Source organism: Xanthomonas sp. BRIP62415 (genome assembly GCF_003993515.1).
GTDB classification, from domain to species: domain Bacteria; phylum Pseudomonadota; class Gammaproteobacteria; order Xanthomonadales; family Xanthomonadaceae; genus Xanthomonas; species Xanthomonas euroxanthea.
The window spans coordinates 114,336-171,804 of the sequence record NZ_QEZH01000032.1 but is presented as its reverse complement, the minus strand read 5'-3'; the positions used below and the strand labels follow the sequence as shown (position 1 = coordinate 171,804).

Sequence of the window (57,469 nt, the reverse complement as noted above, 5' to 3'; positions counted from 1 at the left end):
GATGTCCAGCCGCGAGAAACCGCTGTTGGGGTCGTAGTGCGGCTCGCGCGCCAGCCCGCTGTCGATGACCACGCGCACGCCGGGCAGGGTCACCGAGGACTCGGCGACGTTGGTCGCCAGCACCACGCGGCGGCGCCCTGACGGGTCGGGTTGCAGGACCTGGCTTTGCGCCTCGACCGACAGCTCGCCGTGCAGCGGCAGCACCTGCACCGCCGGGTCCAGCACGTCCTGCAGGGCGCCGTGCACGCGTGCGATCTCGCGTTGGCCGGGCAGGAACACCAGCACATCGCCCGGATGGGCGGCCAGGGCGTGTTCCACCGCGCGTCGGGTCTGCGGCTCCAGCGCTTCGTCGCGGCGCGCGGGGAAGTGCGCGACCTCCACCGGGAAGCTGCGCCCGGCGCTGCTCAGGCGCGGCGCGTCGAGAAAGCCGGCCAGGCGCTCGCCATCGAGCGTGGCCGACATCGCCACGATGCGCAGGTCTTCGCGCACCTGCGCCTGCACGTCCAGCGCCAGCGCCAGGCCGAGGTCGCCGGCCAGATGGCGTTCGTGGAATTCGTCGAACAGCAGCGCGCCGACGTGCTCCAGCATCGGGTCGTCCTGGATCATGCGGGTCAGGATGCCCTCGGTGACGACCTCGATGCGGGTGCGTGCGGAGGTCTTGTTCTCGAAGCGGATGCGGTAGCCCACGCTCTCGCCGACCGGCTCGCCCAGCTGGCGCGCCATGAACACGGCGGCGCTGCGGGCGGCCACGCGGCGCGGTTCGAGCATCACGATCTTGCGACCGGCCAGCCATGGCGCGTCCAGCAAGGCCAGCGGCACCTGGGTGGTCTTGCCGGCGCCGGGAGGGGCTTCCAGCACCAGCCGCGGATGGGCGGCCAGGCTGTCGCACAGCTGCGGCAGCAGGGGGGAGATCGGAAAAGCAGGCTCGGTCATGCGCGGGAAGGATACGGGGCCGCCACAGATGGCGCGATGGTCGGGCGGACGGGTGAAGCCTGTCGGGGAATCCGGAAGTGCTCACCTCTTTGGGCATTCAAGGCAGATTCTGGCGCCTGGCACTGCTTCAGATCGGTAATACACCTGTCGATAACCGGTGCAATTCCCACTCTGGATGCCCCATGTCTGTTGCCACACCGAAATTCGTCAGCCTGCAAAGCAAGCTGCTCGGCGCGCTCGCGCTGGGTCTGTCGGTCATCCTGCTGTGTGCCCTCGGTGGTTTGGGCACGGCGTGGCTGAGCCTGTCGGGCAAGGTACCGCCGGAGGTGGCACAGGCCTCCAGCAGCGAGGAGATCACCCGCGACTTCCGCCTGCAGGTGCAGGAGTGGAAGAACGTCCTGATCCGCGGGCGCGACCCGGCGCAGCTGGACAAGCACCTGGGCGCCTTCCGCGAGCAGGGCAGGAAGGTGCAGGCAGGCACCGAGGCGCTGGCCAAGGCCACCCGGGACCCGCAGGTGCGGACGCTGGCGCAGGACTTTGCCAAGGCGCATCTGGGTCTGCAGCGCAACTACGAAGCGGCGCTGGGCAAGTTTGCCGAGGCCGGCTACGACACCCAGGTGGGCGACCAGCTGGTCAAGGGCCAGGACCGCTCGCCCAGCCACACCCTCGAAGAACTGGTGAAGCGCTGCAAGACCCTGGCCGATGCGGCGGTGCTGGCCAGTTCGCAATCGGCGCAGCACAAGCTGGTGCTGTCGGCGGTGGCCACGATCGCCGCGGCGCTGTGCCTGGTGGCAGTGCTGGGCTGGTGGATCCGTCGCTCGATCGTGCGCCCGATCGAAAACGTCGCGCGTGCGGCACGCCAGGTGGCGGCCGGCGATCTGTCGGCGCGTGCGGCGGTCAGCACGCGCGATGAAATCGGTCTGCTCGGCCAGGCCATGGGCCAGGTGGTCAACACGCTTACCGACGTCTCCACCGCGCAGGCCGACATGGCACAGCGCCACGAAGCCGGGCAGATGAGTTACCGCATGGACGCGCAGGCCTTCCCGGGCGCATACGGCCGCATGGTCGACGACACCAATGGCTTGATCGGCGCGCAGGTCGGTCTGATCGGCGACATGCTGCAGGTGATGCAGCATTACGCGGTCGGCGACATGTCGGTGGACATGCCGCGCCTGCCGGGCGAGAAAGCGCAGATCACCGAGGCGATGGACACCACCAAGCGCAACCTGGCGGCGATCAATGGCGAAATCCGTGGCCTGGTCGACGCGGCTGCGGCCGGCGACTTCGCCACGCGTGGCAATGCCGAGGCCTACCAGTTCGAATTCCGCGCCATGGTCAACGGCGTCAACGGCCTGATGCAGAACGTGGACCAGAATCTGGCCGAGTTGTCGCAGCTGCTCAAGGCGATCGCCGATGGCGACCTGACCGCGCGCATGCACGGCAACCAGCAAGGCGTGTTTGCACGCATGCGCGACGATGCCAATGCCACCGTGCAGCGCCTGACCGATATCGTCGGCGACATCACTGTGGCCGCGCAGACCATTCGCACCGCCTCGGCAGAGATTGCCGCCGGCAACAACGACCTGGCCCAGCGCACCGAACAGCAGGCTGCCAACCTGGAAGAAACCGCTGCCTCGATGGAAGAGCTCACCTCCACCGTGCGCCAGAACGCCGACACCGCGCAGCAGGCAAGCCGCGGCGCGCAGGCGGCCGCGGAGATCGCCGGCCGCGGCGGCGAGATGGTGGCCAGCGTGGTCGACACCATGGGCGAGATCGAGGTCTCGTCGAAGAAGATCGCCGAGATCATCAGCGTCATCGACGGCATCGCGTTCCAGACCAACATCCTGGCCTTGAACGCGGCGGTGGAAGCCGCACGGGCGGGCGAACAGGGCCGTGGTTTCGCCGTGGTCGCCTCGGAAGTGCGCGCGCTGGCGCAGCGTTCGGCCGGCGCGGCCAAGGAGATCAAGCACCTGATCGATGCCTCGGTGGACAGCGTGGAGCGTGGCAGCGCGCGCGTGGATCAGGCCGGGCAGACGATGCAGCAGATCGTGCAGTCGGTGCAGCAGGTCACCACCTTGATCGCGGAAATTTCCGCGGCATCGCGCGAGCAGTCGTCCGGCATCGAGCAGGTCGCCCGCACGGTCAACGACATGGACGAAACCACCCAGCGCAATGCCGCACTGGTGGAAGAGGCCTCCGCCGCGGCACGTGCAATGCAAGAGCAGGCGGTGGAACTGAGCGAAGCGGTAGCGGTGTTCCGTCTGGATGCACGCCGGCCGCGCCTGGCGGCTGCGGCGTGACCGACGAATGTCGTGGTTGCCGTCGGTGCGAGGGAGCTCCTGATCGGGCCCCTCGCGCCGAAGTGCGTAGAGCAGCAGTCGTCAGTGCGTAGGCTTGTACGGAATGATAAAAAAAGCGCGTATCTGTTTTTGATGAGGGCTTGTTGAGGTGCGACATAATCATGCCTGGACCTTGCCATTCAGCGGTTTCGCCTAATCCAACAAAAGTCCACGTGGCCCTTAGTGCAGGTGGCCCGGAGACGGTAGTGATGCCGTTTCCGGTCTCACTGATCAACGGCGTGGAAGGATCTGGGTTAGGGAAGACTCTGCAGTCCTGTCACTTCGCTCGCGTGATTGGCGGATCCATATCGCCCTGGTACTGCTTTCCGAAGCATCTGCGCAAACGCTGATCGCGCTCGCGTTGGTTGCAGGGTCGTTCCAGCGCGCCGGTCAGCGATAGCGCGGCACCGGCAAGCTTGGAACGAAAGGCCCAGGTCTGCTGAATCTCGCCACCATCCGGCGTCCAGTCACCAGCAAAGCGGGTGGCCTGATAGTCCACCGGCGCGGTGCGTTGCATGAAATTGCGTGTGGGCGTTGCCGTATCGACGACGGTGGCCGGTAGTGAAAGATTCAACGACTGCGAAGTATTACCAGATGTAGCGACGGGGCTGTCTGATGAGCGTGCTGATCGACGCATGTCCACCTGTGGCAGTGTTTGCGTGCTGCGAGGCATCGCCGCGCTCGCTGTATTTACCACACGTCGCGACGATGGCGACCGAGTGATCATGCCGGGCGGTGATGCCTGTGGACCGGCTGCTTGCAGCGGGCGCGGTAAAAACACCAGCGTCATGCGCGGTGAGCTGCTGCGCTGGCGATCGGTTACAGCGACCGGCGGTATGCGGCTTAGCCAAAGCGCGAATACACCATGCAGTGCGAGCACCAACAAGATAGCAAGGGCGGGTTCGCCTTGCCGATCGCGCGGACGGTGCTGTGTTGCAGGTTCCATCCGATCACGTCCGTGTGCGCTGAACGCGAGCGTATCGACAGCGCCATTGGATTTGCGTTACGCGCCGCGGCGAGCAGGCGCACTTTGCCTGCAATCTCGCTTGGTCCTTGCCTGCCCACCGTAGCGGGACCTTGAGCGGCATGGATGCCGCGCCAGAGCCTCCATGGACGGATTCACGGCGTGTCCTGCGATGGTGGGCGGGCAAGGGCCCTGCAGCCAAGCAACAGATCGACCGCTCCACGATCGATCCATCGACACCATCCAGCCACTTCGAGATACACGAGAACTGCGCTAAAAACCTGCGAGTTCAAGTCGCGGCGTCGTCAGACGATCAGGCCAAACCAGGCCGACCTCGGTATCAGGTCGTCAACCCGCTTCGCGCATCCGGGCGGTCAGGCCCTTGAGGAAGGCGCGCAGCAGCTGGTCGCCGCAGGGGCGGAAATTCTTGTGGCCCGGCTGGCGGAACAGCGCAGACAGTTCCGGCTTGGACAGCGGGAAGCCGGCGCTGGCGAAGATGGCGTGCATGTCCACGTCTTTCAGCTCGAAGGCCACGCGCAGTTTCTTCAGCACCAGGTTGTTGCCGACACGGGTTTCCAGCGGACGTACCGGCTGGCTTTCGTCGCGGCCGCGGAAACGCAGCACCAGGCCGTCGAGGAAGCGCGCCAGCATCGCGTCGGTGCAGGGCTCGAAGCCGGGCTCGTCCTCCTTCTTCAGCCAGGCCTGTACCTGCGGCTTGTCGAGCGCGAACTCCGGGTCGGCCAGGTGGGTGATCTCCACTACCTTGTCGTCGCTGAGGTCGAGCATGTAGCGGATGCTGCGCAGTACATCGTTGTGGATCATGACAATTCCGGGGCCCCGGCCTGTCGCCGGAAAGGCGCCATTCTACGGGGCCGATGCGCAACGCGGCGTATGCCCCGCCGGCCCGTTGCCGAAGCGGCGGACGCTCAGCTGCCGCGGTAGGTGGAATACCCGTACGGCGAGAGCAGCAGCGGCACGTGGTAATGGCCGTCGTTGGCGATGCCGAACGCGATCGGGATCTGCTCCAGGAATGGCGGGTCCGGCAGTGCGGTGCCGGTGGCACGCCAATAGCCGGCCACCTCGAACTCCAGCCGGTAGCGGCCGGGTTGCAGCGTGAGCGCGGCCAGTTCGGGGCAACGCCCGTCCTGGTTGGTGACCCCGGCAAAGTGCAGGCCGGCATCGGCGAACAGGCGCAAGGCGATGCCGGCGGCGGGGCGGCCGGTGGCCGTATCCAGCACATGGGTGGACAGCGTGCTCATGCCACCGCCTGGGTCGGTTGCGGCCATTGGCCGACGAATTCGGGCTGGTCGTAGGCCAGGTAGCTGTCGACGATGGCCTGGCGGTCGTCCAGGAACAGCTGATCGGCCACCGCGCGGGCCAGCCGTGGCAGCGCGACCTTGAGCCCGGACAGCGCCGCCGCCGACGGGCCGTGGTTGATCAGCGCCGAATAGTTGAAGGCGAACACCCCGTGCAGCAGTGCGGCATCGTCAGGCGTGCGCGGCAGCAGTTCGAAACCCGGCCCCAGGTAAGGATGCGCATCCAGCACCGGATTGGCCTGGCCCGGCGGCGGCTGGTAGCGGTCGCCCCAGCAGGCGATGCGCCCGGACAGCGCGGCCAGTTCCGGGCGCAGCTGCGGGTCGGTGACCAGGCCGGTGGCAACGGCGAGGAAGTCGAAGCGATGCTCGCCCTGCGGCGTGCGGACCACCACTTCGCCATCGCGCTCGGCCACGTCCAGCCACGGCGCGCCCAGGTGCAGCGCAAAGCCGGCATGCGCGCAGGCGCGTTGGAAGGTGTCGTTGGTCGGCGGCTGGTTGTGTGCGAAGAAGCTGGCCATCATCCGGTATTTGTCCGCATCCGGCAGCGTGAGAAAGCGCGGAATGATGCCGGCCTGTTCCATGTGGCGGAACGGATTGATGCGCGGCAATGCGCTGCGGCGCACGAAGACTTCGGCACTGGCGACGCCTTGCTCCAGCGCGAAACAGGCATTGTCGAATGCTGAGGCGCCGCCGCCCAGGATGCCCACGCGCTTGCCGGCCAGCGCGGCGAAGTCGATGTGGCCGGAGGTGTGCGCGTAGCGCTCTGCGGGCAGGGCGCGGCTGATCCAGTCCGGCACCATCCATTGGCCGCCGCCCTGGATGCCGGTGGCCAGGATCAGCTTGCGCGTGAGCAGCGGCGCGCCCATGGCCAGATGCAGGCGGTGGATGCCCGGCGCCACGTCCGGCTCCACGCGCGCCAGCTGGGTGGCATTGCGCACCGGCAGGCGCAGCACCGCGCGGTACCAGCGCAGATAGTCCATCCAGCTGCCGCGTGGAATCTTGTCCAGCGCGTCCCAGCCGGCGCTGCCGTGCTGGGCTTCCCACCAGGCACGGAAGGTCAGCGAGGGCACGCCCAGGTCGATCGAGGTGATCTGCTTGGGCGTGCGCAGGGTCTGCATGCGCGCATAGGTCACCCACGGGCCTTCCTGCCCCGCGGCGTTTTCATCGATCACCAGCACGTTGTGCACGCGCTCGCGTTGCAGTGCGAACGCCGCGCCCAGGCCGCTCTGGCCGGCGCCGACGATGACCACGTCATACACATGCCCGGCCGGATGCACGCGCGGCTGCGTCCATGCATCGCCGCCGTGGGCCAGGCGCTGCAGATCGTGGTGGAGCTCGCGTTCGAGTTGGGCCAGGCTCATGGCAGTGCCTCCAGGCGCAGGTGAACGATCTTGCCGATCTCGGCGAGGGCGGTGGACAGTTCTTCGCTGCGCGATGCATCCAGCCGGCGTTCCAGTGCGGCCAGGATGCCGGCCTTGTCGTGCAGCCGCACGCAGATCACGAACGGAAATCCGAACCGGTGGCGATAGGCCTGATTGAGCGCATGGAAGCGCTTGAACTCGGCTTCGCTGAGCCTGTCCAATCCGGCCGCGGCCTGCTCGGCCGCCGACGCGGCAGTGAGCGTGCGGTCGATTGCCGCCTTGCCGGCCAGCTCCGGATGCGCGCGGATCAACGCAACCTGGTCCTCCTGCGATGCGTCGAACACCACCTGCATCAGCCCGCGGTACACATCGGCGAACGGGCGCCGCCGTGCGGCGCGTTCGACCACCCACGGCGAATGCTCGAACAGCTCGCGGTAGCGTGCCACGAAGGCGGCATCGTCCAGCATGTTGTCGTCGATCACGCTCATGCATGCGTCCCCTGCAGCGAGACATGCGCGGCCACCACCTTCCAGCCGTCGGAAAACCGCACCCAGCTCTGGCTCTGGCGGCCGCGCGCGCTGCTGCCGGCACGAACGAATTCCGCATGTGTGGTGGCGAAGTCGTGACCGAAGCCGTGCACCTGCACCTGCACGAGCTGGCGTTGCGGCGAGCCGCCGCGGCCGATGCGAAAGGCGCGGATCGCCTCGATGCCGTACAGCACTTCGCCCACGCCGTAGCGCACCGTGCTGGGTGCGGGGTGGAACAGCGCGTCCATCGCGGCGATGTCGTCGTCCATCAGGGCCTGTTCGTACGCGTGGAAGGCCGCGGTCACTTGCGCGATCACCTCGGGCAGGTCGATGTCGGTGGTGTCGATGCTCATGCCGGATGGACCTGCAGCCAATGCCGCGCGATATCGATGCGGCGCGCAATCCAGGCATCACCGCTGGCCAGCACGTGATCGACAAACCGTGCCAGGGCCGCGGCACGCGCCGGCTTGCCGACGATGCGCCCGTGCAGGCCGACCGACAGCATGCGGCCGCCCTCGCTGCGCAGTTGCTCGAAGCCATCGCGCAGGTAGCGGAAGAATGGCTCGCCATCGGCAAAGCCGTTGTAGGCGACGAACTTCATGTCGTTGGCGTCCAGTGTGTACGGCACGATCAACTGCGCGCGGCCGTGGCGCGTGTCGTAATACGGCACATCGTCGGCATAGCTGTCGGCGTCGTAGACAAAGCCGCCTTCCTCGGCGACCAGGCGCGCGGTGTTGGGGCTGGTGCGGCCCTGGTACCAGCCCAGCGGGCGGCTGCCGGTGACACGGGTGTGCACGGCGATGGCCTGCGCGATATGCGCGCGCTCGGTGGCCTCGTCCACCTGCTGGTAGTCGATCCAGCGCAGGCCGTGGCTGGCGATTTCCCAGTCGGCCGCCTGCATCGCGGCCACCGCCTCGGGATTGGAGGCCAAGGCCTGCGCCACGCCGAACACGGTGACCGGCACGTTGCGCGTGGTGAACAGCCGATGCAGCCGCCAGAAGCCGGCGCGGCTGCCGTATTCGTACAGGCTCTCCATCGCCATGGCGCGCGCGCCGGGCTGCGCTTGCGTGCCGACCATTTCCGACAGGAAGGCTTCCGAGCCGGCATCGCCATTGAGCACGCAGTTTTCCGCGCCCTCTTCGTAGTTGATGACGAACTGCACCGCGATGCGTGCGCCCCCGGGCCACTGCACCGCAGGTGGGGTGGCGCCATAGCCGACCAGGTCGCGCGCGGTGTTCATGCATGCGGCTCCGCGTGCCAGGCCGCCAGGGCGGCGTCCACCGCCAGCCCCGGTGTGCAGGCGTAGCCTTCGGCGCGCAGTACCGCTTCCAGCGCGGCCAGGGTGATCAGCACCTTGTGCTTCATCGCGTTGTAGCCCATTGCGCCGATACGCCAGATCCTGCCCTGCAGCGGGCCGAACGCGGTGCCGATCTCGATTTCGAAATCCTCGCGCATGCGTCGGCGTACCGCATCGCTGTCGATGCCGGGTGGAATCACCACGCCGGTGACATTGCTCATGCGGTGCGCATCGTCGCCGAACACCTCCAGCCCCAACGCGCGGATGCCCGCGCTCACCGCACGCCCGGCGGCGGCGTGGCGGGCGAAGCGGGCATCCAGGCCTTCCTGCAGCGCCACGCGCGCACATTCGCGGGCGCCGTACAACATGGTGGTGGCTTCGGTATGGTGATTGAGGCGCTTGTCGGACCAGTAATCCATGATCATCGCCAGATCGAAATAATTGGAGGCGATGCGCGGCCCGCTGCCGTTGACGATGTCGGCGCGCACGATGCCGCGTTCGACATGGCGGCGCGCGAAGATCGCCTCGGCCGCCGCGTTGGAGACGGTGATCGGTGCCGAGCCGGACGGCCCGCCCAGGCATTTCTGCAGGCCGCCGGTGACCACGTCCACGTCCCAGCGATCGCTGGCGATCTCCATGCCGCCGATGGTGGCAGTGGCATCCACGTAACTCAGCGCGCCGGCCGCGCGGCACAGCGCGCCCACGCCATCCAGCGGCTGGGCCATGGTGGTGGAGGTGTCCCCATGCACGGTGGCGACCAGTTTGGGTGCCACGCGCTCGATCGCCTCGGCGATTGCAGCAAGCGGCACCACTTCGCCCCAGGGCGCATCCACGGTGTGCACGTCGGCACCGAGCCGGCCGAGGATTTCGGTGAGCAGCAGGCCGAAGCGGCCGAAGTTGATCACCAGCACGCGGTCGCCCGGGCTGACCAGCGACACCAGCGCCGCTTCGATACCGGCGCGCGCGGTGCCATCGACCAGAAACGTCCAGCGATTTTCGGTGCCGAACAGCGGCCGGTACAGCGCCATCACCTCGTTCATGTAGGTGGTCATTTCCGGGTCGAACTGGCCGAGCAGGTCGGCAGCCATCGCGCGCAGCACACGCGGATGCGCATTGACCGGGCCCGGGCCCATCAACAGCCGTTGCGGGGGATCGAGCTCGCCGAAGGTGTGCAGGTGACGCAGATCAGGTGACAAGGGGATCTCCCAGGTGTTCGATGAAGTGGCGCATGACCGCCAGTGCGAGCTCGGCATCGGCCGGGGCCACGTGTTCGTCCGGATGATGGCTGATGCCGCCGGCGCAGCGCACGAACAGCATCGCGGTGGGGCAGAGCGCGGCCATCACCATCGCATCGTGGCCAGCGCCGGACACCAGCTGGCGTGGCGCGATGCCTTGTGCGGCGACTGCGTGTTGCAGACGGGTCATCAGCGCCGGTGCGCAGGGGCTGGCGGCCAAGGTCTGCAACGGGTCGATGGCGATGGCGATGTTGCGGGTTTTGCTGATACGGGCCAGTGCGCGTTCGATCTCCAGCACTGCCGCATCGCGCGTTGCATCGTCGCCGGCACGCACGTCCAGCGTGCAATCCACCCGGCCCGGCACCACATTGGTGGCGCCGGGTGCGACGTTGAGCTTGCCGACCGTGGCGACCAGGTCGTCGCTGCCGGCGCGTGCAATCCCTTCGATCGCCAGCAGGGCCTCGGCAGCGGCGCTCAATGCATCGCGACGCAGGGCCATGGTGGTGGTGCCGGCGTGGCCGGCGCGGCCGTCGAAGCGCAGCGCAAAGCGCCGCTGCGCCGCGATCGCGGTGACGATGCCGACCGGCAGGCCTGCCGCTTCCAGCACCGGGCCTTGTTCGATATGGGTTTCCAGATAGGCCAGCACGCTCCCGGGCGCGCGTGCGGCCTGCTGGATCTGCGCGATATCCAGGTCCCACTCCGCCAGCGCTTTGGCCACGTCGATGCCGGCCGCATCGGTGACCGCCAGCGTGGCGGGGTCGAGCGTGCCGGCGACTGCACGGCTGCAGAACATCGAGGCAGGAAAGCGCGACCCTTCTTCGTCGCCGAAGGCGATCACCTCGATCGCGAACGGCAGGCGCCGCCCCTGCGCATGCAGCGCGGCGACGCATTCGATGCCGAGCAGGATGCCGAGCGGGCCGTCGTAACGCCCGGCATCGCGCACGCTGTCCAGATGGCTGCCGATCAGCAGCGCCGGTGCGTCGGCGCGTGCGCCTTCGTAGCGCCCGACCAGATTGGCCGCTGCATCCAGCCGCACCTGCATGCCGGCCTGGTGCATCCACTGGCCCACCTGTGCAACGGCGGCGCGATGCGCCGGGCTGAGCCAGGCGCGGAACAGCCCGCCGGGTGTGTCGCTATAGGGCGTAACACCCAGAGCATCGCAGCGGGCAACCGCGCGTGCGCCCGAGCAGGGGGCGGATGAGGTGCGTTGCGCGCTCAGCATGGGGTGCCGTGCGAATGTGGTGTTCTGCCGGCGCTGCCAGGACCGCGATGCGACACGAACTGGTGCATGAGGCCTCCGCAGGCGGCGTGGAAAGGGGGAGCACGCTGGGCGGTCCATTGCCCGGCGATTGCCCGGTGACAGGGTGGCGACAGGCGCGCGTTGCAGGCGGCACCTGTCGATTCGACTATACGAACCGGCCCTGTCACCCCAAAGCGGTTTTTTTAGGGGTGCGCGTTGCAAAAAATGCGACAGGCAGCTGGTATAGCGTTGTGCACCTTCTCCCGCCGGGAGAAGGTGCCCGCAGGGCGGATGAGGGGGCGCCGCACAGGGGTGTCAGCCCTTGCAATGACAAACGCGCCGCCACGCGGCATCAGAAGTGACACATCGCCTGCTTGGCCACGTACCCTCCACCCGAACCTTTGCGCAGCGCCCCGGTCCGCGCTGGGCAGCCGCCCGCATCGGGCTGGAGTTCCTGACCGGCGACCTGGTCGAGAAATCGCTGGCGCGGTCGCACCACTGCAAGCACGCTCGTCGCGTGCAGGCGCTGCATCAGCGTCCCCAGCGGGAGAAGCGCAGTCCACGCGGTCCCCATGGCACCAACTGCTACAGTTTCCCGTATTCCATGAAAGAGATTCACCAATGGCGCGCGACAACTTCAAGGACCTGTTGGCGCTGATCGCCATCGTTCGCGAGGGCAGCTTCACCCGTGCTGCCGCCAAGCTGGGGGTTTCGCAGTCGGCGCTGAGTCACACCATCCGCGGGCTGGAAGCGACGCTGGGTGTGCGCCTGCTGACCCGCACCACCCGCAGCGTGGCGCCGACCGAAGCCGGCGAGCGGCTGATCCAGACGGTGGCGCCGCGCTTTGCGGAAATCGAGGAGGCGCTGGCTGCGCTCGGCGACATGCGCGACACCCCCGCAGGCACCGTGCGCATCACCGCCACCGACTACGCCGCGCGCGCGATCCTGTGGCCCAAGCTGTCCGGGCTGCTGCGCGACTACCCCGAAATCAAGGTCGAAATCGTGGTCGACAACGGCTTGACCGACATCGTCGCCGACCGTTACGACCTGGGTGTGCGGCTGGGCGATCAGGTCGAGAAGGACATGATCGCCGCGCGCATCGCGCCGGACATGCGCATGGCCATCGTCGCCGCGCCGTCCTATCTCGCGCGCCGCCCCGTTCCCAGGACGCCGCAGGACCTCACCGCGCACAGCTGCATCAACCTGCGCATGAAAACCGCCGGCGGCATCTATGCCTGGGAGCTGGAAAAGGACGGCCGCGAAGTCATCGTGCGCGTGGACGGCCAGCTGACCTTCAACGGCACTTACGAAGCACTGGACGCGGCGGTGGACGGCTTCGGTATCGCGTTCGTGCAGGAGGATTTGGCACGCCCGCACATCAAAGCCGGGCGGCTGCGCTGGGTGATGAAGGACTGGTCGCCGACCTGGCCGGGCTTGCACGCGTTCTACCCCAGCCGCCGACATTCCTCCTCCGCCTTCAACCTGGTGGTCGACGCCTTGCGCTACAAAGGCTGATGGATCTGCCGCGTTGCCGGCAGCACCGATGCGCGCAGCCTGCACAGCTGGCACCGACCGATCGTTCCGGTGCGATCGCAGCATGGGCGCATGCCTGGGCTGCGCTCGCGCAAACCGAAGTCGGTGTCGAACGAAGGCGGCGCATCACGCTGCACGATCACCTACGGATGCGCGGTTGATGAGCCGGCTTCATAGGCCTGTGCCGTTCCGCCAGCTTTATCGCCGCCCGCTGCCTGCGTAAGCTGCGGCACCTCCAGACACACGCACGCACTAGCCGCAGCATCCGTTGCTGCATCGCGCCCGTCGTGCGTCGCTGCGGTGGCAGGTCGATGCAGTGCATCGCTGCCTGCAGCGCATTCCTTCCGGACACCACGTTCGCCATCGAGCGCCGCGTCAGCGCGCTTGCGGCGTGGCGTTCGTCTCGCATCCCACTTCGCACAAAGGCCAAATATGCAAGCCAGTTCGCTCGCTACCGATCCATCTTCGCGCGCTGCACCTGCCGCAACACGCCAGACCTGGAGCGCGGTCGGCTCGATGTCGCTCTGCGTTGCGCTGCTGATCGCCTCCGAGTTCATGCCGGTCAGCCTGCTGACGCCAATCGCTGCCGATCTGCATGCCAGCGCCGGCATGGCCGGCCAGGCGATTTCGATCTCCGGCCTGTTCGCGGTGGCCGCCAGCCTGCTGATCGCACCGTTGTCGTCGCGCTTCAACCGGCGCCATGTGTTGCTCGCCCTGACCGGGGTGATGTTGGTGTCGCTGCTGTTGATCGCCAACGCGCACAGCTTTGGCATGTTGATGGTGGCACGCGCGCTGCTCGGCATCACCATCGGCGGGTTCTGGGCGTTGTCTACTGCCACGGTGATGCGCATCATGCCCGAGCATGCGGTGCCCAAGGCCTTGGGCATCATATTCATCGGTAACGCGGTCGCTGCCGCATTCGCCGCGCCCCTGGGCAGCTACCTGGGCGCGACCATCGGCTGGCGCGGGGTGTTCTGGGGCATGTTGCCGCTGGTGGCGCTGACCATTCTCTGGCAATGGCGCAGCCTGCCATCGATGCCCGCGCGAGGCGCCACCTCGCTGGGTGGCATCGTCACCTTGTTGAAGCGTGGGTATGTGGCGCGCGCCATGCTGGCGGTAATGCTCGGGTTTGCCGGCGCGTTTTCTGCGTTCACCTACTTCCGCCCGTTTCTGGAAACCGTCGCGCAGGTCGATGTGTCGCAGCTGTCGTTGCTGCTGCTCGGCCTCGGCCTGGCCGGATTCGTCGGGACCTATGCCGCCACCGCGCTGGTGCCCAAGCGCTTGTTCACCCTGCTCAGCGTGCTGCCGGTTGCGTTGGGTGTGGCGACCATCAGCATGCTGCTGGCCGGCCATCTGGTGTGGGCCGTGGCCGTGGCGATGATTGCCTGGGGCATGCTCAATTCGGCGATGCCGGTGGCCTGGTCCACCTGGCTGAGCCGCTGCGTCAAGGACGCACCGGAAAGCGGTGGCGGCCTGATGGTGGCCGCAATCCAGCTCTCGATCCTGCTGGGCGGCGCCGCAGGCGGCGTGCTGCTGGATCATGTGTCGATCGGCGCCACCTTCGTCGGTGCCAGCGTGTTGCTGCTGGCAGCGTCACTGGTTGCAGGGCGGGGCGATCGTTTGCAGCCGTGAGTGCCGGCGATTGCGCGATGCAGCGCGCAGTGCGTGGAGGCCAGTTCGTGCCAGGCAACGACGCGAGGGCGGCAGCGGATTTTCTGAAGCGCATCACGAAGCCCACAAGCGCGCGTGCCTTGCGCGGCGGTGACGTTTGCCATCGGCCACAGCCCGCGGCCCATGCTCAAGCTGTCTGCGTCGGCATTCCCGCGCGGCGCTGCGGCCATTCGAGCAGCGCCGGTCTGATGCCGAGAGCCAACGGAAGGCGTTGGCGAGCGCACCGTTGTCAGCAAGCGCAAGCACGCTTGGCTGCTGTGCAGCCGTGAGCAGGCTCCTGGCGTTATTTCCAACAGTCCACTGTGAGGTGACAGGCACCTCACACCAACGTGGAACCTGCCAGGCTCAATCCGCCGACAGCGATCCCAGCGTGAAGCCGGACACGGCATTGAGCTTGCCGCGCCAGAGCACGCCACGGTTGCTGGGCAGGGGCTGGCCGCCGGGCGAGAAGCAACGCGAGTCGATCAGGTGGAGGAACTGCGGCGGCGTGCTGCTCTGCTCGGTATCGTCCTCGGTGTCGTAGATGCTGGCGTGGCTGGCAAACGCACGACGGATATCCTCTTTTTCCTCGGCATCGCCGGGATAGGCGGCAGAGAATTCCTGCGCAAAGGCCTCGAAGTACTGCTTCCCGCTGACCAGCTGGCCCGACACGATGATGCCTTCGACAAACAGGGTGATGCCGAACTGCACGTTCGAGGTGTTGACGGTGGCAACCAGCTTCTGCAGATACCAATCCACGCTCTGGCCGTCGAACGCCAGCTTGACGTCCTCCAGGTTCGGTTGATTGTCGTCTTGCTCTGTCATGTGGCTCTCCTTGGTGGAAGGGTTGATGCGTGTGTCGAATAAGCGCGGCGACATCCCTCTTCATCGCCCCGCATGCCCAAAAAAGCAAGCGCGTCCTGTGCAGCGATCGGCGCGGCTGGATCCGCCATCATCGCCTTGGAGAGCATGCCCGGAGTCTATGCCATGTTCCGCCCTGGCTGGAGTCCTGATCGCTAGCGCTCGCCTCTGCCAGCGTGCAAGCCGCCGCTCCGGCGCGATGGCGCAGCTGGCTGCCGGCAACGTCCACCCCTCACCGAGGCAGATGCAGGAAGCGCCGACAAGCCCCGACCATCACCACCCGGCCGCCGCCCCATCGGAGCGCGGATCGCTTGCCCCGCTGAGCGCGCCTTCCACTTCACGCACCAGCGCGCCTGCGTGTCCCATCACCGAGGTGTAGGCGGGCAACAGCTCCACCGCATGCCCCGCATCGCGCAGTGCCTGCACCAGTGCCGGATCAAAGCGGTCTTCCAGCTTCAGTGACGTGCTGTCTTCGCCCCAGGTGCGGCCGAGCAGCCAGCGTGGTGCGGTGATGGCCTGTTGCAGCGGCATGCCGAAGCGCGCGTAGCGGGAGAAGATCGCGGCCTGGGTTTGTGGCTGGCCTTCGCCGCCCATGGTGCCGTAGGCCATGACGCGGCCGTCGTCGAAGGTGGCCAGGGCGGGGTTGAGGGTGTGGAAGGGTTTGCGGCCCGGGGCGAGCGCGTTCCAGCCGTCGGCGGCGAGGCGGAAGCTGCAGCCACGGTTCTGCCAGGTGATGCCGGTGCGCGGCAGCACCAGGCCGGAGCCGAATTCGAAATAGGTGGACTGGATGCAGCTGACCGCGCGGCCGTGCGCATCGATGGCGCCGAACCAGACGGTGTCGCCGGCCTGCGAGGGCTGCGGCCAGGGCAGTGCGCTGCGCATGTCGATGCGTGCGGCGAGCGCATCGAGCGCGGCGCTGTCATCGAGCAGCGCCTGTGCGTCCAGCGTCATCCAGGCGGGGTCGCCGAGGTGCGCGTCGCGGATCAGGAAGGCCTGTTTGGTGGCTTCGATCAGGCCGTGCAGATGCGCATAGCTGTCGGCGTGTTCGGCCTGCAGGCGATCGAACAAGGCAAGGATCAGCAGCGAAGCGAGGCCTTGCGTGGGCGGCGCGTGGTTGTAGAGGCGTGCGCCGTGGATGGCGACCGAGAGCGGTACGCTGGGCTCGGCGCGATGACTTGCGAGATCGTGCGCGCGCAGCGGGCTGCCGAGCGCCTGCAGGTCGGCGGCGATGTCCTCGGCCAGTGCGCCGCGATAGAAACTGTCCAGGCCCTGGTCGGCCAGCCGCTGCAGGGTGTGTGCGAGTTGCGGTTGTTGCAGCAGTGCGCCTTCGTGCAGCGGCGCGCCGTGCGGTTCGAAGATGCTGGCGTAGGCACCGGGTTGGACGCGCAGTTCGGCACTCTTGCTGGCGGCGATGTGCGCGCCGCCCAGCGTGACCGGCACGCCATCGCCGGCGTGGTGGATGGCGTCCTGCAACAGGCGCTGCAGCGACAGGCCGCCGCCTGCCTGTTGCAGGGCCAGCGCCCAGCCGGAGACGGTGCCGGCGACGGTATTGGCCGCGCCGGGGCCGCGCCACGGAATGCTGGCGTGGCCGCGATAGAAGTCCAGGGTCGCAGCCTGTGCAGCACGGCCGCAGGCATCGATGGCATGCACGCGGCCGTCGGGGTCGTGGATCAGCCAGAAGCCGTCGCCACCGATGCCGGTCATGTGCGGGTAGACCACGGCCAGGCAGGCGGCGGTGGCGACGGCCGCTTCGATGGCGTTGCCGCCGTCGCGCAGCACATCGCGCCCGGCCTGCGCGGCAAGGTGATGCGGGGCCACGACCATACCGCGGCGTGCGCGCAAGGTATGCAGCATCAGCGTGTCTCTGCTGGCGGGCTGAAGGCGAGCAGGCCGTCGCGTTCGAGGTGCGCGGCGAGCGCGAATAGGCGGTCTTCGCGGCCGGGTGCGGCAATCAGCTGCACGCCCAGCGGCAGGCGACCGGGGCGCGGCAACGGCGCGGCCAGCACCGGGCACGCGGCCAGGCCGAGCGGCTGGGTGAAGATGCCCAGGTTGGCGCGTGCGGACACCGGCAGGCCGTCGATCTGGATGCTGTCCTGGTCGATGCGCGGTGCCACGCAGGGTGTGGCCGGCGCGATCAATACATCCACCGTGTCCCAGAGGCGCTGCATGGCCGCGCCAAACCACTGCGCGAAGCGGCGTGCATCGGCCACCGCGCTGGCGGGCAGTTGCAGGCCGGCGAGCAGGCGGTCGCGGGTGGCCGGGTCGAACTGCTCGGCGTGCGTGCCCAGGCCGGCGCGATGGCGGTGGCCGCCCTCGGCGGCGGTGAGCACGAAGGCGGCGGCGCGGGCGCGCTCTGCGTCGGGGAGTTCGATCAGGGCGGTGCTATTGCAGGCGGTGAGCAGTTCGCCCAGGCCGGCGTCCAGTGCGGGATCCAGGTTGCGCTGGAACCAGCCGCCCAGGCGGGCGATGCGCAAGTTGCCGGCGGTGCAGTGGGCCAGTGGCTGCCCCAGCATCACTTCGTAGACGCGGCGCAGGTCGGCGATGGAGGTGGCGAACGGGCCCACCACATCCAGCGCATCGACGAAGCCGAACACGCCCTCCAGCGGCAGCGTGCCGTGCGTGGGGCGCAGCCCGTACACACCGCACAGCGCGGCCGGCACGCGGATGGAGCCGTTGGTGTCCGAGCCCAGCGCGAACGGCACCAGCCCGGCGGCCACCGCGGCGGCCGAGCCGCCCGACGAGCCACCGGCCAGATGGCGGTGATCGTGCGGGTTGGCGGTGGTGCCGTAGTGCGCGTTGACGGTGGCGAAGCCGTAGGCGAATTCGTCCATGTTGGCGGTGCCGACCAGCACCGCGCCGGCATCGCTCAGCCGTTGCACCACGGCCGCATCGCGGCTGGCGGGCGCGCACTGCGCGCGCATGACGGCGCCAGCGGTGGTGACCTGGCCGGCGACGTCGAACAGATCCTTGACCACGAACGGCACGCCGGCCAGCGCACCGCCGTCGCTGCCGCCGGCCAGCGCGGCCTGCACGCGCGCGGCATCGGCGGCGGCGCGTGCGGGCAGCAGGCGGGTGATCGCGCGCAGGCTGTCGTTGGCCTGGTTGATGCGCGCCAGCGTCTGGGTGGCATGGCGTGCGGCCAGCGTGGGCTGGCTGCGGGTGGCGCCGACGATGGAGGCGATCAACCCGCGCGCAGTGGCGGTGTCCGGCGCGGCGGGGCGCGGGGCGTTGAAGCTGGCGAGCAGCTGCGCGTGGCCACGCAGCACCTCGGTATTGCGATCGATGCCGGCCTGCCACTGCGCTGGGAGTTGCATGGGGTCACCTGGTTGAGGGCTGGGAGTCGGGATTCGGGATTTGGGAGTCGATGTCGCGGCCTGCAGGTGGTGCGAATGCGCCGCTGCTGGACCGGCTGCTGGGCTGCGGCGGATAGTGCAGGATGCACAGATGCGTCAAGTGAGCTGCGGTTGCTGCCACGACCAAGGTGGATGACAGGCGCGGCGTTTCAGCATTGCCGGTCAATCGCCACGGCTCGGGGGCGCAGCCTCATCCGTCCCTGGGGCTTTTTCTCCCGGTGAGAGAAGGGGTAGCGGCAATCCGACTGCCGGTGGTTGCGGCGCAGTGAGGTGGTCTACCAGGAGTTGTTCGAACGCCTGGACATCCACCGCGTGCACCACCGTCTGCGCCTGCTCGCCCAGCCCCGGCTGATACCCAGGCGCCCACGACAGGATATCGCCGTAGCCCGCGTCGAAGGCGGTGTTGGTATCGACATAGAGCGTTTCGGTCCGTGTCGCCAGCTCCGGGCGCAGCCATACCGCGGTGGCCAGCTCGTCCCACATCGGAAAGCCCGGTTCGCGGCGCCGCAATGCGTGGCCGATGCTGGTATCGGCAGCGCTCATGCGCGCAAGCAGGTCGGGGGTGAGTTCGGTCGCGGTCGATGGGTCCACCGGCACCATGGTGATCCTACGCCAGGGTGCGCGCATGACGATGCTGGCCGCCTCCGGATCCCAGCGGATATTGAATTCGCGGCGTGGCGAGTTGACGAACTCGCGTGCGAACTGCTGCGCGCTGATGCTGTTGCGTTGCTGCCGCGGGTTGAGGCTGCCGCCCATGTAGACCAGTTCGCGCGCCAGCGTGGCGAAGGCCGGATCCAGCGATTGCGCGAGTGCCAGGTTGGTCAACGGGCCTGTGGCAATGATGCTCACCTCGCCCGGATACTGGCGCACCATGCGCAGCATGAACAACGCGGCTGGCTCCTCACGCGCGCGCACCACGCTGGGATTGCCCAGTGCCAGCTCCGGCACCACGTCGTGGGCGTGATAGCGCGGCGCGCTCTGCACGGTGTCGCCGTCCACCCAGTGCCTGGTCCATGCCCCTTTCCAGACCAGCTTGCCGTAGAGCGCTTCCCAGCGCTCGGTGGCCAGTTCGCTGTTGAGCAGCGGATGCACCGGGCCGGGCAGCACGGGGATGTCGGGATGGCCAGCCAATTCCAGCAGGCGGCAGGTATGCGCCAGCACCTCGTCGCGCCAGATGTTGCCGCTGACCGCGCTGATGCCCAGCACTTGGACCTCGGGCGACTGCAACAGCAACAGCTGCGCAGGCGTGAAGCCATCGATGTCGTCTTCGAGAATGACGCGGCGTTTGGAGGAGGGGGTGTGCGGGTGAGTCATTGCGTTTTTGTCGTGGAAGGTGGGATGCATTGCAGCGGCGGATGGATCGGAAGGCGCGTTGGCAGGAGCGTGCCTGCGCGCGATGTGGCGTTACCGGGAAAGCCCGTTCGCGCTCGGGCGCGCTCCTACATGCAACAGCGTGCGTTCGTACTGGGCCAGGTCGGTTTCCAGCTGCCATTGCAGCCGAGCCTTCTCGCTGCCCTGGCGGAATGCTCGACAGGCAGCATCATCGGTGTCGCGCTGCAACGCGGTGGCGCAGGCCTGCGCAGCGTTACCGTCGGCATCCCACAGGCTGGTGCCCGGCAGGAAGCTGTAGGTCAGGCCGTTGCGGGCCAGCTGCTTGAGCGTGGGGTAATCGATGCCTTGTTCCTCCATCGCACGTTGATATTCGTGGGTCATGTCCGCGCGGGAGACGCCGGCATCATCGGTGGACAGCACCACCGGCACACCGGCGCGCAGATACATCGCCAGCGGATGCGCGGCGCCTTTGACGCCAAGGATCACATCGTTGCTGGTGAGGTTGATCTCTACCGCAACCTGTTGGTCGCGCATGCGCTGCAGCAGTCCATCAACGTCGTCTTCGTAGGGAAGGTCCACGCCGTGCCCGATGCGGCGTGCACCGACATCCACCGCCTGGCGGATGTGCGAGCGCAGTTGCGCCGGCGGCACCAGGCCCAGTGCCAGCTCGCCGGCATGCAGGGACAGCGGCACGTCGGGATAGCGTGTGGCGAAGAAGCGGAACATCGCCATGTGGCGGGTGTAATCGGCCAGCGCCACCGGGTTGTCTTCGGGCGCGACGATGTTCAGCGCCACCGCGCGGCTGCCGCCGGCGGCGATCAGCGCGTGCGCCAGCGCCATCTGCCCGAACACCATCGGCTGCGGCAACACGCGCAGCACATAAGGCACGTAGCGGTACGTCACCTGGCAGCCGGGACGCGCAGTGGGCTGGTCGCAGTGCAGCACACGGCGCACCTGCGCGTCGGTGTCGGCAAGCGCGCCTTGTGCGGCCTGCACCAGCGGTGGCAAGGCATCCTGCAGGGCGCGCAGGTTGGCCGCGTCGTCGTCGCCCTTCCATGGCAACGCCTGCATCTGTGTTGCCGCCTGGTCCATCTGTGGCGGGTTGGCGATGATTTCCACATACGGCACGCGGTCGCGCGCGGCCTGTTCCAGCACCGCGGCCACGGTGTCGGCAACGCGCATGCGCACCACCGCGTCGAACTTGCCGAAGGTGCTGAAGAACTGGTCGTGTCCGGTGGGCTGCGACGGGCTGGGCAGGAACTTGCGCATCGACAGGGCATCCACCAGCTGGCCATACAGCGCGGCATTGCGCGTGGCCAGGTCGCGTGCGGGCTCCTGACCCTTGGCGCATGGCGGCGCACGCAGGCTTAGGTCGTCCAGTTGCACGCAGGCGCCATCGTCGCTGGCCCACTGCAGGTAGTCCTCGGCATACACCGAGCCGGACAGATGATTGTGCAGGTCGCCGCCCTTGGGCATCGCCTGCAGCCAGGCACGCAGTTGTGCAGGGTGATCGGCGGCGGTGCGCAACAGCTGCGCCACCTGCTGCTCGCGTTGCTGTGCAGGCGAGGCTTGGTTGCGTGCCTGCGCGGCGGTGGGCAACAGGACGCATAACGCCAAAAGCAGGCTGCGATGAACGATGGACATGCGTTGGAGAACTCGGAAAGAAAAAACAATGGCGCAATCACGCCGCCGGTAGACGCAAAGCATGCCTTGCAGCGCGGTGGACGGCCAGCGGTTGAGGTGGTTTAGGTCGGTACGGGAGATCACGCCGGCCGCACGTTGCACGGGTGAGGCTGCAAGACACCTCCGCGTTGCATGACATAACGCGTGAGCAGCTGCGCATGTCGCCCGCCAGATGCGGAGCCTGGCTTCCAGCGCCGCGGCTTGCGGACGCGCTGCATTGCATGCTGCGCGTCCGCACATCCGGCGTGACACGCACAGGGGCATCGCAAACAATCACGCTGCATGGACGGAGTGCTCTCCGACGTCGGGCACACGATACGTGCGGGACCTGCGCGGTGCGCATTGCCTCGCTGTCCCGGACAGACACTGTGCCCTTGCGACGCTGGGCAGTGTGTCGGGCTCATCGGCATCGCGGGTTGTCATGCGCCGTGGTCGCCGGCTGCATCGGTCAGTGCAGTCGTCACGCGTGCACAGCCGTGGTGGCAATGTCACTGCTTAGGCAGTCACGACAGACAGGCACCTTCAAAGATCCAGCACCAGCCGCGGCGTGCGGCTACGCGAACAGCACAGCGTGATCTGCCGGTTCTGCGCGTGCTCGCTGTCGCTGAGCACACTGTCGCGGTGGTCGGGCGTTCCGGCAATCACGCCGGTCAGGCAGGCGCCACACATGCCTTGCTCGCAGGACAGCGGTACCTCGATGCCGGCATCCAGCAGGGCGCTGGCGATGCTGCAGTCGGCCGGCACCTGCACCACGCGGCCGCTGGCGGCCAGTTCCACTTCGAAGGTGCTGTCGGCATCGTGGGTCAGGCCGGGTGCGGCGGCGGCGAAGTGTTCGCGGTGCAGTTGCTCGGACGTCCAGCCGTGCGCCTTGGCGAGCGCCGTGAAGTGGTCCATGAAGGCGGCCGGCCCGCACAGGTACAGCTGGTCGCGCGCACGTGCCTGTGCCAGTTCGTCGGGCACATGCACGCGCGGGCTTTCGCCGCCGTCGCTCAGATGCACCTGCACCTGGCCGTGCGTGAAGCCCTGCTGCAGCCGCTGCCCGAACGCCACATCGGCGTGCCGGCGCGCGTAGTAATGCAGCACGAAGGGCTCGCCACGCGCTTCCAGCGCTTCGGCCATCGATAGCAGCGGGGTAATGCCGATGCCGGCGGCCAGCAGGACATGGCGCTCGCCCGGATGCAGGGGAAACAGGTTGCGCGGTGTGGAGATGCGCAGGCGGTCGCCGGTGCTCAGCTGCTCGCACAGATGCCGCGAGCCGCCGCGCGAGGCGTCGGCCAGCTTCACGCACAGCAGATAGTGGTCACGCACATGCGGCGCGCTGGCGATCGAATACTGGCGGATCATGCCGTCGGGCAGATGCAGGTCCACATGCGCGCCGGCCTCGAAGGCCGGCAATTGCGCGCCGACCGGCTCCAGCCGGATCGCGCGTTGGCGATGGCCCTGGTCGACGACCTCGGCAACGCGCACCTCGTGCAACTGCATGGCGTGCTCCTCGGCGGTCAACGCAGGAAAAAGTCGCTATAGCCCTGGCTGCGCAGGCCACGGCGATAGGCGATGGAACTGCGGTCGGCCGGGATATGCACTTCCAGCAGCGGGTCCAGCGGCAGGTATTCGGGGCGCTGCGCCTCGACCATGGCGCGGTCTTCCTCGAACACGCGCAGGTTGAAGGCGTGCACGTCCTCCACCGGCAGATGGGTGTCGAAGTTGCGCGCAATCGGCACCAGCAGGCGCGTCTTGTGCTTGGACACCGGGCTGGCCGCGTTCATGATCACCAGCCGCTTGCCCGGCACCGGGAAGTGGATGGTGAGGGTGGCGGTGAACGGCAGGTGCACCTCGAAATGGCGTAGCCACTGGAAGTTGGGGTCCACGTCCGGCAGCGGCATGTCCACCGAATAATTGGCCACCGAGCTCAGATAGTCGGCATTGAAGCCGGTCGGCGTTTCGGTGGTGGTGTAGGCCGGCACCTCGCGCTTGTCCGGCTGGGCAAAGGTGGCGGTGTGCACGAAGGCGAAATGCGCCACGTCGATGAAGCCTTCCAGCTGGCGCGCGGCACTGCCGCCGATATCGAACGCCGGGCAGACGATCTGCTGGAAACCCTCCTCGTCCCAGCCCGGCATCGGCGGGATCTGCACCTCGGCCTCGCTGACGCCGGCCGGCTTGGCAAGGCAGACCCAGATCAGGCCATAGCGCTCGGCCACCGCATAGGTGTGCAGGCGCATCTTGGCCGGGATGTTCTGATTGGGACTGGCCGGGATGTGGTTGCAGCGCCCGCCCGCGCCGAAGCGCAGCCCGTGATAGGCGCAGACCACGCCGCCGCCATCGGCGGTGCCCATGCTCAGCGGCACGCCGCGGTGCGGGCAGACATCGCGCGCGGCCACCAGCTCCTGGCCCAGCCGGTACAGCACCAGCGGCTCGTCCAGCAGGGTGGCCTTGAATGGCGCCTCGCCCACCTCGCTGCTCAGCGCCACCGCGTGCCAGTGCTGGGCCAGGCGTTGCCAATCGGCGGCGGCGAAGGTGCAGTGCAGCGGCAGGGCGGGGACGGCGACATCCATGGGTCCAGTCTCTGGCGGAGGGCGGGAGCGGTGCCGGATTGACTCTAGGAAGCCGGGGGTGTGTTATCAAACATCGATTTTCAGCCAAGCCATTGCAAAAAATGCAACACCAACCGGGCCCCGCCGCATGCTGACCTTTTCCCGCTTCACCCGTTACTTCATCGAGGTGGCCCGCTGCGGCAGCATCCGCAAGGCCTCGGAGGTGCTGCACGTGTCGGCCTCGGCGATCGACCGGCAGATCCTCAAGGCCGAGGAGGAGCTGGGCGCGCAGCTGTTCGAGCGCCTGCCCGGGCGGCTGCGCCTGACCGCCGCCGGCGAGCTGCTGCTGGTGGACGTACGCGGCTGGGAGAAGGCCTACGCCCGCACCCTGGAGCGCTTCGACGAGCTCAAGGGGCTGCGCCGCGGGCATGTGGAGATCGCCATGATCGACGCGCTCAGCGAGGGCGTGGTGCCGGCAGCGGTGGCGGCATTGGTGCAGGAGTACCCCGGCATCACCTTCAACCTGTCCACCGCGCGCAACCAGCGGGTGATGGAAATGGTGACCTCGGCCGATGTGGACATCGGCCTGCTGCTGGACCCGGTGAGCAGTGTGGACCTGGAAGTGCGCGCCTTTGCCGACATCCCGCTGGGCATCGCGATGCCGGTCGGCCACCCGCTCAGCACCCGCACCGAGCTGCAGCTGAGCGAAACGCTGGAGCATCGCCTGCTGCTGCCGGCCGCGCCGTTGATCGTCGGCGAGCATGCCAAGGTGCTGTACCAGCGCCAGCACATCGACGTGAAGCGGCTGACTCACTGCAACGACGTGCGCACCTTGCGCGGGCTGGTGCGCGCCGGTGCCGGCGTGGGCCTGATGTCGTGGCTGGATGCCGCACCGGATGTGGCCGACGGCCGGCTGGCGTTCGTGCCGTTCCGCCGCCACCTGACCAAGCCGATGACGCTGGCGCTGTGCGTGGCCCCGCAGCGGCAACTCTCGCGCTCGGCGCAACTGGCGATCCAGGCGCTGGCGGCGAAGATCGATGCGATGGTGGTGCCGGTGGTGGGGTGAGTGTGCTGCGCAAGCGGCCCTCACCCCTGCCCCTCTCCCGCAGGCGGGAGAGGGGAAAGACCGTGCGTTCATGCAGGCCGATGGCATGCCGGTACTGCCACTCGCATGCAGGCACCGCCGATAACACGCAGCTGACGCCGTGTGTCTCCCTTCTCCCGCCCGCGGGAGAAGGTGCCCGCAGGGCAGATGAGGGCATACCGGTACTGCCATTCGCATGCAGGCACCGCCGATACACGCAGCTCGCGCCGTGTGTCTCCCTTCTCCCGCCTGCGGGAGAAGGTGCCCGCAGGGCGGATGAGGGCATACAGGTACCGCCACTCGCATGCAGGCACCGCCGATAACACGCAGCTGACGCAGTGTGTCTCCCTTCTCCCGCCTGCGGGAGAAGGTGCCCGCAGGGCAGACGAGGGCATACCGGTACTGCCACTCGCATGCAGGCACCGCCGATACACGCAGCTGACGCCGTGTGTTTCCCTTCTCCCGCCTGCGGGGGAAGGTGTCCGCAGGGCGGATGAGGTGCCACTCGCATGCAGGCACCGCCGATAACACGCAGCTGACGCCGTGTGTCTCCCTTCTCCCGCTTGCGGGAGAAGGTGCCCGCAGGGCGGATGAGGGCAACGTCCACCCAGTACAATCACATCTGCTCTTTCAGGCGACACCGCAGCATGCAGTTGATCGATATCGGCGCCAACCTCACCCACGACTCCTTCGACCGCGACCGCGACGCAGTGCTGCAACGCGCACGCGAGGCAGGCGTTGCGCAACTGGTGATCACTGGCGCCAGCCGGGAACATTCGCCGCTGGCCTTGCAGCTGGCCCAGCAGCACCCCGGATTCCTCTATGCCACCGCCGGCGTGCACCCGCACCACGCAGTGGAATTCACCGCCGAATGCGAGGCCGAAATGCGCACGCTGCACGCGCATCCGCAGGTGGTGGCGGTGGGCGAATGCGGGCTGGATTATTTTCGCGATTTCGCTCCGCGGCCGGCGCAGCACAAGGCCTTCGAGCGCCAGCTGCAATTGGCCGCCGACAACGGCAAGCCGCTGTTCCTGCACCAGCGCGAGGCGCACGACGATTTCCTGTCGATCATGCGCAGCTTCGATGGCCGCCTGGGCGCGGCCGTGGTGCATTGCTTCACCGGCACCCGCGATGAGCTGTTCGCGTACCTGGACCGCGATTACTACATCGGCATCACCGGCTGGCTGTGCGACGAGCGCCGCGGTGGGCATCTGCGCGAGCTGGTGCGCAATATTCCGGCCAACCGGTTGATGATCGAAACCGATGCGCCCTACCTGCTGCCGCGCACGCTCAAGCCGATGCCCAAGGACCGCCGCAACGAGCCAAGGTTCTTGTCGCATATCGTCGAAGAACTCGCGCGCGATCGTGGCGAGGACGCGGCGCTGACTGCGGCCAACAGCACCGCGGCCGCGCGGGCATTTTTCCGTCTTCCTGCGCCTGCAGCCGCGGCATGAGGTGCGCGGCGTGGGCGATCACGCCGCCAGCAACTCCCAGCCCTGCGCATCGCGCAGGCGCAGCCCCAGTTGCGGTGCATCCACGCTGACCCGCACGCCGCTGGCCCATGGCAGCTGCCGCTGCTGCGGAAACCAGCGGCGTGCCTGATCGACCACGATCAACAAGCCATCATCGTCGCCCAGCGCGGCAAAGCCCTCGACCGCCGGCGCAAATGGCCGAACGCCGAAGTGATGGGCGACGCTGCTGGTCACCACCGCGACATCGTTGCTGGGCAGCCCGATCTCGCTCAGACACAGCAGTTCTTCGCCGTGGAACGCGCCGTCGCCGGTGACCACGTCCCGCACCGCCTGGCGCGCGATCAACTCCAGCACCGCGCCATCGGGGCCGGCGAAATACACCGAGTGCGATTGCCACACGCCATCCAGTCGAAACTGCCGGCGGCCGTGCGGATCGGCAAGTAGGTTGCTGCGTGCGCCAATCCACTGCGCAGCGGCGTCGAAGCGCGAGGGCGCCACGTTGAACGCCAGATGCACACTGCCCACCGGCTGCTGCGCCTGTACGCATTCTAGCGTGCTCCAGCCGATGCGAACGCTGTTGCCGTGTTGCGGCAGCTGCAGCACGTCCCGATAGAAGCGCAGGCTGAGGTCGGGGTCGAGGCAGGGCAGCAACAGGTGACGAAGATGCATGGCAGGCGCAGGTGGTGGAAGAAGCGGGCATTGAACGACCTCAATCGCGGTTGAGGTCAAGCCATGTGTTCGAATTCTGTAGAGCATCTGCCAGCGATAGCGAGGCGCGTGATGTCTGTGGCAGAGGCTTCAGTCGCGATGATGTCTGCAGGCCAGCCGCATCGTGCGCATGCGCACTTCTACAAGATCAGCGGTCGCTTGTGTGGCTGACAGGGTGTGTTAGTCAGATGTCGGCTCAAAAAAGCCAGCGCTAGAGCCGGTGGTGAGGAACGCGACCCAGCAACGTAAGCCTGCCTGCGGGTAGGAGCGCACTCGTGCGCGAGGGCGTTACCGGGACAGCCACATCGCGCCCAGGTGCGCTCCTACAACAGCCGCGGTGCGTTCGCTGTTATTGGCGCAACGTAACCTCGCTTAAAGCACTTCCGCCAGGGCCCACAGATGTCGGACCAGCGGCGCCGTGTCCAGGGCGCCCGGCGATACCGCCAGCGCGAGCCGGGCCAGCGGCATCTGGCCTTCGATCTCCAGATAGCGCACGCCGGGCAGTTGCAGCTGGGCGGTGGAGGCGGGCACCACCGACACGCCCAGTTCGGCGGCGACCAGGTTGACGATGGACGACATCTGCGGCGCTTCCTGGGTGATGCGCAAGGTCACGCCGGATTGCCGGCAGGCGGCGAGGATCTCGTCGTACAGGCTGGAACCGAAGCTGCGCGGGAACAGGATGAACGGCTCGCCCGCCAGCGCCGCCAACGGCGCGCTGTTGCGGGCGGCCAGCCGATGCGCGGTGGGCACGGCGATCTTCATCGGCTCGTCGGCAAAGCGCAGCAGTTGCAGGTCGGGCGGCGTGCTCAGGCCGTAGCGCACGAAGGCCGCGTCCAGGCGGCCTTCGGCCAGGGCCACCAGCAGTCCGGCGGTATTGGTTTCTTCCAGCAACAGCTCCACCCGCGGCCATTGCCGGCGAAAGTCGCGGATCAGATGCGGCACCACCGGATTGAAGGCGGCCGAGGCGGTGAAGCCCAGGCGCAGCCGGCCGGATTCGCCACGCGCCACCCGCCGCGCGGTTTCTGCGGCGCGCTCCACGTCGGCGAGCACGCGGCGCACCTCGACCAGGAAGGCCTCGCCGGCCGGGGTCAGCTCGGCGCCGCTGTGGGTGCGCCGGAACAGCGGCGTGCCCAGATCGCGCTCCAGCGCCTGGATCTGCTGGCTCAACGGCGGCTGGCCGATCCCCACCCGCGCTGCGGCCCGGGTGAAGTTGCCCTCTTCGGCGACGGCCAGGAAATAGCGCAAGTGGCGAAGTTCCATGCTATCTGTCCTGCATATGGCAACTGCCAGCATCATATATTGGACAGGGGGTCGTAGCGGGCGAATACTCGCCGTCCCTGTCTCGATGCTGCGCCCGTGTCCTCTCCTGATCGCCACGCCGGCAGCTCGCCGGGCACGCACGCCGGCCCTGCCGACGCACCCGCCGCCGACGCACCCGCCAGCGGCCGCATCCGGCTGGCCTTGTTCCTGGCCGGCTTTGCCACCTTCTCGCTGCTGTACAGCGTGCAGCCGGTGCTGCCCGAGTTTGCGCGCGCCTTCGGCGTGGACGCGGCCACCGCCTCGCTGCCGTTGTCGCTGGCCACCGGCGCGCTGGCCCTGGCGATCTTCTGCGCCGGCGCGGTGTCAGAGAACCTGGGCCGGCGCGGGCTGATGTTCGTGTCGATCGCGCTGGCCGCACTGCTCAACCTGCTCGCCGCGTTCCTGCCGCACTGGGGCACGTTGGTGCTGGTGCGTACCTTGTCCGGTATCGCGCTGGGCGGGGTGCCGGCGGTGGCGATGGTGTATCTGGGCGAAGAGCTGCCGGCCAACAAGATGGGCGCCGCCACCGGCCTGTATGTGGCCGGCAATGCCTTTGGCGGCATGAGCGGACGCATCGTGATGAGCGTGCTGACCGATCACTACGACTGGCGCACTGCACTGGCGATGTTGAGCGTGTTCGACCTGCTGTGCGCGCTGGCATTCTTTTGGTTGCTGCCGCCGTCGCGCAACTTCGTGCGCCGGCACGGCATCAATCTGCGCTTCCATCTGCGCGCCTGGGCCGGGCATCTGCGCGATCGCAACCTGCCGTTCCTGTTCGCGCTGCCGTTCCTGCTGATGGGCGTGTTCGTGTGCCTCTACAACTACGCCGGCTTCCGGCTGGGCGGGCCGGAATTCGGCCTGAGCCAGAGCCAGATCGGCATGATCTTCAGCGCCTATGTGTTCGGCATCGTCAGTTCGTCGGTGGCCGGCGCGGCGTCGGATCGCTTCGGGCGCGGCCCGGTGGTCAGCACCGGTATCGTGCTGTGCGTGCTCGGCGTGGCACTGACCCTGGCGCATGTGCTGGCGCTGGTGGTGGCCGGCATCGTGCTGCTGACGATCGGCTTTTTCATCGCGCATTCGGCCGCCAGCGCGTGGGTGAGCCGGCTCGGCGGTGCGCACCGCAGCCATGCCGCATCGCTGTATCTGCTGGCGTACTACGCCGGCTCCAGCGTGATCGGCGCGCTCGGCGGCTGGTTCTGGCAGCACGGTGGCTGGGGCGCCCTGGTCGGCATGTGCCTGACCTTGCTGGCGCTCGCCTTCGCGGCGGCCTACGTGCTACGCCAGCGCGCCGACGACGCGCGGCCGTACGGGCGCTTTGCGCCGCATCCCGCACGCGGCGAGTGATGCGGAGCGACCGGCGCGAGCATCCGGGAACCACCGAGGCCGATATGGACGCCAGCTGCGCGTCGCATGGGCGTGCCCGGCATGCGGGTGGTTGGCCTGGCGGAATCGGGAATCGGGAATCGGGAATCGGGAGTCGGGAGTCGGGAGTCGGGAGTCGGGAGTCGTAAAAGCTGGCGCGCGCGGTTGCCGGTGGCAGCGCTTGTCAATCAGGATCTGCTGCGCTTTGTCCAACAGCTCAACAAGGTCCATTGACGCCGCGTGACGGCAGGACCGAGCCGCAGGGCCCGTTGCGCCGTCCTGCCGACAGGCGCGCAGCGAGCGGTGCCGGCGCGCAGGTCGGCACGCCGCTGGCGGCAGCCGATGTCGCCAACGGCGGTCATGCGGTGGGCGACCTGCCGGCAGGTGCAGATCCGGTGGCCGGGTCGTACTGCGGATGGCTGGGGTCCATGCTGCGCGGCAACGTGGATGTTTCTGGTTGCAGCGCGCTTTCGCGCCAGGCGCGCACCAGCAGGTCGCGCAGCATCGCCGCGCCATCGCCGGCGGTGCGGTAGACCATCGCGCGGCCGTCGCTGCTGGAGGCATCGTCGAACGCGCCGGCCTTTTCCAGGCGATAGACCTGCTCGACACGGCCGGTGCCCACGTCGAGAAAGTCCAGGATCTGCTCGAACACATCGCCCTGCTGATGCGCCAGGGCCGGCATGCGGCTCAGCAGGTCCTGCGGGGTCAGCGCAATCTTGTCCACGTAATCGCTCTCGAACTTGCCGTGCACCTTCGGGTCGGTGCTGTAGCCGTTCGGGTTCGGCCCCTGCCAGCCGTCGTGGTGGATGCTGTCGTGCTGCGGCTGCGCGCCATCGCCGATGTAGTGCGCGAACCAGCTGACGTAGAACGCGCAGGTGCGTTCGAGCTCGCGGGTGTCCTGGCCCTTGGCACGCAGCGCGCGGAGTTGCCGCATGGTTGCCACGATGCGTTGGTAGCCTTCGGTGGCCGCGTACGGCAAGGTGCCGGCCCAGCGTACGTTCATGCGCTGCGCCCGTTGCGGGTCGCTGCTGGCGATGCGCCGCTGTTCGTCATACAGCGCCAGCACGAAGGCGTAACGCGAGCGCGGCGGGTGTTGCATGAAGGCGAACTGCTCGCGGAACCAGCCGTGGTTGGGGTCTTCTTCGATCTTGAGAAACGGCTCGCTCTCGCTGCGCCAGCCATCCGGCAGCGTGGCGCCGTTGGCAATCACCTGCGCGTATTGTTTGAGGAAGACCGGGCCGTCGTCGGGCAGTGCCTGCACGGCGGCGCTGTCGATGGCCGCGTGCGCACGGTGGCCCCAGGCGGCGGCATTGCCGGAACAGGTCGCTGCCGCAAACAGCAGCGCACAGGCAAGAGGGGAAGGTGTCATGGCAGTCCTTGTGGCCTGCAGTGCGTATGCCACGCTGCAGGCGATGGATCGGGAAGTGGAGCGCTGGTAGCGAGGCTGCGACACCCCGGACGTCGGTGCACTCAGAAGTGGTAAGTCACCACCAGCCGCGAGTTGCGCTCGTAGATCGGGCGGCCGTAGATCGGTTCGCGCGTGCCCTGGCCGGAGATGGTGTCGGTGCGCGGGTTGCCTTCGGTCAGCGCAAAGGTGTTGGTCAGGTTGTCGACCGACAGCTGCACATCCCACGGCCCGTTGCGCACCAGGATGTTGGCCGCCAGGGTGTCGTAGGCGGCCAGCTCGGTGGTGTTCTCCAGGTCGGCGTAGCGCTTGCCGACGTAGGCATAGCGCAACGAGGTTTCCCAGTCGAACGCGCCGGTGCTGAAGAACAGCGTCGGGCCGGCATTGCCGTACAGCTTCGGCTGGCGGTTGGGCATGTTGCCGTCCACATCGACCACCGCCACTGCTCCGTTGGCCACCACCTCGGTGAGGTCGGAGACCTTGGTGTCGTTGTAGGTCAGGTTGGCATCCAAACGCAGCCACTGCGCCGGCGTCCACACCGCTGCCAGTTCGATGCCGGGGTTGGTGACGCTGCCGCGGTAGTCCTTGGATTCGGCCGCGCCGGTCTGCGGGTTCACCGCGCTGGTGCCGATATTGTATGGGTCGTACTTGGTGTAGAAGGCGGTGGCGAACACGTCCAGGGTGTCGAAGTTGAGCTTGGTGCCGAGCTCGAACTGGTCGGCGGTGGGGATGTTGACGTTGCCTTCGTTGGCGCCCTCGCTGGGCGCGCGGTGCGCACGCGAGGCGCGGCCATAGATGCCGACCGTCGGGTTGATGTCGTAGTTGAAACCCGCGGTCCAGTTGGTCACGCCCACGTCCAGCGCGGTGTGCGCGCGGGCCCCGGTGAACAGGCGCGCGGCATCGTCGGCCAGGGTGTCGGCCATGCCCAGGTTGCCGGTGCTGCGCAGCATGCTCCAGGCGCGGTAGCGGTAGCGCTCGTGACGCACGCCGGCTTCCAGGCGCAGCGCATCGGTCACCTGCCAGGTGTCGGCGATGTAGGGCGCCAGCATGCTGGTGTAGGCCTTGCCCTGGGTGCGGTCGGCGCCATAGATCACCACACCGTCCTTGGTCACGCCGCCGACCACGTTGCCGGCCGCGTCGTAGCCGAGCAGGTCGATGGTGCGCGGGTTCTGCCGCATCTCCAACAGATAGCTCTGGTAACGCGAATTGTAGGAACGCGCGTAGTAGGCGCCGTATACGCCCAACGTGATGTCGTGGGTGTCGCCGCCCCAGTCGAAGCGGCGATGCAGGCGCAGGTCGTCGGCAAACGAATCGGCACGCACGTTCATGGCGCGGTACTGGCCCTGGATCACCAGGCCGTCGGTGCTGGCCGGATCGAAGCGGCTGCCATCGTCGGTGTAGACGTAGCCCAGCGAGCTCAGGCCGGGAAACGCGGCGCTGGCGGCAGCGCGGCGGCTGTTGGCATACGCGCTGGCGTCCTGCGGCGCATTGCTGGAATACAGCGCGTCGAAGGTCATGTCCAGGCGATTGACGATGGCCTTGTTGGACAGGCTCCAGCCATTGTCGAAGGCCAGGTCCAGGTTCGCGCCCAGATGGTTGAACTTCATGTGGCGGCCATCGGACAGGTCGCGCAGTTCGCGCTGCGGCGCGCCGTTGGCATCGCTGGACACGATGCTGGCGCGCTTCAGTTGCGCGGTGCTCAAGGTGCCGGTGAAGCGGTCGATCAACGGGTCCAGCGAACGCGAGGTGTCGCGCGGGTCGTACAGCGGGATCGGCATGTAGAACGCATTCTTGTCGTCCAGATGTTTGGCAGTGAAGGTGATCTTGCCGTGGTCCAGCGTGTGCGTGAGGTTCATGCGGAACTGCCCGCCCTCGTCGGCCGGAAAGTCCACGTCGCGGTAGCCGTCGTTGCGGCGCACGAAGCCGCCGGCAGCCAGATACCAGCCGTCGGCCAGCTTGCCCGACCAATAGCCGTCGAGCCGGTACAGCCCGGTGTCGCCGACAGTGGTGCGCACCGCGCCTTCGGGTGTGTCGCCGCCCTGGCGGGTGACGAAGTTGACGATGGCCGCGGCATTGGAGGCGAAGATCGGCGAGGGCCCGCCGCGCACGGTCTCCACCGATTCGACCATCAGGTCCGGGCGCACCAGGCCTTCGGTCTTGTAGAAGTAGCCGTTGTTGTCCGGGTAGGGGCTGATGCCGTCTTCCTGGATCACCGCAAACGAGCCCTCGTCGGGAATGCCGCGGATGCGGTAGACGTTCTGCACTTCGCCGCCGGTGGATTCGGCATAGATGCCCGGCATCGAGCCGATCAGGCTGGCGAGGTTGAGCGGGGCCAGCTTGTCGATCTGCTCGGCGGTCAGCGCGGTGATCGCGTACGAGGCATCGAACTGGTTCTGGGCCTGACCGGCGCCGGTGACGATCATCCGGTCCAGCGAGAAGATGCCGTCCTCGCTCTTGCGGGTGGCAGGCGTGGCGGGCGCGGCTTCCTGCGCGAGCGCGGGGGTGGCCAGGGTCAGTGCCAGCGCGACGACGAGCGGACGACGCGACACGGCACGACGCACTCCGGAGCGCGTCCGGGTGTGGGTGTAGGGCATGGCAGGGATGGGGGGTAGCGGGGGAGCTGCCCACTGTCGCGGCGCCATGTTTCCGCAGCGTTGCGTGTGCACCGGATCACGCTAACTGCGTGATCCGGCACCGCGATTTGTGACGTGGCGCCTGTTTTCAAGCGGTTTCAACCGTACGCGGCGGGCGGTGAAGGCATCAAGCGCGGCCGGCGTCGGCGATCAGCGCCACCGGGGCGGAGCTGGACGAGGCGCTTCCTTGGAATCAGGCAGAAGGCCCCCAGACTATGTGCCATCCATCCATGTGGACATTCGCATTCGTGAGCACCTCCCTGCCCCTGCCCGCACCGCGTAAAGCCCCGCAGCAAGCGCGCTCGCGCGCCACCGTGGAGGTCATTCGCCAGGCCAGCATCCAGGTGTTGGTGGCCGACGGCCTGCAGGGCTGCACCACCACGCGGGTGGCCGAGCGCGCCGGCGTGTCGGTCGGCAGCGTGTACCAGTACTACCCCAATCGTCAGGCGATGTTGATCGCGCTGCTGCAGTGGCATCTGCAGACGGTGATCGATGCGGTGGAGCTGGCCTGCGCGCAACAGCACGGGCGCACGCTTGCGCAGCAGTGCCAGGCGCTGGTGCGCGCCTTCGTGCAGGCCAAGCTGCAGCATGTGGATGTCTCGCGCGCGCTGTACGCCATTGCCGAGCTGCATGGTGGCGCCATCCTGGGCGCGCAGGCGCGCCGGCGCTCGCAGCAGGCGTTCGCCGCCGCGCTCGCCACCGCCTCGGATATGCGCTTCGACGATTGCCAGGCGGTGGCCGAGATCGGCATGGCGGCCATCACCGGGCCGTTGAAGAGCCTGCTCGAGGATGGCGCGCCGGCTGTGCGGATTGCGCCGCTTCAGGCGCAACTGGTGGTGTTGCTGCACAGTTACCTCACGGCCACCGGAGTTGCACGATGACGGCGTCACCGGTGCAGGACGGCAACCCGCTGCAGGACTTCATCGAAGGCCACCGGCGCCTGTTCGTGCTCACCGGCGCCGGTTGCAGCACCGATTCGGGCATCCCCGATTACCGCGATCTGCAAGGCGGCTGGAAGCGCCCGCAACCGGTGACGTTCCAGGCCTTCATGGGCGAGCTGTCCACGCGGCAGCGCTACTGGGCGCGCAGCCTGGTCGGCTGGCCGCGTTTCGGCCTGGCGCGGCCCAACGCCACCCATCACGCACTGGCCGCGCTGGAAGCGCGCGGCCAGCTGGAAGTGCTGCTGACGCAAAACGTCGACCGCCTGCACCAGGCGGCCGGCAGCCAGGCGGTGATCGACCTGCATGGCCGGCTCGATGTGGTGCGCTGCATGGGCTGCGAGCGGCGCATGCCGCGTACCGATTTCCAGCTGCTGTTGGAACGGGCCAACCCCGGCTGGGCCGACCTGGACGCGGCGCAGGCGCCCGATGGCGATGCGGACCTGGACGATGTGGCCTTCGACCATTTTGTGGTGCCGCCGTGCCCGGTGTGCGGCGGCGTGCTGAAGCCGGATGTGGTGTTCTTTGGCGAGAACGTGCCGCGCGAGCGTGTGGAGCGCGCGTTTGCGCATCTGCAGGCGGCCGATGCGGTGCTGGTGGTGGGCTCGTCGCTGATGGTGTATTCGGGCTTTCGTTTCGTGCAGACCGCTGCACGCAACGGCCTGCCGATCGCCGCGCTCAACTTCGGGCGCACCCGTGCGGACGAGCTGCTCAGCCTGAAGGTCGAACAGTCGTGCGCGCAGGCGTTGGCATTCCTGCACGCGCCGTTCGATCCGTTGCTTGCACGCAGCGTCAATGACGCCAGTGCGCGCTCGGCATGACGCAGTGATCCATCGCAGCGGTTGTGCCCACGCGCGCGGCGCAGTGCAATGGGCACCCCCGTGTCATCTGTGGATGCCCTCTTGAGCCAGCTGTTCTCTCCCATTCGCTTCGGTCCGCTTGCGCTCGCCAACCGGATCGTCATCGCCCCGATGTGCCAGTACTCCGCGCAGGACGGCCGCGCCAGCGACTGGCACCGCATCCATCTGGGCACCTTGTCGCAATCCGGTGCCGGCCTGCTGATCCTGGAAGCGGCCGCGGTGCAGCCGCAGGGGCGCATCTCCTATGCGGACCTTGGCCTGTACGACGATGCCACCGAGCAGGCACTGGATGAGGTACTGCAATCGGTGCGGCGCTGGTCGCCGATGCCGATCGGCATCCAACTGGCACACGCCGGGCGCAAGGCCTCCACCGATCTGCCGTGGAACGGCGGCGCGGCGATCGCGCCGGATCACGCGCATGGCTGGCAGACCGTGTCCGCATCGGCGCTGGCGTTCGGTGACGGCCAGCCGCTGCCGCAGGCATTGGACGATGCCGGCATCGATGCGGTGGTGCAGGCCTTTGTCGATGCGGCGCAGCGCGCCGAACGCCTGGGTCTTGAGTTGATCGAACTGCATGCCGCGCACGGGTATCTGATGCATCAGTTCCTGTCGCCGCTGAGCAACCAGCGCAGCGATGCGTATGGCGGTTCGCTGGAAAACCGCATGCGGCTGACGCTGCGCATCTTCGATGCGGTGCGCGCGGCGGTGTCGGACAAGATCGCCATCGGCGTGCGCATCTCGGCCACCGATTGGGTGGAGGGCGGCTGGGATGTCGAGCAGAGCATCGCCTTGTCCAAGGCGCTGGATGCGCGCGGTGCGCACTACATCCATGTCTCCAGCGGCGGGCTGGATCCGCGCCAGCAGATTCCGGTGCAGGCGGGCTACCAGATTCCGTTTGCGCAACAGATCAAGGCGCAGGTCGACACGCCGGTGATCGGCGTGGGCCTGATCACCGAGCCGGCGCAGGCCGAGGCGATCCTGCAGGACGGCCAGGCCGATGCGATCGCGCTGGCGCGCGGCATCCTGTACGACCCGCGCTGGCCGTGGCATGCGGCCGCTGCACTGGGCGCCTCGGTCACACCCGCGCCGCAATACCTGCGCTGCGAGCCACGCGATGCGCGTGGCGTGTTCGCCAGCTGATTAACGCAGGGAGTGGTAAAGAAGCAGAGCGTGCGGTGTCTGGATTGCCGCTTTTGACGCAAGATCGCATAAGGAAAACAGATGCCGATAGGATTTCTGGGCTTGGGCACGATGGGCCTGCCGATGGCGCACAACCTGCTGCGCGGCGGGTTCGAACTGAGTGTGTGGAACCGTTCGCCCGGGCGCGCGCAATCGCTGCGCGAGGCCGGCGCCACGGTGGTGGATGCACCGCGCGACGCCGCGCATGGCCCGCTGCTGTTTTCGATGCTGGCCGACGACAACGCGGTGCGCGCGACCCTGCTGGAACATGGTGTGCTGGACGCGCTGCCGGCGGGCAGCGTGCACGTCAACATGGCCACCATCTCGGTGGCATTGGCGCACGAGTTGACCGCCCTGCATGCCGAGCGCGGCGTGGCCTACGTGGCCGCACCGGTGCTTGGCCGCGTCGATGTGGCCGAAGCCGGCAAGCTCAACATCCTGGCCGCCGGCGACGAGGCGGCGTTAGCGCGCGTGCAGCCGATGTTCGACGTGCTCGGTCAACGCACCTGGGAGATCGGCCGCACCCCCGAGCAGGCCAATGCGGTCAAGCTGGCGGCCAACTTCTGCCTGGCCAGCGCGATCGGCGCCATGGCCGAAGCCAGCGCGCTGGCACGCGGCCACGGCGTGGACGCCACCCAGTTCCTGGGCATGCTCACCAGCACCCTGTTCGCCGCACCCGCGTACCAGGGCTATGGCCGCCTGATCATGCAGCGCGCCTATCTGCCGGCCGGCTTCACCGCCACCCTGGGGCGCAAGGACGTGGACCTGGCGATCCAGGCCGGTGCCGACAAGCAGGTGCCGATGCCGCTGGGCGAGTTGCTGCGCGCCGGCCTGGACGAGGCGATCGCCCATGGCGACGGCAACGCCGACTGGGCCGTGCTGGCAGAGGTATCGGCGCGGCGGGCAGGGCAGGCCTGATCGCCGCATCCGCAAGGCGGAGCTAGCCCCGCTCTCGGCGAAGCGGGAAGGCACCGCTTGCGCGTCACTGGCGTGCGTGCCTTGAAACGCCCGTGCTTCAGCGCGGGCAGGGGGCGCGGAGCGGGGGTCAAGGTGAGGGTACGGGGCGAAGCCCATGTGCAGCAGATTTCGCATGCCGTCAGCGACATCTGCCGCCCACGCTCAGGCCGCGTCGCTTCAAAGCAGCACAGCCCATCTCTCACTCACCTAAACATGCAGCAGACCTTCTAAAATGCCGGCTCGTGACAGCCGCCGCTCCAGGGAGGATGCGATGCGACACCTGCATATCACGCTCGGTTCGACCGGGCGCACACCGCGCGCACTGCGCTACGCCGGTGGTAGACGATGACCGCCGCACCGGTCGTCGACCAGGGCCCGGTGGGCCCGGACCATCCCGAGCATCCGGACCACTATCTGTTTGCGCAGATCCGCGAAGCGGTGGCCGTGCTCGATGCCGAGTTGGACAAACCCACCGACGAGGCCAGTGTGCGCATGGCCGCGCGCCTGCTGCCGCTGGCCAAGCAGCATGGCTTCGACCAGGTGGATTACGTGGTGCTCAGCCGGCACGTCGGCGAGGTGGGCGAAAACGTGTTCCTGGTGCGTGGCGAACTGGCCGACCCCGCGCATCTGCGTGCGCACATCACCACCCAGGAAGCGATGGAAACCTCGGTGGAGGCATCGATGGCGCAACTGGACGACATCAACCGCCGACTGATGCTGCGCCTGCCGCCGCGCTGAGCCGCACGGGAAAGTTACGGGCGCAAGCACTGCGCCCGCAGCCGGGTGCATTGGCTATCATTGTGCCGATGCGCTCCGACTACATCCTCACCCTGTCCTGCCCCGACCGCACCGGCATCGTCTATCGCGTGACCGGCCTGCTGTTCGACCTGGCCTGCAACATCCTCGACGCACAGCAGTTCGGCGACGACGAGAGTGGCCGTTTCTTCCTGCGCGTGCACTTTGACAAGCCACCGGGCACCGAAATTGCCGGGCTGGAACGCCGCTTTGCGCAGCTGGCCGAGGAATTCCAGATGGACTGGCAGCTGCACGATGCGCGCCGTCGCGCGCGGCTGCTGGTGCTGGTGAGCAAGCAGGGGCATTGCCTCAACGATCTGCTGTTCCGCATGCACAGCCGGCAATTGCCGGTGGATATCGCCGCCGTGGTGTCCAACCACGCCGATTTCGCGCCGCTGGCCGCCTCCTACGGCATTGCCTTCCACCATCTGCCGGTGAGCGCCGACACGCGCGCTGCGCAGGAAGCGCAGCTGCTTGCCCTCATCGAAGCGCTGCAGATCGATCTGGTGGTGCTGGCGCGCTACATGCAGATCCTGTCGCCGACGTTGTGCCGCGCATTGGCGGGGCGCGCGATCAATATCCATCACAGCTTCCTGCCCAGCTTCAAGGGCGCGCAGCCGTATCACCAGGCGCACGCACGCGGGGTCAAGATCATCGGTGCCACCGCGCACTACGTTACCGAAGACCTGGACGAAGGCCCGATCATCGAACAGGACGTGGCGCGCGTGGATCACGCGATGACGCCGCGCGACCTGGTGCGGCTGGGGAGCGACACCGAATCGCTGGTGCTCGCGCGTGCCGTGCGTCGCCATGTCGAACACCGCATCGTGCTCAATGGCCATCGCACGGTGGTGTTTCGCTAGCACCCTCGCATATCCCCACGGACGGTCGCAGTACGCGCAGTGGAGCAGTGCGCAGGCCACACCCGGCCCGCGAACGCGCCGGCCTGGCGCCACCGTCGCACTCGGTTCGCCGCTCCCTTCTGGAATTGCCTGCATGTCGCTTGTCCCCGGCTCCAGCGCTCGCGCGCAACAGCACGCCACCCGCGCGGCGTTCTTCATTCCCGGCTTTGCTGCCGCGATCTGGGCGGTGCTGGTGCCGTTTGCCAAAGCCAGGACCGGCGTGGACGATGGCGCGCTCGGCCTGATCCTGTTGTGCCTGGGGGCAGGCTCGTTTCTGGCGATGCCGCTGGCCGGTGCCTTGTCGGCCCGCTTCGGCTTCCGTGCGGTCATGGGGGTGACGGCGGCGCTGATCTGCATCAGCCTGCCATTGCTGGCCGTTGTCGCCGATCCGTGGGTGCTGGGCGCGGTGCTGTTCGCGTTCGGTGCCGGCGTGGGCGCGATGGATTGCGCGATGAACATGCAGGCGGTGGTGGTCGAGCGCGATGCCCGGCGCGCGATGATGTCCGGATTCCATGCGTTCTTCAGCATCGGCGGTTTCGTTGGCGCCGGCGCGATGACCTTGCTGCTGTCGGCGCGGGTTTCCCCGCTGAGCGCGGCGCTCGCCGGGGTGATCGCCATGCTCGTGGTCGGCGTGCTGTCGGTGCGCCACTGGCGCACCGAGCGCGTGGCGCAGCAGGGGCCGTTGCTGGCCCTGCCCAGGGGCATCGTGCTGTTCATCGGCATCCTGGCGTTTGTGGTGTTTCTGGCCGAAGGCACCATCCTGGACTGGAGCTCGGTGTTCCTGGCCGATGTGCACCAGGTTGCCCCGAGCACCGCCGGCGTGGGCTATGTGGCGTTTGCATTGACCATGACGGTGGCGCGCCTGCTCGGCGATGCGGTGGTGGAGCGCCTGGGGCGCATCCGCTCGATCGTTGTGGGCGCGCTGCTGGCCAGCGCCGGCTTCCTGGTGCTCACGCTGGTGAGCCCGTGGCAGGCCTCGCTGGCCGGTTACGTGCTGGTCGGCCTGGGCTGCGCCAATATCGTGCCGGCCCTGTTTTCGCTGGCCGGCAACCAGACGCGCATGCCGGAGAGCATCGCCATCACCGCGGTCACCACCCTGGGCTACGCCGGCATCCTGGCCGGGCCGGCGCTGATCGGTTTCGCCGCGCATGGCATCGGCCTGGTCGGCGCCCTGCTCGGTGTCGCGGTGTTGATGGTGGGCGTGGCGGTGTCGACGCATTGGTTGAGGGTGTGAGTGTGCTGGGTCACCGACCTGCAGTCGGTGACTCTTTGGCAATGTGCGTCGCGCGCTGGCACGCTTCTACGAAGGGCGGGGTGCAGGTTCGTCAATGTCGTCGGGACCGTGCAGCCCGAGCAGGCGGTGGATGGCAGGCAGCGCGGTGTGCGCTGCCCGCATCAAGCGGACCTCGTCGCAGTGGGGGCTTGTCCGCCCACCTTCGCGGGAGCCGAGGCGGGAGGCCGCATCGGAACCACCACGCACGCATGTACGGCGTGCGTGGTGGGCGGCCACGGACCCTGCAATGGATGCCGCATCACTTCGCAGCGTTGGCGTTCATCACTGCATTGCGGCTTGCGTCCAGATACTGCGCCGGGTCGCGCATGCCGGTGGTGTGGCATTGCCCGGTGGTGTGGCCACGGTTCACGCCGCCCGGAAGCTGCGCGTTGACCTGCTCCACGGTGCCGTCTTCCGGGTCGTTCAACACCAGGTCCGAGGCGGCGTTGCAGTAGTCGTTGGTGTACCAGTTGGTCTTGGCGAACGAGGTGGTGTAGTAGTTCACCTTGGCGCGCGCATCGGCCGGAATGCCGGCCAGCCAGGCCTTGGCGCCGTCGTAGGTCAGGTCGGTATTGGTGCCGCAGCCCACCCCGAACCACGAGCCCACCGCCGCCAGAATGCCGGACAGATTGGTGCCCTGGTACGGCGTGCCGACCGACTGCATCACCCTCCCACCGGTGGCGTTATCCAGCCCGCTCCAGTAGTAGGTGTACAGATGCAGCGCGGCCATGCCGCCCTGGCTGTGCGCCACCGTCGCGAACGAGGACCACTGACTGGCAAACTGCGCCAGCCGCTGCGCGAACTGGTCGTTGCTGCGGTTCTGTTTGGCATCGATAAACGAGGACGCGTTGGTGAACTGCGCCTGCGGCCACACGCCGTTGGAGCAATAGCCATGCACCAGCACCAGTTGCGACCCCGTGGCCTGCGGCTGCGCCATCGCACTGGCGCGGGCCAGCGTTGTCGGGCGCGGCCCCATGCGCATGCTTTCGTCGATGGCACCGGCAGACCGCGCGATGCTGGCACGGCGCAACGCGGGCAGCTGCAACGGCAGCGTGTCAGCCTGTACCAGCGGGATGTAATGGTCCGGGTCTTCGATGCGCAGCCCGCGCAGCGTAAACGGCGCACGCGCGCCGGCACGCGCGACCCAGCGTTCGTCCAGGCTCAACGGCAGCTGGCCTTGCTGCGGCGTCAGCATGCCGCCGATCCATGCCACCGGCACCTGCCTGCCCTTGGCATCGGTGCCCCAGACCTGGCCGAACACGCGGTAATGCGACGGGGCCTTGCCGCGTGCGGCGATGGGCAAGGCAATGTTGAGCCGTGTGCCGTCGGCCGCACGTGCGCTCAGGGCATTGCCGAGCAGGCGCAGCGAGGTGTCCAGCACCGGCAACACGTGCTCGCTGGTCCGCACGAATGGCTGCCCGGCCTGGTCGTGACCGCGCACCATCACCTGCGCAATCCAGGTGCCTTCGGCTGTCGGTTGGAACGTGCCGCCATACACGCCGTCGCCGGCAGCACCATCGTCGTGTTGCCCGTCGTCTGCCATCGGCACCGTGCGGATGCCTCCTTGCGGATCGATCACGCGCAGGCTCGCTGTGTCGATCTGCCCGGCCTGTGCGGCAAGCAGGGTGGCACCGCGCGCATCGTTGCCGCTGAGCAGTGCGTTGAGCGTCAGCGTCTGGCCGACCTGCTGCCGGCGATGGCGCGGGTACGAGGCCAGCTGCGTGCGTGCATCGCCTTCCATCAGCACATAGCCGCGTTGCGCCACCGGCGCTGCCGATTGCAGGGTCAGCGACCACGCTCCGTTCTGCGCCGATTCCACCGCATAGCGCATGCCGCTGGTGCCGCTTTCTGCGGTGCCCAGCAGCGTGCGCTGCGCCTGCAGTTGCAGAGCAACGGCGGCCGCGCGCGCGCCGGCAATGCGTGGTGCAGTCACCGCCGCCTCCCACGGCTGGTCACCGGCCAGCACCATGAAACGCAGATGGCCGTTTTCCACCGGCAGCGTGCCTTGCCAGCGTGCGGAGTTGCCGGCTGGCGTCAGTTCCACCGGCAGCAAGGCGCTCTTGGACAGAATCGCCGACTCGGCCGGGTCGGGTGCGCGCATCTGCGCGAACTCCTCCGGCGGGCCAGCCAGTTGTTTGGGCTGCAGCTCGGCCGCGGCAAGCGGCAGGGAAACCAGCGACAGGGTGCACAGCAAGGACAACAGCGACGGCTTCGGCATGGCGACATCTCTCCTTGAACGTTGCAGAAGCGATGCCGTCGCGCAGTGCAACGACACCGGATGCAGCGCCCCCTCGCCGCGATTCGCCGATGGTTATACCGCGCCCGTGTGACAGGTCCGCTGTGCGCTGCAGCACCCGGCGCGCCGCAAGCACAGCCACAGAAATGAAGCAGTCCAGACTGTGATCCAGGTCGTGGACAGCTCGCCCACCCGCACGTTCGTGCTCGCCCATTCGAGGTCTGCGGCCGATGACGCGCGGCGTGCCCGGCAGGTGTCAGTCGGCGCGGTGCGGCGCGGTGCGGGCGCGGTACTGCTCCACCCACGCGACCGTCTGCGCGATGCCGCCGAACGGGAAGAAGTGCAGGCTGACCTCTCCATGCGCTCCGGTGAGGCCGGTGGCCAGGCAATCGACAAAGCGATCCGGCCCGGCGGTGCCCAACAGCTTGCCCAGCGAGATGCCGTACTTGGACAGCATCGCGGTGCAGGCGCCGACACCGCAGCGTGCGGCATAGCGTGCAAGCACCGCCACGCCGGCGGGACCAGGCACGCCCACCCGCACGGGGTGTGCGATGCCACGCGCGCGCAGCGCGTGCAACCACGTCAGCACGAGGTCGGCATCGAAGGCGAACTGGGTGACGATCAGCGGTGCCATGCCGCGCTCGGCGATGCTGCGACACTTGCGTTCCAGCACATCCCAGCGCTCGCTTGCAGGCATGCCCGGATGTCCTTCCGGATGCCCTGCCACGGCGATGGTCCGGATGCCGCAGCGCTCGAAGACCCCGGTGTCGATCAGCGACACGCTGTCCGGAAACGGCCCGATCGGCGACGGCGGATCGCCCGCGATCACCAGGCAACGCTCGACGCCAGCCTCATCGACGGCGCGCCTGACGAAGGCGTGCAGTGCGTCGCGCGAGCCGATGCGGCGCGCGGACAGGTGCGGCATGGGCGCAAAGCCGAGCTTGCGCACCATGCATGCGGCGGCCAGCCGCGCGGCGTCGTCCTGGTTGGGCAGGTAGGGGATGGCAATGGTCGCGCCACGCATGATCGCGGGCGCCGCTGCGCTCAGCCCGGCAATGTCGGTTGCGCTGACCTCCAGGGAATAGGCATCGGTGATGGTGCTGGCCAGGCGGTGCGTATCCGGATGAGTCAAACGATCTTGCCGTGCGTTGGTGGTCATTGGGTGGCGCCGCTACGTGGGCGCTGGGCGAGCGGGAAGGGCGCCATGACATAGACTGAAATCCCGGACAGCGCTGCTGCCCTGGCGAGGCGCTTAGTCTTGCTGTTCCCCATCGCCATAGAATTTCACGCCCAGTTGTATGCGATTGCGACCGCTTTCGGCGCGGCGCCGGTTGGTGTCACGCAGCGAGTAGACGCAGCCGCAGTATTCCTGCTGATAGAAGTTCTCGCGCTTGCTGATCTCGACCATGCGCGAAGAACCGCCGCCCTTGCGCCAGTTGTACTCCCAGTACATCAGGCCGGGATACCTGGCCGCAGCGCGAACGCCGCAGTCGTTGATCTGCTGCATGTTCTTCCAGCGCGAGATGCCCAGGGAGCTGGTGATCACCGGAAAGCCGTGTTCGTGCGCATACAGCGCGGTGCGTTCGAACCGCATGTCGAAGCACATCGTGCACCGGATGCCGCGTTCGGGTTCGTTCTCCATCCCGCGGGCCCGCTCGAACCAGTTGTCCCGATCGTAGTCGGCATCGACGAAGGGCACGCCGCACTGCTGCGCAAAGCGGATGTTCTCGTCCTTGCGCAGCTCGTATTCCTTGCGCGGATGAATGTTGGGGTTGTAGAAGAAGATGGTGTAGTCGACGCCGGACGCCAGCATGGCCTCCATCACCTCACCCGAGCATGGCGCGCAGCAGGAATGCAGCAAGACCTTGTCGTGGCCGGCAGGCAGTGGAAGTGGCGTGCGCGTGGCGATGCTGTCCATCAGTGGGCTCCCGGCGGAGTGGTCGTTGTGTCGGCGGTGGTGTTGGCGGTGCCATTGGCGGGCTGGCGCGCCAGTTCGATGAAGGCACGCAGGTAGTCGACGGCGATATCCGCCTCGCGTGCGCCCAGGAAGATCTGCTTGGGGATGCCGCGCGCGCCCAGCCGCACCGGCACCACGTCCATCCTGGACGCATATTCCTCCACAAGCCAGCGTGGCATCGCGGCCACGCCGCGGCCGCTGGCGACCATCTGCATCATGATGTCGGTGGTCTCGATGGCCTTGTGGCGCCGGGGCGTGACCCCGGCCGGCAGCAGGAACTGGCTGTAGATGTCCAGGCGCTCCAGGTCCACCGGATAGCTGATCAGCACCTCCCGGGTCAGCTGCTGGGGCTTGACGTAGGCCGCCGACGCCAGCGCATGGCCCTTGGCCACGACCAGCACCTGCTCGTAGTCGAACACCGGCTCGAACCGCAGCCCGGGCTTGTACAGCGGGTCGGGCGTGACCAGCAGGTCGATCTCGTAGCCGAACAGCGCGCCGATGCCGCCGAACTGGAACTTCTGCTTGACGTCCACATCCACGTCCGGCCAGGTGGCCAGGTAGGGCGCCACCAGCTTGAGCAGCCACTGGTAGCAGGGATGGCACTCCATGCCGATGCGCAGCGCGCCGCGTTCGCCCTGCGCGAACTGCCCCAGGCGCTCTTCGGCCAGGTCCAGTTGCGGCAGCACCCGGTTGGCCACCGCCAGCAGGTACTGGCCCGCCTGGGTCAGGCGCAGGTTGCGGCCTTCGCGCAGCCACACGTCGGTGCCCAGCTGCTGCTCCAGCTTCTTCATGCTGTGGCTCAGCGCCGACTGGGTCAGGTTCAGCACACCTGCGGCGGCGGTCAGCGAGCCTTGCTGCTCGACCTGCTGGACGATGGTGAGATGGATGCGCTCAAGCATTCAGATGATCCGAATTCATGGATTGTTGAAATAACACCATTTTACTTCATTGAATGCGAGCCCTAGCATCGGGGTTCGTCGTTTCAGGTCAACCCCGCATGACTGTCAACGTGCCACATCCCCTCCGCGTCGTCGCCGTCTCCGGCGGGCTGCAGCGCCCCTCCAAGGCCGTCGCCCTGGCCGAGCACCTGCTGGGCCTGATCGCCGAGGCCGTGCCGTGCGAGCAACAGCTGGTGGAACTCGGGGCGCTGGCACCGCAGTTTGCCGGTGCAGTGTGGCGCTCGCAGCTGCCGGCGACGGTGGAGCAGGCACTGTCGGCGGTGGAGCAGGCCGACGTCGTGGTGGTGACCACGCCGGTCTATCGCGGCTCCTTCACCGGGCTGTTCAAGCACTTCTTCGACTTCATCCATCAGGATGCCTTGATCGACACGCCGGTGCTGCTGGCGGCAACCGGTGGCAGCGAGCGCCATGCATTGGTGATCGACCACCAGTTGCGGCCACTTTTCAGCTTCTTCCAGGCACGCACGTTGCCACTGGGCGTCTACGCCACCGACCGCGACTTCCTGGACTACCGCGTGCACAACGAGGCCCTGGCCGAGCGGGCCAGGCTGGCGGTGCAGCGGGCATTGCCGCTGATCGCATTGACGCGGCAGGCACGTGCCATCGCTGCAGAAGACGTGGCTGCGGCCTGAGGCCATCCAGCCCACGGCTGCTCGGCGGGCCGCCACACCCGTCGCCGGCCACAGGATCGGTGGGTGATTGCCGGCCGGTCCGGAGTGGCGGCATCCACCCGGCGGGTATCCATACCTGCGCCGAGACCTGCGCTCGTATTCAACTCGGAAACAAGGCGTCAGCTTGCAATGACTCAAGAATTCACCTTCAGCATCAACAGCGTCCGGTTTGACGAGGACTACCGTCCCGCGGCCAATACGCGCAACACGACCAACTTTGCCAACCTGGCCAGAGGGCAGCGTCGGCAGGAAAACCTGCGCAACACGCTTGCGATGATCGACAACCGCTGCAACGACCTGGCGCATTGGGATAACCCCGGGCGCGACCGCTACGCTGTCGAGCTGGACATCATCTCGGTCCAGATGCACATCGATGCGCGCGAACGCAGCGACGCCTTTCCGCTGATCGAGATCCTGAAGCCCAGCATCCTCGACAAGACCACCGGCGCGCGCATCGAGGGCATTGCAGGGAACAATTTTTCCTCCTACGTGCGCGACTACGATTTCAGCGTGCTGCTGCCAGCGCACAATCAGGATGCGTCCGGCTTCAGCATCCCGGACGATTTCGGCAGCCTGCACGGAACGCTGTTCAAGCACTTCGTGGACTCGGACGCCTACACGGCGCGCTTCACCAAACCGCCGGTCATCTGCATCAGCGTCTCCACCAGCAGGGTCTACCATCGAACCGGAAACCGGCACCCCATCCTGGGCATCGAATACCGGCAGGACGACTTCTCCTTGACCGATCGGTATTTCGCCAAGATGGGCCTGCAGGTGCGCTATTTCATGCCGCCGAACAGCGTTGCCCCGCTGGCTTTTTACTTTATCGGCGACCTGCTCAACGACTACACCAACCTCGAGCTGATCGGCACCATCAGCACCATGGAAACGTTCCAGAAGATCTACCGGCCAGAGATCTACAACGCCAATTCCGCGGCAGGGGCCATCTACCAGCCGAGCCTGAAGCACCAGGATTATTCCGCTACCCAGATCGTCTACGACCGCGAAGAGCGCAGCCAGCTCGCGGTGACGCAGGGGAAATTCACCGAGGAGCACTTCATCAGGCCCTACGGGACGATGCTCGCGCAGTGGGCCTCCAGCCACGCTGTCTAATCAACAGGAACGCAAGACACCACTCATCATGAAAAAGCTGCTCCCCACGTCTACCGCCGGTAGCCTGCCCAAGCCGTCCTGGCTCGCGCAGCCGGAAAAACTCTGGTCTCCCTGGAAGCTGCAGGACGCCGAACTGATCGAAGGCAAGCAGGACGCATTGCGCCTGTCGCTGCAGGAACAGCAGCATGCCGGCATCGATATCGTCAGTGATGGCGAGCAGACCCGCCAGCATTTCGTCACCACCTTCATCGAACACCTCAGCGGCGTCGATTTCGAAAAGCGCGAAACCGTCAGGATTCGCGATCGCTACGACGCCAGCGTGCCGACCGTGGTTGGCGCGGTCAGCCGCCCCAAGCCCGTCTTCGTGGACGATGCCAGGTTCCTGCGCCAGCAGACCCGGCAGCCGATCAAATGGGCGCTGCCCGGTCCCATGACGATGATCGACACCCTGTTTGATGCGCACTACAAAAGCCGCGAAAAGCTGGCATGGGAATTTGCCAAGATCCTCAATGAGGAAGCCAGGGAGCTCGAAGCGGCCGGCGTGGATATCATCCAGTTCGACGAGCCGGCCTTCAATGTCTTCTTCGACGAGGTCAATGACTGGGGGGTGGCCACCCTCGAACGCGCGGTCGAAGGACTCAAGTGCGAGACCGCCGTCCATATCTGCTATGGCTACGGCATCAAGGCCAATACCGACTGGAAACAGACCCTGGGCTCGGAGTGGCGCCAGTACGAAGAGTCGTTTCCCAAGCTGCAGACATCGTCGATCGACATCATCTCGCTGGAGTGCCACAACTCGCACGTGCCGATCGATTTGATCGAACTGGTGCGCGGCAAGAAGGTGATGGTCGGGGCCATCGACGTGGCGAGCAATACCGTCGAAACACCGCAGGAGGTGGCCGAGACGCTGCGCAAGGCGCTTCGCTTTGTCGATGCCGACAAGCTCTACCCGTCCACCAACTGCGGGATGGCGCCGCTTGCCCGGGACGTCGCAAGGGGCAAGCTCAAGGCGCTCAGTGCAGGCGCAGAGATCATTCGTGGAGAGCTGGCAGCCCGCTAGCACGCCGGTGCCGGCACTGGATCGGCGGTCAAGGCACCAGGGCCGAGGCGAGTACCATCCTGCCGCCGCCACGGCTGGTCACGACCGGTGGAGCAACAACGAACAAGCCCCCGCATGCGGGGGCTTGTTCGTTTTCCATCGGCTGGCAGGGGTCAGTAATTGACCTGCAGCTGCAGCCGCAACAGGTCGCCTTCCACCACCGGGTACGGCGCGGTGGTGACGTCGGTGCGCTTCATCTTCGAATAGGCGAACACCAGTTCCAGCGCATCCATCGGCTGCCACTCGACACCGGCTTCCACTTCGTCCAGGCGCATGCGCGGCGCATTGGTATCGAACTTGGAGCCGCCGCGGTAGGTCTGCCACTTCAGGTACGGCAGCAAGGTGCCGTAGCTGCCATCGTGCTTGTACATCGCCTGCACATAGCCGCCGCTCAGCGAGCGGGTGCGGATGCGCCGCTGTGCGACATCCAGCTCCGGGCCGCGGCCCACCGTCCACTCGGCCTGCAGGCCGAACGGTTGCGGGTAGTAGATGATGTGCGCGGCCACGCGCTGGTCGGTGTAGCCGTTCGGGTCGGTGATGGCCGGGGTGAAACTGCGTCCACCGATGTTGACCGCCGCCGCGGTCGGCACGAAGCGGCCGCTGTAGGCGTCGGCACCCACTTCCAGGTACTGGCCGTTGGCGAACTTGAACGGGTAGGTGGCGTGCACCACCGCATGCATGCTGTCGTTGCGCTCGGCGCGGTTGGCGCCCTGGCCGTTGTACACGCCGGCACCGATCACGCCGTAGTCGCCCGAGCCCTTCAAGCCTGACTTGACCAGGTCCTGGAAGCGGCCCTTGGCCACGGTGGGGCTGTAGTAGAACACCGCACCGATATCGCGTTCGTCGCGCAGGCCGGAGTTGAGTGCGTCGGCGCGGTCCAGCGTGAGACGGTTCTGGCTGGACTGCAGGTTCTCCCAGCCATACGGCATCTTCGACTGGCCCACGCGCACGCGGTACTCGCGCTTCTTGTCGAAGTAGATGTCGGCATACGCATCGCGCAGCTGCGCGAAGTTGGAGGTGGTCGACCCGGTCGGCGTGCTCGCAAAGTCCGGCTGGAAGTACAGCGACACGTGCTCGTTGAGATCGCCGCTGAGCACCAGGCGCGCGCGGCGGATGCCCAGGCTCTGGTCGTTGCCGATAAAGCGGTCACCGGGTGCGCGCAGATCCTGCGCGTCGCCGCCAATGCCCTGGTTGTAGCGGATCTGCGTGTAGCCGCGCAGGCTCAGCTTGTCGTACCACTTCTTGCCGGCTTCGCTGGCCTTGGCCGGCGCTGCTGCGGGCACGGGCGCAGGTGCGGCCTGGGCGATGGGCGTATCGGCTGGCACCGGCCCTGCGAGGGCGGGCGGCAATGCCGGGGCGGCCGGCATCGCCGACGCCGGCAGCTTGCCGTTCTCGTCCACCTGCACGAACTTGCCCAGCTTGTCGCGGCCCGGGGCCGGCTCGGCGAAGATCTGCTTGGTCTTGCGGTCCACGTACAGCTCCAGCTCGGCAGCCAGCGTGCTGCCACTGGCGGTCGCGCTGAGGGCGCACAGGACGGTGGCGAGATTGCGTTTTTTCATGGGTCCGGCTCGTGCAAGGGAAACGGGTCGGCGGCAGCATCAGGCCGGCGCTGCCCGGCGGGGCGGCGAACACGGCACCGGCACGCCACCAGGGCGACCGGTCGTCCTGACGGTGCGGCAATGCGTGCAGTTATATTTAGATTTGATGTCAGTTTGGTGACATCGGCAGCCTGCACGGCGCAACGCTGTGTCAGCTGCGTGTCCGGCGCGTGTCAGTTGTGCGACGCACCGAAGGCGGGCCCATCGGCGCGCAGGTCGGGCGCCGGGCGCCTGTGGTGCCATGCTGGCATCAGGCCACGCAGGGCCACGCGGAGACGGTGAAGCAAGATGCGGGTGCCCACGCAAGGCCGTAGCCGCACGCCGTACAGGGCCGCGGCGCGGCGGTTGCCTCTCGCGCGAGCGGGCGAGGGGGCGGCGAGGCAGAACATGGCGAAGGCGGGTCGTCGCCCGCCTTCGCCGGATCACTCAATGCCTGGCAGGTTGCCGGGCTGGTGCTGCTGCAGGGTGTCGAGCAGCGCGATGCCAAGCCAAGGCTCGCCTCAGCCGGCCGGCGCCGCCTGCAACGCCGCCGCCACCGCATCGGGCAGCGACGTGGTCGGGCGGCCGATCAGCTGGCTCAGCGTGTGGCTGTCGTCGAACAGGCTGCCGCCACGCGAGGACGCCGAGCATTGCGCCAGCACCTGTGCGAAGGCGGCCGGCAGGCCGATCTGCACCAACGCCGCCGCGTAGTCGGCTTCGGGCAGGTCGTGGTAGGCCACCGGCTTGCCGGACTGCCGCGCCACCTCGGCGGCGTACTCGGCCATCGTGAAGGCGGTATCGCCGGCCAGCTCGTAGACCTTGCCGGCCTGCGGGGTGTCGGCGGCCAGCACCGCTGCGGCGGCCTCGGCATAGTCGGCGCGCGTGGCCGCGCTGATCCGGCCCTCGCCGGCGCTGCCGATCACCGCGCCATGCGCCACTTCGGCCGCGATCGAACCGGTGTAGTTCTCGGTGTACCAGCCATTGCGCAGCAGCACATGCGGCACGCCGCTGTCGCGCAGCAGCGCTTCGGTGGTGACATGCTCGGGTGCCAGCGACAGCGTGCTGGTATCGGCGTGCAGCACGCTGGTGTAGGCCAGCAGGTCCACGCCGGCGCGCTTGGCCGCCTCGATCACGTTGCGGTGCTGCGGCACGCGCTCGCCCACCGCGTTGGACGACACCAGCAGCACCCGGCCCACGCCCGCGAAGGCCTGGTCCAGGCTCTGCGGGTCCGCATAGTCGGCGCGACGCACGTTGATGTCGCGTTTTGCGAACTGCGCGAGTGACGCTGTATCGCGGGCCGTTGCTACGATCCGTGCGGCCGGGACACGCGCCAGCAGTGCTTCGACCACCAATGCGCCCAGCTGCCCGCTGGCGCCGGTGACGAGGATCAGGGGGGAGGTGTGTGCCATGGTGAACTCCAGTAGGTATTGATAAGAGGTATGGTCTACTATCTAGACTCTTGGTCCGCGCACCTATTGTCAGTGCCGTTCAAACCTCCGCAAGGAGGCAGTTTTCCACCCCCTGGTTACCGTGAGATATCCCAGTGAACGCGATTGCTCTGTTTCCGCCGCCGCCGTCCCTGCAAGGCATGCCGTTCGATGCGACCAAGTGCCCGGTGCGCGACGTGCTCGATCAGATCGGCGACAAATGGACCATGTTGATCCTGCTGACGCTGATCCCCGGTCCCTCCCGCTTCAGCGCCATCCAGCGCGCCGTGCCGGACATCTCCAAGCGGATGCTGACCCAGACCCTGCGCAACCTCGAGCGCAATGGCATGATCACCCGCAAGGTCTACGCAACCAAGCCGCCCAGCGTGGAATATGCCTTGTCCAAGCTTGGCGTGGCGCTGCTCGACCCGATCTCGCAGCTGCTCAACTGGGCAGGCGAAAACCATGCCGCCATCCGCTCCGCACGCGAACGCTTCGATCGTGCCCAGCAGGCGGCGGTTGCGCTGGATGCCGACGAAGCGATGGCATAGGCATCCGCCTGCCGTAATGAAGAGAAAGCTGGTGGCGCTGACTGCCAGGTGGGCCAGTCGGCGCGCTGGTTGATCGTCGGTGTGCGGGACAGGGATGCAGCAGTGGGCCGATGCCACGTTTGCCAAGGGCTGCCGTGCATTGGTGGCGCATCGGTCTCCCGTCCCCTCAAGCGCGGGTCAGCCCCGGCGAGGGCGTGTCGTGCGCCGCTGCTGTCGACAGGCGCAGTCCCGCGCGTGATCCACACCACGGGTGAGGGCATCACGGCCGCCTTACGCCAACAGCGAGCTGCCGCGTTGGCCGCCGCGCACGTTGCCGCCGCCGTCTCTGCGGCACCGCCGGCACGCCGGTGTACCAATGGCACTGTGAAATGGTGCTCACAAAATCCCGCGCCGGATAAACGCCCGATGGCGCCACCATCAGGGCCGCAGCCCGCAAACCCTTGCGGCATCATGGGCCGGCCGCGCGCTATCACCGCCATCGCAAATTTCAATCGCACGCCTGCTCAAGCGCATGCACCGGTATCCGATAAGGGCTCACCTGATCTCGTGAATCCGCCGCGCCATGCCTGTCTTCGGCACCTTGTCCGCCTCAACGCGACGCACCCTGGGCGCTGCCCTGCTCGCGCTATGGTGCGGCTGGATCGCCGTGGCCTGGACCACGCCACCTGCGCACGCCAACGACGTGGCAAGTGCGTGGACGCAGGTCCAGGCCAGCCTTCCGGCCGCGCAGCAGACGCCGATGCTGATCGGCGTCGCAGGCGCCTGTGCGTGTAGCGATCTGGCCGCCGATCGCGCCTGGGCCGTGCTCAGCAGCGCGGTGCGCGCGCGTGGCGGGCAGGTGCGCATGCTCGACACCCCTGCGTTGCGTGGCAGCGGCTATGCCGTGTGGCTGCTCGGCGCCGACGGCCAACCGCGCTATGCCGGCCCTGCAGACGGTGGCGCCGTGTGCGGCACGGCCGGCGCGGCGGAGTGGTCGCGCTGGTTACCCGATGTCCTGGCGCGCACCCCCGGTGCCGCGCTGGTGTCCCCTTGTCCTTGTGCCGTGGAGTCGCTGTCATGATGGAACTGTCCGCATCGGCACCGCCGACCTCCACCTACGCCACTCGCCTGGCGATCAAGGCCGACCGCTTGTTTCTGTGGCTGGCCGTGCTGCAGGGCATCGGCTCGCTGGGCCTGGCCTGGTACCAGGGCCAATGGACCACGTTTGTCGCCGTCACGCTGCCCAGCCTGTTGCTGATGGCCTGGCAAGTGCAGGCCAACCCCGGTACGCGCCTGACCCGCATCACCAATGCGCTGGTGCTGATGGCCCTGGTCGCGGCCACCATCCAGCAGGCGCATGGCCTGGTGGAAATGCACTTCGGTGTATTCGTGATCCTGGCGCTGCTGCTGTACTACCGCGACTGGCTGCCGGTGGTGGTCGCCGCAGGCGCCATCGCCGTGCATCACCTGGCGTTCTACTGGCTGCAGTCGCGTGGCATGCCGGTGCAGGCGTTCACTGTCGGCAGCGGCTTCGGCATCGTGGTGCTGCACGCCGGCTATGTGATCGTCGAAACCGCCTTCGTCTGCGTGATGGCGATTCAACTGCGCCGCCAGGTCGATGCCCTCGACCACGAGGCCGAGGCACTGGTCGAACTGGCCGACACCCTGGCCACTGGTGCGACCTTGCCGCCGGCCATCCTGCAGCAGCCCTTCCGCAGCGGCTCGCTGGCGCAGGCGCTGGTGCGCATGAGCGTGCAGGTGGAAGAGCGCATCGCCCAACAGCAGCAACTGCTGCTGGAAAATCGCCGTATCCGCCTGGCGCTGGATGCATCGGCAATGGCGGTGGCCATCGTCGACGGGCAGGGCGCTGCCATCTATCGCAACCAGTCGTTCCAGCAACTGAGCACGCAGGTCGACCCACAGGTGCTGCACAGCGCACTGGCCGACGCGGTGCAGGCCGGGCATGACGCCGGCACCAGCAGGACGCGCGCGCTGGCGGCGCTGCAGCTGCAGGAAAACATCACCCCCGTTCGCGATCACGACGGCGCCTCGCTGGGCGTGGTGGTGGAGTGGCAGGACCGCACGCAGGATCTAGCATTGGAAGAACAGCTGGCCACCGTCATTGCACAGGCGACGCGCGGCGAGCTCGGCGCCCGTCTGCAGGGGCACGCCAGCGGCGGCACGCTCGGGCAGCTGGCCGAGGGCGTCAACCAGTTCCTCGCCATCACCGACGACAGCCTGCGGGACATGCGCCGCATGCTGGCGGCGATGTCGCGTGGTGATTTGTCCCAGCGCATCGACCGTCACTGCGAAGGCGTGTTCGAGCAGATGAAGCGCGACGCCAATGCCACCGCCGACGAGCTGGCGCGCATCATTGCGCAGATCCGCAGCTCCAGCACCGCGATCAATCACGCCGCCGGCCAGATCCTCACTCGCAACGATGCGCTGGAGCAGCAGGTGCAGCGGCAGTCGGCCACCCTGGGCCGTACCGCCACCCAGATGCAGGCCGTGCTCGGCACCATGCAGCAGCACACCGCGCAGGCGGCCGACGCCGACAAGCTCACCGCCGCCGCCTCCGAGGCCGCACGCAGTGGCGGTGACACCATGCACCAGGCGATGGGCACCATGCAGCAAATGGAACAGGCCTCGCGGCGCATCCAGGACATCGTCTCGGTCATCGACGGCATCGCCTTCCAGACCAATATCCTGGCCCTCAATGCCGCAGTTGAAGCTGCACGCGCAGGCGAAGAAGGCCGCGGCTTCGCCGTGGTCGCCGGCGAGGTGCGCGCGCTGGCCTTGCGCTCGTCCGCCGCTGCCAGCCAGATCAAGACCCTGATCGGCGAATCGGTCACGCATATGCAGGCCGGCGTGCAACAGGTGCGCCACGCAGGCGAAGGCATGCAGCACATCGTCGCCACCATCGGCCAGGTCAGCAGCACGCTCAGCAGGATCGCCACCGCCTCACAACAAGAGGCGGGCAGCATCGCGCAGGTGCATCACACCCTCGCCGGTGTGGATACGGACATGCGCGACGGTGTCACCCGCATGCAGGACGCCAGCGCCGCCGCACGCGCCATGGGCGACCACGCCGCGCAGCTGCAGGATGCAGTGAGTGCGTTTGTGGCCGACGAGCGCGATGGCAGCGCTGGTGCAGTGCAGCGGCTGCGCGTTGCCTGATCTACATCAGCGTATCTTCGGCGCGCGATAGCACCACGCGTCATCTTGCCTGATCGCCGGAGCTGACGCCGGGTTTTCCAAGGCCGATGGTGCAACCATCGCCTTCGGCCTGCCGGTCCACAGAAACTGTCCAGCGGCGTTGCCAGCGCCTACAACAGGCGGCGCTGCAAGGCAGATGCCGCAGCGCAGGGCCTGATGCTGACGCCTGCCGACTACTTGCGCAGCTCGCGCAGCTTGCCGGTGAACCAGGATTGGCTCGATACCGGCGCAGCATTGCCGCAACGCACCTGATACGGCTTGCCCGACACGCTGCTCTTGGTGGCGGCAAGTTCGATAAAGGACTCGGTGGACGTCACCAGTCCTTTTTTCTGCAGATACTCGTACTTGCGCTGCAAATGTTCGCTGGCTTTCGGCGCCGCGTACCACGACCCATTGCGCGAAAACTCGCAGTTGGATTGTTCAAGGACCCTGAAAAGCTGACCGACCTCGCGCGTGGTGGCGGGCGAAATCCCTTGGGCTGAAACCGATGCACAGACACCGAGCAGGAACACTGCAAGACACGATCTAATATTCATCGACGAATGGTAGCGCATGAAAGTGCCTTGCCGACCGGCATCGAGGGGCGGTACCGAAACAGCTGCGGATCCGCTGCCAAGGCTGCATTTCACAGCGGTTACCAGACGGTATCAACCTCGGCTCCAGCGGCACAGCGCCGTCGGCCTAGCGACATGCGCCTGTCACCTCATGCAGGCGTCAGATGGCCCCACGCCGGCGCGCCAAGGCAATGCCGAAAACGGAGCCAAGCGAGAGACCCAGGCCGATGCCTTGAGCCAGGTTGCCCATCGCTCCCCCGAGGGCCGCCCCAAGGCCTGCGCCGATGGCAATGCTGGCGCCGACCAATTTGGAATAGAGCTTGGTATCTGCTGGTTTCAACATGAGCATTCCTTCGTTGATGGTTGACCCGATCCGCCTGGCGATGGCCCTGCACTGCGCAGGCGGTCACTGACACACACCACGGCCTTGATTTTAATGCCTTGGACTCGCGTTGCAACACAGGAGCCTGCGCGCTGTGTCAGCGGCAGCGGGACGTCACGACATCCAAAAGGCCGATGTTTTACAGCAAGCGACGCGTCATTAGACGCCCGCTCAAGCGGGTTCAGAACCGTTAGGGAAGCGTTATCTAGCGAGCAAGGCCAGACCAGCGGCAACGCAACAATGGAGCCATCCGGAAGGATGCTAGACATCCGCCGGCGCGTATCGCAGCAGCGTCGAACCCTCGAAGTAATTCCCGTAATACTCGCCCGCCCGCAAACCCGGGCTCGCCTCAAAATCGATGTAAGGCTCGGAGCAATGCGGGCAGCGGAAGGGATTGAGGTAGGCGTAGCGCGACCCATCCGGCGCCAACGGCAGTGCATCTTCCAGCGCAGCAAGCGCTTCGGCATCCGGGTCGGACAGCGCTGCAGGGCTGCCAGGCAGATGGCTGTCGACCGTGATGGTGTAGTTGCCAGACCCCGAGTAGAAGTATCCCGCGTTGCTAAAGCCGGCGTGGTAGGAGCGGATCAGGAACGAACGCTTGCAATGGTCGCATTCGCAGGAAAGCACCACGTTGCTATTTGTGACCAAGCCGTTGAAGTGCAGCCCCCTGGCAAACAGCCCCTTGCCTGCAAGGGCGGAACTGTTGACGCTGGCACCCGGCAGGAA

Annotated in this window: 50 protein-coding genes (2 of these 50 only partly in view); 19 read left to right on the top strand and 31 right to left on the bottom strand. The window is 67.4% G+C overall.

The window, feature by feature from the left end:
- Positions 1-933: the start of an ATP-dependent helicase HrpB gene (gene hrpB, locus EO141_RS17925; protein WP_127169858.1), read on the bottom strand. 1,569 nt of this gene lie to the left of the window's left edge; the window shows 933 of its 2,502 coding nt (coding positions 1-933); the start codon lies at positions 931-933; its stop codon lies off the left edge, out of view.
- A gap of 182 nt (positions 934-1,115) precedes the next feature.
- Between hrpB and EO141_RS17920 the strand changes: the two genes are divergently transcribed.
- Complete coding sequence (locus EO141_RS17920) at positions 1,116-3,233, top strand: methyl-accepting chemotaxis protein (RefSeq protein WP_164739288.1); 2,118 nt, start codon at positions 1,116-1,118, stop codon at positions 3,231-3,233.
- Positions 3,234-3,549: 316 nt separating this feature from the next.
- Here the strand turns inward: EO141_RS17920 and EO141_RS17915 are convergent, their stop codons facing one another.
- The 10 genes from EO141_RS17915 to EO141_RS17865 all read right to left on the bottom strand — a co-directional run bounded on the left by EO141_RS17915 (position 3,550) and on the right by EO141_RS17865 (position 11,744).
- Entirely contained in the window at positions 3,550-4,062 is a 513-nt protein-coding gene (locus tag EO141_RS17915) for a hypothetical protein (protein ID WP_127169857.1), read from the bottom strand.
- 522 nt (positions 4,063-4,584) lie between these two features.
- Entirely contained in the window at positions 4,585-5,058 is a 474-nt protein-coding gene (locus EO141_RS17905) for a DUF1456 family protein (protein WP_016901421.1), read from the bottom strand.
- Positions 5,059-5,162: 104 nt separating this feature from the next.
- Positions 5,163-5,522, bottom strand: a complete 360-nt coding sequence (gene uraH, locus EO141_RS17900) for a hydroxyisourate hydrolase (RefSeq protein ID WP_119129323.1) — start codon at positions 5,520-5,522, stop codon at positions 5,163-5,165.
- Positions 5,492-6,913: an FAD-dependent urate hydroxylase HpyO gene (hpyO, locus tag EO141_RS17895; RefSeq protein WP_127169855.1), complete on the bottom strand. Its 1,422-nt coding sequence runs from the start codon at positions 6,911-6,913 to the stop codon at positions 5,492-5,494. Before hpyO ends, uraH begins: the two co-directional genes overlap by 31 nt.
- Positions 6,910-7,401, bottom strand: a complete 492-nt coding sequence (gene uraD / locus EO141_RS17890) for a 2-oxo-4-hydroxy-4-carboxy-5-ureidoimidazoline decarboxylase (protein ID WP_104583917.1) — start codon at positions 7,399-7,401, stop codon at positions 6,910-6,912. Before uraD ends, hpyO begins: the two co-directional genes overlap by 4 nt.
- Entirely contained in the window at positions 7,398-7,793 is a 396-nt protein-coding gene (gene hpxZ, locus EO141_RS17885) for an oxalurate catabolism protein HpxZ (protein ID WP_104583916.1), read from the bottom strand. Before hpxZ ends, uraD begins: the two co-directional genes overlap by 4 nt.
- Complete coding sequence (puuE, locus tag EO141_RS17880) at positions 7,790-8,680, bottom strand: allantoinase PuuE (protein WP_127169854.1); 891 nt, start codon at positions 8,678-8,680, stop codon at positions 7,790-7,792. Before puuE ends, hpxZ begins: the two co-directional genes overlap by 4 nt.
- Positions 8,677-9,933, bottom strand: coding sequence for an alanine--glyoxylate aminotransferase family protein (locus EO141_RS17875; RefSeq protein ID WP_127169853.1), 1,257 nt, complete (start codon positions 9,931-9,933; stop codon positions 8,677-8,679). Before EO141_RS17875 ends, puuE begins: the two co-directional genes overlap by 4 nt.
- Positions 9,923-11,194, bottom strand: a complete 1,272-nt coding sequence (locus EO141_RS17870; protein WP_127169852.1) for an allantoate amidohydrolase — start codon at positions 11,192-11,194, stop codon at positions 9,923-9,925. The genes EO141_RS17875 and EO141_RS17870 overlap by 11 nt, the downstream gene beginning before the upstream one ends.
- Before the next feature lie 370 nt (positions 11,195-11,564).
- Positions 11,565-11,744 (bottom strand): hypothetical protein, encoded by a 180-nt coding sequence (locus EO141_RS17865; RefSeq protein ID WP_127169851.1) that lies wholly within the window; start codon positions 11,742-11,744, stop codon positions 11,565-11,567.
- 89 nt (positions 11,745-11,833) lie between these two features.
- On the opposite strand from EO141_RS17865, the gene EO141_RS17860 reads away from it, so the two are divergent.
- Together EO141_RS17860 and EO141_RS17855 are read left to right on the top strand one after the other, a co-directional pair.
- On the top strand, positions 11,834-12,727 hold the full coding sequence (locus EO141_RS17860; RefSeq protein ID WP_104583911.1) for a LysR family transcriptional regulator: 894 nt from the start codon (positions 11,834-11,836) through the stop codon (positions 12,725-12,727).
- 450 nt (positions 12,728-13,177) lie between these two features.
- Positions 13,178-14,377 carry an MFS transporter gene (locus EO141_RS17855; RefSeq protein WP_127169850.1) on the top strand — a complete coding sequence of 400 codons (1,200 nt, stop codon included), beginning with the start codon at positions 13,178-13,180 and terminating at the stop codon, positions 14,375-14,377.
- A gap of 384 nt (positions 14,378-14,761) precedes the next feature.
- Here EO141_RS17855 and gvpU read toward each other — a convergent pair whose 3' ends face one another.
- The 7 genes from gvpU to EO141_RS17820 form a co-directional block, all read right to left on the bottom strand.
- Entirely contained in the window at positions 14,762-15,220 is a 459-nt protein-coding gene (gene gvpU, locus EO141_RS17850) for a gas vesicle accessory protein GvpU (protein WP_127169849.1), read from the bottom strand.
- Between the two features lie 309 nt (positions 15,221-15,529).
- Positions 15,530-17,110 carry a gamma-glutamyltransferase gene (ggt, locus tag EO141_RS17845; protein ID WP_127169848.1) on the bottom strand — a complete coding sequence of 527 codons (1,581 nt, stop codon included), beginning with the start codon at positions 17,108-17,110 and terminating at the stop codon, positions 15,530-15,532.
- On the bottom strand, positions 17,110-18,570 hold the full coding sequence (locus tag EO141_RS17840; RefSeq protein ID WP_127169847.1) for an AtzE family amidohydrolase: 1,461 nt from the start codon (positions 18,568-18,570) through the stop codon (positions 17,110-17,112). Before EO141_RS17840 ends, ggt begins: the two co-directional genes overlap by 1 nt.
- 201 nt (positions 18,571-18,771) lie before the next feature.
- Positions 18,772-19,923, bottom strand: coding sequence for a nucleoside hydrolase (locus tag EO141_RS17835; RefSeq protein WP_127169846.1), 1,152 nt, complete (start codon positions 19,921-19,923; stop codon positions 18,772-18,774).
- Positions 19,924-20,013: 90 nt separating this feature from the next.
- Entirely contained in the window at positions 20,014-21,585 is a 1,572-nt protein-coding gene (locus tag EO141_RS17830; RefSeq protein WP_164739285.1) for an adenosine deaminase, read from the bottom strand.
- Positions 21,586-22,146: 561 nt separating this feature from the next.
- Positions 22,147-23,106 (bottom strand): PDR/VanB family oxidoreductase, encoded by a 960-nt coding sequence (locus tag EO141_RS17825; RefSeq protein ID WP_164739284.1) that lies wholly within the window; start codon positions 23,104-23,106, stop codon positions 22,147-22,149.
- 17 nt (positions 23,107-23,123) lie between these two features.
- Positions 23,124-24,176 carry an aromatic ring-hydroxylating dioxygenase subunit alpha gene (locus tag EO141_RS17820; protein WP_126972219.1) on the bottom strand — a complete coding sequence of 351 codons (1,053 nt, stop codon included), beginning with the start codon at positions 24,174-24,176 and terminating at the stop codon, positions 23,124-23,126.
- 127 nt (positions 24,177-24,303) lie between these two features.
- Between EO141_RS17820 and EO141_RS17815 the strand changes: the two genes are divergently transcribed.
- Both EO141_RS17815 and EO141_RS17810 read left to right on the top strand, forming a co-directional pair.
- Positions 24,304-25,221 (top strand): LysR family transcriptional regulator, encoded by a 918-nt coding sequence (locus EO141_RS17815; RefSeq protein ID WP_104583904.1) that lies wholly within the window; start codon positions 24,304-24,306, stop codon positions 25,219-25,221.
- Positions 25,222-25,886: 665 nt separating this feature from the next.
- The gene (locus EO141_RS17810; protein ID WP_127169844.1) at positions 25,887-26,693 is read left to right on the top strand and encodes a TatD family hydrolase; all 807 of its coding nucleotides are present in this window, start codon (positions 25,887-25,889) and stop codon (positions 26,691-26,693) included.
- Positions 26,694-26,711: 18 nt separating this feature from the next.
- On the opposite strand, the gene EO141_RS17805 is transcribed toward EO141_RS17810, so the two are convergent.
- Both EO141_RS17805 and EO141_RS17800 read right to left on the bottom strand, forming a co-directional pair.
- Complete coding sequence (locus tag EO141_RS17805; protein ID WP_127169843.1) at positions 26,712-27,380, bottom strand: hypothetical protein; 669 nt, start codon at positions 27,378-27,380, stop codon at positions 26,712-26,714.
- Between the two features lie 411 nt (positions 27,381-27,791).
- Positions 27,792-28,679: a LysR family transcriptional regulator gene (locus tag EO141_RS17800; RefSeq protein WP_115675692.1), complete on the bottom strand. Its 888-nt coding sequence runs from the start codon at positions 28,677-28,679 to the stop codon at positions 27,792-27,794.
- A 96-nt stretch (positions 28,680-28,775) separates the two neighbouring features.
- On the opposite strand from EO141_RS17800, the gene EO141_RS17795 reads away from it, so the two are divergent.
- Complete coding sequence (locus EO141_RS17795) at positions 28,776-30,062, top strand: MFS transporter (RefSeq protein WP_206514821.1); 1,287 nt, start codon at positions 28,776-28,778, stop codon at positions 30,060-30,062.
- Positions 30,063-30,438: 376 nt separating this feature from the next.
- Here the strand turns inward: EO141_RS17795 and EO141_RS17785 are convergent, their stop codons facing one another.
- Both EO141_RS17785 and EO141_RS17780 read right to left on the bottom strand, forming a co-directional pair.
- Complete coding sequence (locus tag EO141_RS17785; RefSeq protein WP_127169841.1) at positions 30,439-31,449, bottom strand: nuclease; 1,011 nt, start codon at positions 31,447-31,449, stop codon at positions 30,439-30,441.
- Positions 31,450-31,550: 101 nt separating this feature from the next.
- The gene (locus EO141_RS17780; RefSeq protein ID WP_241236686.1) at positions 31,551-34,034 is read right to left on the bottom strand and encodes a TonB-dependent receptor; all 2,484 of its coding nucleotides are present in this window, start codon (positions 34,032-34,034) and stop codon (positions 31,551-31,553) included.
- Between the two features lie 344 nt (positions 34,035-34,378).
- On the opposite strand from EO141_RS17780, the gene EO141_RS17775 reads away from it, so the two are divergent.
- From EO141_RS17775 to EO141_RS17745, 7 genes are all read left to right on the top strand, one after another.
- Positions 34,379-34,999 carry a TetR/AcrR family transcriptional regulator gene (locus EO141_RS17775; RefSeq protein WP_127169908.1) on the top strand — a complete coding sequence of 207 codons (621 nt, stop codon included), beginning with the start codon at positions 34,379-34,381 and terminating at the stop codon, positions 34,997-34,999.
- A complete protein-coding gene (locus EO141_RS17770; RefSeq protein ID WP_127169840.1) occupies positions 34,996-35,877 on the top strand; it encodes an NAD-dependent protein deacetylase in 882 nt (293 codons plus the stop codon). The genes EO141_RS17775 and EO141_RS17770 overlap by 4 nt, the downstream gene beginning before the upstream one ends.
- 60 nt (positions 35,878-35,937) lie before the next feature.
- A complete protein-coding gene (locus EO141_RS17765) occupies positions 35,938-37,056 on the top strand; it encodes an NADH:flavin oxidoreductase/NADH oxidase (protein WP_164739305.1) in 1,119 nt (372 codons plus the stop codon).
- Between the two features lie 81 nt (positions 37,057-37,137).
- Positions 37,138-38,013 carry an NAD(P)-dependent oxidoreductase gene (locus EO141_RS17760; protein ID WP_104583896.1) on the top strand — a complete coding sequence of 292 codons (876 nt, stop codon included), beginning with the start codon at positions 37,138-37,140 and terminating at the stop codon, positions 38,011-38,013.
- Between the two features lie 384 nt (positions 38,014-38,397).
- Positions 38,398-38,790, top strand: a complete 393-nt coding sequence (locus tag EO141_RS17755) for an XVIPCD domain-containing protein (RefSeq protein WP_104583895.1) — start codon at positions 38,398-38,400, stop codon at positions 38,788-38,790.
- A gap of 68 nt (positions 38,791-38,858) precedes the next feature.
- Positions 38,859-39,710 carry a formyltetrahydrofolate deformylase gene (gene purU / locus EO141_RS17750; protein ID WP_164739282.1) on the top strand — a complete coding sequence of 284 codons (852 nt, stop codon included), beginning with the start codon at positions 38,859-38,861 and terminating at the stop codon, positions 39,708-39,710.
- Positions 39,711-39,843: 133 nt separating this feature from the next.
- Positions 39,844-40,983, top strand: coding sequence for an MFS transporter (locus EO141_RS17745; protein ID WP_127169837.1), 1,140 nt, complete (start codon positions 39,844-39,846; stop codon positions 40,981-40,983).
- Positions 40,984-41,281: 298 nt separating this feature from the next.
- Here EO141_RS17745 and EO141_RS17740 read toward each other — a convergent pair whose 3' ends face one another.
- The 4 genes from EO141_RS17740 to EO141_RS17725 all read right to left on the bottom strand — a co-directional run bounded on the left by EO141_RS17740 (position 41,282) and on the right by EO141_RS17725 (position 46,114).
- A complete protein-coding gene (locus EO141_RS17740) occupies positions 41,282-43,240 on the bottom strand; it encodes a choice-of-anchor X domain-containing protein (RefSeq protein WP_164739281.1) in 1,959 nt (652 codons plus the stop codon).
- Positions 43,241-43,514: 274 nt separating this feature from the next.
- Positions 43,515-44,390, bottom strand: coding sequence for a methylenetetrahydrofolate reductase (locus EO141_RS17735; protein WP_164739304.1), 876 nt, complete (start codon positions 44,388-44,390; stop codon positions 43,515-43,517).
- A 120-nt stretch (positions 44,391-44,510) separates the two neighbouring features.
- Entirely contained in the window at positions 44,511-45,176 is a 666-nt protein-coding gene (locus EO141_RS17730) for an epoxyqueuosine reductase QueH (RefSeq protein ID WP_127169835.1), read from the bottom strand.
- Complete coding sequence (locus EO141_RS17725) at positions 45,176-46,114, bottom strand: LysR family transcriptional regulator (protein WP_104583889.1); 939 nt, start codon at positions 46,112-46,114, stop codon at positions 45,176-45,178. Before EO141_RS17725 ends, EO141_RS17730 begins: the two co-directional genes overlap by 1 nt.
- 98 nt (positions 46,115-46,212) lie before the next feature.
- Here EO141_RS17725 and msuE point away from each other — a divergent pair, with 98 nt between their 5' ends.
- The 3 genes from msuE (at position 46,213) to EO141_RS17710 (ending at position 49,018) form a co-directional block, all read left to right on the top strand.
- Positions 46,213-46,806, top strand: a complete 594-nt coding sequence (gene msuE, locus EO141_RS17720) for an FMN reductase (RefSeq protein WP_164739280.1) — start codon at positions 46,213-46,215, stop codon at positions 46,804-46,806.
- A 168-nt stretch (positions 46,807-46,974) separates the two neighbouring features.
- A complete protein-coding gene (locus EO141_RS17715) occupies positions 46,975-47,958 on the top strand; it encodes a DUF1852 domain-containing protein (protein ID WP_127169834.1) in 984 nt (327 codons plus the stop codon).
- A gap of 28 nt (positions 47,959-47,986) precedes the next feature.
- Entirely contained in the window at positions 47,987-49,018 is a 1,032-nt protein-coding gene (locus EO141_RS17710) for a methionine synthase (protein WP_119129344.1), read from the top strand.
- Between the two features lie 152 nt (positions 49,019-49,170).
- Here EO141_RS17710 and EO141_RS17705 read toward each other — a convergent pair whose 3' ends face one another.
- Complete coding sequence (locus tag EO141_RS17705) at positions 49,171-50,616, bottom strand: OprO/OprP family phosphate-selective porin (protein WP_127169833.1); 1,446 nt, start codon at positions 50,614-50,616, stop codon at positions 49,171-49,173.
- Between the two features lie 539 nt (positions 50,617-51,155).
- The gene (locus EO141_RS17700) at positions 51,156-52,043 is read right to left on the bottom strand and encodes an SDR family oxidoreductase (RefSeq protein ID WP_126945170.1); all 888 of its coding nucleotides are present in this window, start codon (positions 52,041-52,043) and stop codon (positions 51,156-51,158) included.
- Positions 52,044-52,177: 134 nt separating this feature from the next.
- Here EO141_RS17700 and EO141_RS17695 point away from each other — a divergent pair, with 134 nt between their 5' ends.
- The 3 genes from EO141_RS17695 (at position 52,178) to EO141_RS17685 (ending at position 55,768) form a co-directional block, all read left to right on the top strand.
- Positions 52,178-52,612, top strand: a complete 435-nt coding sequence (locus EO141_RS17695; RefSeq protein WP_104583885.1) for a helix-turn-helix domain-containing protein — start codon at positions 52,178-52,180, stop codon at positions 52,610-52,612.
- A gap of 580 nt (positions 52,613-53,192) precedes the next feature.
- Complete coding sequence (locus tag EO141_RS17690; protein ID WP_241236684.1) at positions 53,193-53,672, top strand: hypothetical protein; 480 nt, start codon at positions 53,193-53,195, stop codon at positions 53,670-53,672.
- Positions 53,669-55,768, top strand: coding sequence for a methyl-accepting chemotaxis protein (locus EO141_RS17685; RefSeq protein ID WP_241236683.1), 2,100 nt, complete (start codon positions 53,669-53,671; stop codon positions 55,766-55,768). The genes EO141_RS17690 and EO141_RS17685 overlap by 4 nt, the downstream gene beginning before the upstream one ends.
- Before the next feature lie 212 nt (positions 55,769-55,980).
- On the opposite strand, the gene EO141_RS17680 is transcribed toward EO141_RS17685, so the two are convergent.
- The 3 genes from EO141_RS17680 to EO141_RS17670 all read right to left on the bottom strand — a co-directional run.
- A complete protein-coding gene (locus tag EO141_RS17680) occupies positions 55,981-56,319 on the bottom strand; it encodes a YfeK family protein (RefSeq protein ID WP_241236682.1) in 339 nt (112 codons plus the stop codon).
- 202 nt (positions 56,320-56,521) lie between these two features.
- Positions 56,522-56,704 (bottom strand): hypothetical protein, encoded by a 183-nt coding sequence (locus EO141_RS17675; RefSeq protein ID WP_180496860.1) that lies wholly within the window; start codon positions 56,702-56,704, stop codon positions 56,522-56,524.
- A 300-nt stretch (positions 56,705-57,004) separates the two neighbouring features.
- On the bottom strand, positions 57,005-57,469 hold the 3' portion of the coding sequence (locus EO141_RS17670; protein ID WP_127169832.1) for a hypothetical protein. Its footprint extends 327 nt past the window's final position; the window shows 465 of its 792 coding nt (coding positions 328-792); the start codon falls outside the window, past its right edge; its stop codon occupies positions 57,005-57,007.

Excerpts from the sequence above, each read along its gene's own strand:
- EO141_RS17920 (WP_164739288.1), top strand. The coding sequence starts at position 1,116 with ATGTCTGTTGCCACACCGAAATTCGTCAGCCTGCAAAGCAAGCTGCTC.
- EO141_RS17915 (WP_127169857.1), bottom strand. The coding sequence starts at position 4,062 with ATGACGCTGGTGTTTTTACCGCGCCCGCTGCAAGCAGCCGGTCCACAG.
- EO141_RS17905 (WP_016901421.1), bottom strand. The coding sequence starts at position 5,058 with ATGATCCACAACGATGTACTGCGCAGCATCCGCTACATGCTCGACCTC.
- uraH (WP_119129323.1), bottom strand. The coding sequence starts at position 5,522 with ATGGCCGCAACCGACCCAGGCGGTGGCATGAGCACGCTGTCCACCCAT.
- hpyO (WP_127169855.1), bottom strand. The coding sequence starts at position 6,913 with ATGAGCCTGGCCCAACTCGAACGCGAGCTCCACCACGATCTGCAGCGC.
- uraD (WP_104583917.1), bottom strand. The coding sequence starts at position 7,401 with ATGAGCGTGATCGACGACAACATGCTGGACGATGCCGCCTTCGTGGCA.
- hpxZ (WP_104583916.1), bottom strand. The coding sequence starts at position 7,793 with ATGAGCATCGACACCACCGACATCGACCTGCCCGAGGTGATCGCGCAA.
- puuE (WP_127169854.1), bottom strand. The coding sequence starts at position 8,680 with ATGAACACCGCGCGCGACCTGGTCGGCTATGGCGCCACCCCACCTGCG.
- EO141_RS17870 (WP_127169852.1), bottom strand. The coding sequence starts at position 11,194 with ATGCTGAGCGCGCAACGCACCTCATCCGCCCCCTGCTCGGGCGCACGC.
- EO141_RS17865 (WP_127169851.1), bottom strand. The coding sequence starts at position 11,744 with ATGCAGCGCCTGCACGCGACGAGCGTGCTTGCAGTGGTGCGACCGCGC.
- EO141_RS17860 (WP_104583911.1), top strand. The coding sequence starts at position 11,834 with ATGGCGCGCGACAACTTCAAGGACCTGTTGGCGCTGATCGCCATCGTT.
- EO141_RS17855 (WP_127169850.1), top strand. The coding sequence starts at position 13,178 with ATGCAAGCCAGTTCGCTCGCTACCGATCCATCTTCGCGCGCTGCACCT.
- gvpU (WP_127169849.1), bottom strand. The coding sequence starts at position 15,220 with ATGACAGAGCAAGACGACAATCAACCGAACCTGGAGGACGTCAAGCTG.
- ggt (WP_127169848.1), bottom strand. The coding sequence starts at position 17,110 with ATGCTGCATACCTTGCGCGCACGCCGCGGTATGGTCGTGGCCCCGCAT.
- EO141_RS17840 (WP_127169847.1), bottom strand. The coding sequence starts at position 18,570 with ATGCAACTCCCAGCGCAGTGGCAGGCCGGCATCGATCGCAATACCGAG.
- EO141_RS17835 (WP_127169846.1), bottom strand. The coding sequence starts at position 19,923 with ATGACTCACCCGCACACCCCCTCCTCCAAACGCCGCGTCATTCTCGAA.
- EO141_RS17830 (WP_164739285.1), bottom strand. The coding sequence starts at position 21,585 with ATGTCCATCGTTCATCGCAGCCTGCTTTTGGCGTTATGCGTCCTGTTG.
- EO141_RS17825 (WP_164739284.1), bottom strand. The coding sequence starts at position 23,106 with ATGCAGTTGCACGAGGTGCGCGTTGCCGAGGTCGTCGACCAGGGCCAT.
- EO141_RS17820 (WP_126972219.1), bottom strand. The coding sequence starts at position 24,176 with ATGGATGTCGCCGTCCCCGCCCTGCCGCTGCACTGCACCTTCGCCGCC.
- EO141_RS17815 (WP_104583904.1), top strand. The coding sequence starts at position 24,304 with ATGCTGACCTTTTCCCGCTTCACCCGTTACTTCATCGAGGTGGCCCGC.
- EO141_RS17810 (WP_127169844.1), top strand. The coding sequence starts at position 25,887 with ATGCAGTTGATCGATATCGGCGCCAACCTCACCCACGACTCCTTCGAC.
- EO141_RS17805 (WP_127169843.1), bottom strand. The coding sequence starts at position 27,380 with ATGCATCTTCGTCACCTGTTGCTGCCCTGCCTCGACCCCGACCTCAGC.
- EO141_RS17800 (WP_115675692.1), bottom strand. The coding sequence starts at position 28,679 with ATGGAACTTCGCCACTTGCGCTATTTCCTGGCCGTCGCCGAAGAGGGC.
- EO141_RS17785 (WP_127169841.1), bottom strand. The coding sequence starts at position 31,449 with ATGACACCTTCCCCTCTTGCCTGTGCGCTGCTGTTTGCGGCAGCGACC.
- EO141_RS17770 (WP_127169840.1), top strand. The coding sequence starts at position 34,996 with ATGACGGCGTCACCGGTGCAGGACGGCAACCCGCTGCAGGACTTCATC.
- EO141_RS17760 (WP_104583896.1), top strand. The coding sequence starts at position 37,138 with ATGCCGATAGGATTTCTGGGCTTGGGCACGATGGGCCTGCCGATGGCG.
- EO141_RS17755 (WP_104583895.1), top strand. The coding sequence starts at position 38,398 with ATGACCGCCGCACCGGTCGTCGACCAGGGCCCGGTGGGCCCGGACCAT.
- purU (WP_164739282.1), top strand. The coding sequence starts at position 38,859 with ATGCGCTCCGACTACATCCTCACCCTGTCCTGCCCCGACCGCACCGGC.
- EO141_RS17745 (WP_127169837.1), top strand. The coding sequence starts at position 39,844 with ATGTCGCTTGTCCCCGGCTCCAGCGCTCGCGCGCAACAGCACGCCACC.
- EO141_RS17740 (WP_164739281.1), bottom strand. The coding sequence starts at position 43,240 with ATGCCGAAGCCGTCGCTGTTGTCCTTGCTGTGCACCCTGTCGCTGGTT.
- EO141_RS17730 (WP_127169835.1), bottom strand. The coding sequence starts at position 45,176 with ATGGACAGCATCGCCACGCGCACGCCACTTCCACTGCCTGCCGGCCAC.
- EO141_RS17725 (WP_104583889.1), bottom strand. The coding sequence starts at position 46,114 with ATGCTTGAGCGCATCCATCTCACCATCGTCCAGCAGGTCGAGCAGCAA.
- msuE (WP_164739280.1), top strand. The coding sequence starts at position 46,213 with ATGACTGTCAACGTGCCACATCCCCTCCGCGTCGTCGCCGTCTCCGGC.
- EO141_RS17715 (WP_127169834.1), top strand. The coding sequence starts at position 46,975 with ATGACTCAAGAATTCACCTTCAGCATCAACAGCGTCCGGTTTGACGAG.
- EO141_RS17710 (WP_119129344.1), top strand. The coding sequence starts at position 47,987 with ATGAAAAAGCTGCTCCCCACGTCTACCGCCGGTAGCCTGCCCAAGCCG.
- EO141_RS17705 (WP_127169833.1), bottom strand. The coding sequence starts at position 50,616 with ATGAAAAAACGCAATCTCGCCACCGTCCTGTGCGCCCTCAGCGCGACC.
- EO141_RS17700 (WP_126945170.1), bottom strand. The coding sequence starts at position 52,043 with ATGGCACACACCTCCCCCCTGATCCTCGTCACCGGCGCCAGCGGGCAG.
- EO141_RS17685 (WP_241236683.1), top strand. The coding sequence starts at position 53,669 with ATGATGGAACTGTCCGCATCGGCACCGCCGACCTCCACCTACGCCACT.
- EO141_RS17675 (WP_180496860.1), bottom strand. The coding sequence starts at position 56,704 with ATGTTGAAACCAGCAGATACCAAGCTCTATTCCAAATTGGTCGGCGCC.